Consider the following 57,671-nt stretch of genomic DNA (forward strand, 5'->3'; position numbering starts at 1 on the left):
TATAGATAAGGTAAATACATTATATGACTATTACGATAGCCAAGGGTGGATAACGCCGGAAGAAAAGGAAAGGTGTAGTCTGAGGAGGTTCTTTGAAGGATAATGATTGTTTTGAAACGCAGATTAACGCAGATTAACGCGGATTATTTATTTAAATATGGCATCTCACACTTTGCAAATATCTTTTCATTGCATAAAGTTATAGCCTTCGGGCAATTTATGCTATTTTTGCAGATAATTTGTGCAAAGAGAGAATGAAGAACGAACAACCATACAGCCTGCTGAATCAAATCTCATACCCGAAAGATATACGTAAGTTAAGCGTAGACCAACTTCCGGAATTATGTTACGAACTCAGACAGGAGATTATAGAGGAATTATCAAACAATCCCGGCCACTTTGCTTCGGGTCTGGGTACGGTGGAACTTACGGTAGCCCTCCACTATGTATTCAACACCCCTTACGATCGCATTGTGTGGGATGTGGGTCATCAGGCGTACGGACATAAGATACTGACCGGACGGAAAGATGCTTTCCATACCAACCGAAAGTTTAAAGGCATCCGCCCTTTCCCATCGCCGGAAGAAAGTGAATATGACACGTTTACTTGTGGGCATGCATCGAACTCCATATCCGTAGCACTTGGTATGGCTGTAGCCGCCGAGCGTAAAGGCGACAGAAACCGGCATATCGTAGCCGTCATCGGCGACGGTTCGATGAGCGGCGGACTGGCATTCGAAGGATTGAACAATACCTCGTCTACCCCGAACAACATGCTGATCATTCTGAATGACAACGATATGGCTATCGACCGTAGCGTGGGCGGAATGAAGCAGTACCTCTTCAACATGACCACCTCCAACCGGTATAACCAGTTGCGTTTTAAGATTTCGAAGATGCTCTTCAAAGTAGGTATCTTAAACGACGCACGCCGCAAAGGACTGATCCGGTTCAACAACAGTTTAAAGTCGCTCGTAGCCCAACAACAAAACATATTCGAAGGCATGAATATCCGTTACTTCGGTCCCATAGACGGGCACGATGTGAAGAATATTGCCCGGGTACTGAAAGATGTCAAGAACCTGAAAGGACCCAAAATCCTTCATCTGCATACCACCAAAGGAAAAGGATTCAAACCCGCCGAGCTGGACGCAGCTTCATGGCATGCGCCGGGGCGCTTCAACCCCGATACGGGCGAACGATACGTGGCCGATACCGAAGGAATGCCCCCACTCTACCAGGATGTGTTTGGCAATACATTGGCAGAACTCGCCGCCGCGAATGAAAGAATCATGGGGGTAACTCCCGCCATGCCCACCGGCTGTTCGATGAACATACTCATGGAACGGATGCCCAACCGCGCATTCGACGTCGGCATAGCCGAAGCCCACGCCGTGACCTTCTCGGGGGGAATGGCTAAGGACGGACTTCAACCATTCTGCAACATCTACTCCTCGTTTATGCAACGAGCGTACGACAATATTATACACGACGTAGCCATTCAAAAGCTAAACGTCGTTCTCTGCCTCGACCGCGCCGGACTGGTAGGCGAAGACGGTCCCACTCACCACGGTGTGTTCGACCTGGCATACCTGCGTCCGATTCCCAACCTCACCATCGCCTCGCCGATGAATGAACATGAGCTGCGCCACCTGATGTACACGGCTCAATTGCCGGACAAAGGCCCGTTCGTCATCCGCTACCCAAGAGGTCGGGGCGTATTGCCCGACTGGGAATGCCCGATGGAAGAAATAGAAATCGGCAAAGGCAGAAAGCTCAAAGACGGCAAAGACCTGGCTGTCATATCCATCGGTCCCATCGGCAACATAGCCCGCAAAGCCATTGCCCGTGCCGAAGAACAACAAGGACTATCCATTGCCCATTACGACCTGCGCTTCCTGAAACCGCTGGATACCGAACTTCTACATGAAGTGGGACGCAACTTTAAGAAAATCATCACCCTGGAAGATGGAGTAATCAAAGGCGGCATGGGCAGTGCCATACTCGAATTCATGTCGGACAACGAATATTGCCCAGCCATCAAGCGCATCGGGGTGCCCGATCAGTTCATAGAACACGGTTCCATACCGGAATTGTACCAACTGTGCGGGATGGACGAAGAAGGAATCATGAAACAGTTGACAGTTGACAGTTGAAAGTTGAAAGTGAACTATGCAGATAAAAGCATTGTTTTCTTTTAACTTTCAACTTTCAACTTTCAACTTTCAACTCTATAAGAATGAAAATTATTATCGCCGGTGCAGGCGCAGTAGGTACGCACCTTGCCAAGCTACTCTCACGCGAGAAACAAGACATTATCCTGATGGATGATGATGAAGACAGGCTCAGTTCGATGGGAACAAACTTCGACCTGATGGCCGTTACCGGTTCGCCTACATCCATTGGCGCCCTCAAAGACATTGGAGTAAACGGCGCCGAATTGTTCGTAGCCGTCACACCCGACGAAAGCCGTAACATAACAGCCTGTATGCTGGCCACCAATCTGGGTGCTAAGAAAACATTGGCACGCATTGACAATTACGAATACCTTCTCCCTAAGAACAAAGAATTCTTTAAGACACTGGGCGTAGACTCACTTATCTACCCCGAAATGCTGGCCGCCAAGGAAATCGTATCTTCCATGCGCATGAGCTGGGTACGCCAATGGTGGGAGTTCTGTGGCGGAACCCTGATCCTGATCGGTGCCAAGCTACGGGAGAAAGCGGAAATACTCAACATCCCCTTATATGAATTGGGGGGAGCAGACACGCCATACCATGTCGTAGCCATTAAACGAGGCAACGAAACCATCATCCCCCGCGGAGACGATGTACTGAAACTCCACGATATCGTTTACTTCACCACTACCCGCAAATACATACCCTACATCCGTAAAATAGCCGGCAAGGAAAACGAAGCCGACGTGCAAAACGTGATGATCATGGGCGGTAGTCGCATAGCCGTACGGACAGCACAATACGTACCGGACTATATGAAGGTGAAAATCATCGAAAGCAACATCGAACGTTGCAACCGCCTGACCGAACTGCTGGACGATCGTGTCATGATTATCAACGGCGACGGAAGGGATATGGACCTCTTGGTGGAGGAAGGACTGAAAAACACACAAGCCTTCGTTGCCCTCACCGGAAACTCCGAGACGAACATCCTGGCTTGCCTTGCCGCCAAACGCATGGGCGTAAGCAAAACCGTAGCCGAGGTCGAAAATATAGACTACATCACGATGGCCGAGAGTCTGGACATCGGAACCGTGATCAACAAAAAGATGATCGCCGCAGGCCACATCTACCAGATGATGCTCGACGCAGACGTATCCAATGTCAAGAGTCTGACATTCGCCAATGCCGACGTTGCAGAGTTTACCGTTAAAGCCGGCTCCAAAATAACCAGGCATCCGATAAAAGATATGGGACTTCCCAAAGGCATCACCATTGGTGGACTTGTACGCCAGGGCGAAGGTCTGCTTGTATCCGGAGATACCATGATTCTACCCGGCGACCATGTTGTGGTATTCTGCCTGGACATGATGATTAAGAAAGCCGAAAAGTATTTTAGCTAATTTATTCCTTATATGATCAACGTTAAAATGATATACCGTATCATGGGGTTTCTGGTTCTTCTGGAAACGGTGATGTTACTTTGTTGCATCGGTGTATCATCCTATTATGGCGAAGATGACCTGATGAGTTTCGTCATTACCACAGGCATCACCTTTGTAGTAGGTTCCGTCCTGCTTTTTATGGGGAGAAGTGCAGAACGGCAATTGGGTAAAAGAGATGGCATCATTATTGTAAGCATATCATGGGTGGTTATCTCTGCTTTCGGCATGCTACCTTTTTATATTAGTAAATACATACCCGATATCACGAATGCCTTCTTTGAAACCATGTCCGGCTTTACCAGCACAGGTTCTACTATTCTGGATGACATTGAAGCACTGCCGCATGGCTTATTATTCTGGCGCAGCCTCACCCAATGGTTTGGCGGACTGGGTATTGTATTCTTTACCATCGCCGTACTGCCCATCTTCGGTGTAGGAAGCGTACAACTTTTTGCAGCCGAAGCCAGCGGACTAAACAAAGACAAAGTGCATCCGCGCATCGGTGTCACAGCCAAATGGATATGGAGCATCTACCTCGGGCTCACCCTGATTGTTATCGCACTACTTATAGCCGGCGGCATGCCCATCTTCGACAGCGTATGCCATGCCTTTGCCACTACCGGCACCGGAGGGTTCTCGACCAAACAAGCAAGTATAGAGTACTACAACTCACCTTATATTGAATACGTTACCGCCATCTTCATGACCATATCGGGGATTAATTTTACCCTGTTACTCTTATTCGTAAATAAGAAGTTCAAGAAGTTCTTTGAAAATACAGAGCTGAAATGGTACCTCATATCCGTTGGATTCTTCACCTTATTTATTGCAGCAGGACTATACCATACCACTTCAATGGGAGTGGAAGAAGCTTTTCGGAAATCGTTCTTTCAGGTAGCGTCGCTTCACACGTCAACCGGCTTCGCAACAGCCGATTACATGACCTGGGAACCGGTATTATGGGCACTACTCTGCACCTTGATGTTTGTTGGAGCTTGTGCAGGAAGTACTTCGGGAGGGATTAAGTGTATCCGCATGGTGATCTTCAGTAAGGTAGCCCGCAATGAGTTCAAACGTATCATCCACCCCAATGCCGTATTGCCGGTACGGGTAAATAAACAGGTGGTTCCCCAGAATATATTAACCAGCACCCTGGCCTTCCTTTTTGTCTACCTGATGATTGTTGTCATCAGTTGTCTGATCTTCATGGGCTTGGGAATGGGATTTCTTGAATCCGTGGGCACAGTAATTTCCAGCATCGGCAATATGGGACCGGGGCTAGGGCTCACAGGCCCTGCCTATTCCTGGAATCACTTGCCCGATGCCGCCAAATGGCTATCGGCTTTCTTGATGCTTGTAGGACGATTGGAATTATTTACGATACTTATTCTGTTCACTCGTGGGTTCTGGAAGAAGGGATGATGCTAATCATGCTCGTTCAGCCATGTCCGAACCTCAGCTTTTACCCGGATTGTAACAGTATTATCAACCTTAAGTTGCTGGGATAATATTTTCCCAGCAACATCCTTGGCATTTACTTGATCTCCCGTATTTACATAAAGCTGCCAAAGCAAATAATTTGGCAATATCCTGGTGGGAATCATCCATGATGCCAACTTATAGTAAGATTCGGCCTTTGCAAATTCTTTTCTTCGACAATAAACTTTACCAATATCACAATATGTTTCGCAAGAAGGGGTTAGATAACTTATTTTATAGTCAGTGTCGTCTGCTCCATAGTGAAAGATGTACTCTGTATATACCGCATTAAATTTTAAATTATGAATGAGTTTCCCAAAATGCTTATTAATAAAAGGAGCTGACTCTAACTCTTTTTTCGACGTTGCTTGTTTCATCTCCCAAGATGCACGCTCATAGAATTTACATTCTATTACTGCCCAGACGCAAACACCTACTATTACCAACACAAATAAAGTATGAACCCAACGCAGTTTGTTTATAGTATACAATTCTTTACTAACGCTTCCGCCTAATAAAATAGAAAAAAGTAGAAATAAAGGAAAAATATAACTCGGATAAGAAAATAGGGAAAAGACTATCAGGCAAATTAACGCTGATTTAAAAGATCGCTCCTGATCATTTTGAGACCTCATACTGAACAACAAAACCAGTAACCCTGCTATCATTAAAAAGCCTATTAGTCCGAGTTCGACTGTGACATAAAGAAATTCATTATATGGATATCCTACATTGTCGGCAACTGAAATAAAAGAAGAGTCGGGTTGTTTCTGAAAATAATTAGCCTGATAAAGCATATACTTTTTAGGAAATGATCCAACCCCATGTCCGAATAATGGCTTATCAGCTATCATCTCCCCACACACTCTCCATATAAGCATCCTGGCATTTGCAGATTCTGGCCTATAATTATAAATAAATAAGCTCCCCAGCACCCCTATAATCAATACGAGAAAGATACAAGTTTTTTTATATCGTTTACAAAAACAGTGTATATCTTTCCAGAAAGCAAAACAGCAGCCTAACACAGTAGCAATCCATGCAGCCCTCGAATCTGTAGCTAAGAGTGCACCTCCTATAACAACAATAAGAAAAGCGATTAATAGAACTACAAACCGTTTTTTCGATTGTTTTAAATAGTTCAACGAGGCAACAAAACATACCGCTAGGTATCCACCCAATTGTCCGGGATTACCAAAAGATCCTGTAATTTGAAAAAGGGGATGTCTACTTTCAATCACACCTGACAACTGACCCCATACAATTATGGACTGAATAACTCCTGAAACTATTAATGCATATAAAAGAACCTTTTTTTCTTCATCCCTGATGGATCTGATGAAGAAATAGGAAGAAACAGCCGCAACCCACTCCCATAATCTCAAGGGATCAGCATATTTCGAAGGAAACACACAAAAATGAAAGACTCCATAAAAAATGAAAAGAATGAAAAGAATATCCACCACAGACAAATAGCATTTTTGCTTAGACTTGATAATAAGTCCAAAGGTGCATAATACAATCATACCAAAGACAAAAGGTGCTTCGCCAAAAATATCCGAAGAAAAAACAGATGCAAATGATGGGATCAATACAGATGCAAAACAGATGGATATAAGCAAGTATTTATTCAAGGAGTGCAATTGTTATTTTTATGTATCATATATTTTCGTTCAAGAGACTTTATAAGTCTCATGAACGAAATCTGGAAGATTTTAGTACTTCCTAATTCTTAGAATCTATTTCAGTCACTTAGGTTCTTGTCCCCAGAACAGCATGATGTAATTAAGCTTCTTTCCTTCTGCCGTAATTGTAAACCAGATTTTCGATTTTATTTCAGTTTCAATTTTACGATAGACCGACACAGGAATGGTTGTATAAGGACCAAACGTAACAAATTCGAAATGAACCTCATCAATTCTACCAGTTATTGGGTTGATATATATAGCCGAAGTTAATTTGTGCCCCCTAACCCTCTGTTTCTCAGCTGATGAGAAAGCATTGTTTATAATAGAAATAAGCTTATTATTTTTCCATGAGTTATGATCAGTCAATTCAACAGATAAATCATCAGGCATTATAAAGATCTCACCCGAACCTTTATATACTTGTTCTACATACGTCCATTTATTACTCTTATTATAAAGCGTTACTGTTTTGGAAGCAGCAACATCACATTGATAGATATAACCATTTTCATAAAAGGTCTTTGTTGTAGTATAGTAATTGGTCTGAGAAGAAACTGAGGCTACGCAAAACAGAAAGCTGATAAATATGCTTATTGTCTTCATAGAAAGATACGATCAAGAGACCTATAAAGCCTCTTAATCGTAAATATAATACAAACTATTTAACTTCTTGTGACCACCATAACCCAATATAGTTTAATTTTCTCCCTTCGGAGGTAGGAACATACAAAAGCTCCTTTTTAATCTCTGTTTCAATTTTACGATAAACAGATAAAGGAATTACAGCAAACGGATTAAAGGTTACAAAAGTAAAATGTAATTCATCAACCCTACCACTAACGGGATTGATATATAGAACTACACCTAATTTATGGTCGCCTCTTACTCTCTGTTTTTCAGTAGCTGAGAAAGCATTATTTACAATAGAGATAAGTTTAAGCCTATTATTTTTCCATGAATTATCATCTATTAATTCAACAGATAAATCATCAGGCATTATAAAAATCTCACCCGAACTTTTATATACTTGTTCTACATATGTCCATTTATTACTCTTATTATAAAGTGTAACTGTTCTGGAAGCAGCAACATCGCATTGATAGGTATAACCATTTTCATAAAAAGTTTTTGTAGTAGTATAATAATTAGTTTGCGAAGAAACTGAGGCTACGCAAAACAACAAGCTGATAAATACAATTATTGTTTTCATTAATTACAATTTATAGTTAATTCTCTTATGTTACTAAAATTCTCCAATCCAAGCCTATTATAGTCGAAATTATAATTACTCACCGAATAACCTCCAGCTCGTAGAGCTGGTACAACCTCATTCAGTATTTTCGTTTCTAAATCCATAAGGTTTACACCAGACTTAAGACTACCTTTTGGACTTATGAAATTCTCCAAGTCCTTGATTTTTCCATAACGCACATCGGTATAATTTCTTTTTTCCCACTTACTATTTGGATATTCAGGTAATTTGCTCACATAAAGATATTGTGCATAATGCGCTTCTATCTCTCCATTCAGAGTTGAACTATTGTAAGACGACAGAGTTTCTTTGTACGTTCGGTAAGCATGCATCATTTCGTGAAAAAGTTGATTACTTTCAGCTTGTATACCAAGCGAAATTCCATTAGAGCTAAAAGAACCACTAGTGCCATTGTTAAACTGAATAATAAGTGTTTTGCCATTGAGATAAGTTTTTAGTCCATTATACAATGCTTCTCCCATACAGTCTTCCATAATTTTCTCTAACATTCTTTCAATAACTTTCCAGTTTGTGTCCGACATACCAGAATTTCTAAAGATTTCCTGGGCTTTAGGAGCAACTGGTGTTGTTGGCGTAGTTGAACCACCGCCACCACCGCCACCAGATGTTGTTGGAGGAGTAGGGTCAGGCAAGTCACCATCATCCCATCCCGGAGGTTCCGGGTCGCCTTCATCCGGAGTAATATCTACCTCTGGTATCCAAACTCCATCTGGATTACCATCTCCAGTGTAATCATACCCAATATTTCCCTTACCATCATGATAGAAGCCGTTCCCGATGGATGTCCAATTGCCATTGTCACCCGCATCTCCGGACCAATAGTCACCATCATCACCCCAAGGATCATCCCAACCAATATCTCCCCAAGGGTCTTCCCAACCAGAACGGGTGGTCGCCAAATTAGACTGTCGGTAAACTTTTAAGGCCGGCAACATCTTTGCCAACTCCATGAGATTTTGTTTATATGTCTCAAAGTCATTCACAAACAAAGATAGTTCGCTAACCTTAGCCCCATCTTTATAGGTATCCGCTCGCAATGGAATCATACCGTCAACAGCCAAATAGAAGATAATTCCTGAAAAATTCTCTTTATCTCCAAAGTTAGTAAATCTACCAGATAAATCGCCCTTATTCGTCTGATAATACGCATAATCGGGCACCACAAGCATTCGATAAAGCCCCATGGAACCATTTTTAGCAGACTTTACCACCACTGCCTTCTCAGTAATATTAGCAATATAGCTCCGATTCCGTCCACCGATTACTTCTTTTCGGATCGTGTAGTAGGAATAAGTAGATACGATAGGGATATCGACTCCTTCCATAAACTGGTCGCGAGAAACTTTTGCTTTATCCCATAAAGGTGCAAAATCTCCCAAGGGTAAATCTTTGTCACTTCTCGTTTTTACAGTAATTTCTTGTTCAAAAAATGCTTTTGCATCTGTTATAAGATCAGCGTTTTCCTGTTTGGTGATCTCGTCGAGGTCTTGCTGACAGGAAAAGAAACTAAAACCACACAACAGAAAAAGAACAAAACAAATAGAATAGTTTTTTTTCATTGAGTAATAATTTAATTAATAATATCAAAAAAAACAATAAATCAAATATCCACATATAGATTATTGTAAAGAATTCACCATACCCTTCCAATATATTGGGGACGAATAGACTTCAATACTGTACTCACCCAAAAATAGCAATAACACAAACTAAATGAAGTAAAATAGCAATATATCAATTTTTATAATTACGAATTGGTTATATACTTTTTCTCACTATATTTGCGCCTATCTATTAAATCAACTTTATTTCAACAATATATGAATAACTCTATTTTTACTGTAACGATTATTACCACGATATTAACTCTTGTATCATGTGATAAAACGCCAAATAAACTGGAGAATGCGCTACAGCTTTCGGGAGAGAACCAATCGGAATTAAAAAAGGTAATAGATCACTATTCAGAAAACGAGTCTGATAGTTTGAAATTGCAGGCAGCTATTTTTCTTATCGAGAATATGCCGGGACATTATTCTGTATCAGGAAGTATAGTAGACAAGCATGCCAGAAAAATCGAAGAAGAATATCATATACTCGATGACAATCTGAAGAAAGTAATCTTGACCGTTCCATTCCGTAAAGGGAAGCTATCGGCTTTAGCCTCTAGAACATTTGATTTGGAAGTTATCAAAGCCGAATATCTTATTTCTATTATTGACAATGCGATAGAAAAATGGGAATCATGCTATTGGCTGGAAGGCATCCCATTTGAAAGTTTCTGCGAATATGTATTACCTTATCGTCTGGATTATGAGCCTCTCTTCCCTTATAATGATTCATTAATGACAGCATGGAGAAAAATAGATGAGGAGTTAAAGAGATATCCAGATTATCGGGCAGACCTAAAAGAAGTTTGGAACTATGAAGGTATATATGCAGAAAAAGCAGGCCGATCCAGAAGTAAAGACCAGGAGTTGATAAGAGCAATCAACAAGAGCTTTAATTACGACTGTTTCGATGAAGCTTTTTATGAAGTAATCAATATGCGGGCATCGGGGATTCCATCAACAATAGATTTAGTACCTGCATGGGCCAACAGAAACAGTGGTCACTCCTGGAAAGTAATTCTCGATCCGAAATATATGAATCAAGTGGGTAATATTCATGGACAAGAAGTACACTCAATGGCCGGAAAAATATATAGAATAACTTATTCACATAATCCGATCCCAAAATCTAATGGAAAAGATATGATTCCCGCTTTTTTCCTCTCACCTTTCCATAAAGACGTCACTACCCATTATGTTAACACGTCGGATGTCTGTATCGACCTTCATTCTATTCCAAACGATAAACCCGACCATTTGTATCTTTCTGTATTCAACACAAAGGAATGGAAACCGATTGCCTGGAGTAATATTAAACAAGGACGGGCAACATTTGAAAATATGGAGACCGGAATAATCTATTTACCCGTTTACTATAAGGAAAAAGATCAAGCATCAACTCGCTTTCCATTTTTACTCGGATTTGATGGACGTACAACTTTTTTTGAACCGGATACGAGTAACTGCACATCTATTTATTTTGTTCGCAAATATCCTATATCAACTACTAAATTAAATTGGAATAAATTCTCCAAAGATCATCGTTTTGAAGCATCCAGATTTCCTGATTTCAGAGATGCAGAACTTATCTATTATTCGACAGAAGTTAATCCGATTTTAGGATATACAACAATAAATATTCCAGATAAAAATAAAACATGTAGATATTGGAGAGTAATCAGTGATAGTCGGATTGCTGCCATAGGTGAGATTGAATTTTTCAATAAGAACGGAAATAAACTCACGGGGAATTTAATTAAAGGAGATGGTGAAAACGAAAGTGTTAAAAATGCGTTTGATAATGATGTGCTGACATTTGCCAAAGGAGACGTATGGTATGGGTTAGATTTGGGTGATTCAGTAGAAGTCAACCAAGTGAGATATATCCCAAGAACCGATGCAAACAATATTTTCCCGGGGCACACCTATGAGTTGCTGTATTATGATAATGGCTGGATTTCGGTTGAAGTTCAAGAAGCTACCGATGAGTATCTTCAATTTCATAATGTACCCTCAAATGCTGTATATTGGTTAAGAAATCTAACCGAAGGAATAGAAGAACGAGTGTTTATTTACCGTAAAGGAAAGATTATCTGGTATTGACAATAAAACCATAAAGTACACAGAGTTAAGGTGGGATCCCTATCCCTCTTATCTATATGGTGAGATATCTACGACATCCCAGTGATATCTTGGTATGCTTTTCTCACTCTTCCCAGATAGCCTTTGGTGCAATAGAAAATACCATCAACGTTAAAATCACCACAAACAACAAATTTTGTAATATAGACATTGCAATATTGCAAAAATAAGTCCTATCTTTGCGCCCGAATTTGACGAAGTGGTTATGAAAGTATTCTTCAAATATAGTGTCTTGACTCTTCTCGCCATCTGCTTTCATATGGAGATAGCGGAAGCATGGGATATGTCTATGGATGAACTTCCGGCCACCTCCGAACAGCAGTTTGTTGCTTATCAGGTGCAAACTACCCGTCAGGCGATCAATAAATTCTATGAACACTGTCCGAGTATGCCTTGCGATCTTGTTCATAATACGTCAAAAGATGTTCCGACAGCCAAATACATTCTTCGGGCAACCAACTCATTTGGTAAATCGAGTCCGGAACAAGATACATTTAAGAAAAATCATTTCCGTATTTCCATTCTTTACTCCTCTGATCCAAACTCTTACTATGTATTTGGATTGAGGAAAATCGTTATTTAGACACTTCTCCTAAACAATCCGGATACTTATTACATTATTAACTTATACAATTCTTCGCGAGAGTTCGTATAAGGTCTTGTATTTGCAAATTACATCATAAACTATCATATTCAATTATGAACTTTACACTTCTGGTCGTAGCCTTCTTAACGGCTATCACACTGGTTGCAGCGGCTATACTGATAGCCAAAGCCATTTCTCCGCGCTCCTACAATGCGCAAAAAATGGAGGCCTATGAATGTGGAATCCCCACCCGGGGTAAATCGTGGATGCAATTCCGTGTAGGATACTACCTGTTTGCCATCCTCTTCCTGATGTTCGATGTAGAAACCGTATTCCTGTTTCCGTGGGCAGTCATTGCCAAAGACCTGGGAACCGACGGACTTATCAGTATCCTGTTCTTCTTTATCATTCTTGTTCTAGGCCTTGCTTACGCCTGGAGGAAAGGAGCGTTGGAATGGAAGTAAAAAAGCCCAAAATAAAATCAATTCCTTATGAGGAGTTCAAAGACAATGAAACGTTGGAGAACATGGTTAAACAGCTTAACGAAGGCGGAACAAGCGTATTCGTTGGAGCGTTGGACGATGTTATCAACTGGGGACGAAGCAACTCGCTGTGGCCACTTACCTTCGCAACCAGTTGTTGCGGGATCGAATTTATGGCGCTTGGTGCCGCACGTTACGACATGGCCCGCTTTGGGTTTGAAGTAGCCCGTGCCAGTCCGCGACAAGCCGATATGATCATGGTTTGCGGAACGATTACCGATAAGATGGCTCCGGTTCTGAAACGTTTATATGATCAGATGGCCGACCCGAAGTATGTTGTCGCCGTAGGCGGATGTGCAGTAAGTGGTGGCCCATTCAAGAAATCCTACCATGTGGTGAATGGTGTAGATAAGATATTACCTGTCGATGTATATATTCCCGGCTGCCCTCCCCGACCCGAGGCTTTTCTTTACGGTATGATGCAGTTGCAACGTAAAGTGAAAGTAGAGAAATTCTTTGGAGGTGTTAACAAAAAGGAGAAGAGAAATGAATGAGATCATAGAAACGACAGCGGAAGAGCTACACGACCTGGCACTCAAGCTACGTAATGAAAAACAAATGGACTTCCTGGAAAGCCTGACCGGTATGGACTGGGGAGATAAGCTAGGTGTGGTGTATCATTTGGAATCGACTGTTACCGGTGAACGCCTGGTGGTTAAAGCAACCGTAGAACGCGAAACCCCGGAATTGCCCACAGTCTCTGATATCTGGAAGGCGGCAGAATTGAATGAACGCGAAGTCTACGATTTCTTTGGTATCCTGTTCATCAATCACCCCGACCTGCGGCGTTTGTACCTGCGTAACGACTGGGTAGGCCACCCCTTCCGCAAGGATGACGACCCAACTGACGACCGCAACCCGCTCCGTATGAGCAATGAAATTACATTGGATACTACATACGAGTTGGAGTTGGATGCGGACGGAACCATCAAAGATAAAGAGAACGTCATCTTTGACGACCGCGAATATGTGGTAAACATTGGGCCTCAACACCCGGCCACACATGGGGTACTCCGTTTCCGCGTATCACTGGAAGGGGAGATCATCAAGAAGATAGACGTGAACTGCGGATACATCCACCGGGGAATTGAGAAGATGAGCGAAAGCCTCACCTACCCTCAGATTCTGGCATTGACCGACCGTTTGGATTATCTAGCCGCACATCAAAACCGCCATGCACTTTGTATGTGCATTGAAAAGGCTATGGGCATTGAAGTCTCGGAACGTGTACAATACATCCGTACCATTATGGATGAGCTGCAACGCATCGACTCGCACTTGCTATTCTACTCTGCGCTGTGTATGGACTTAGGTGGTTTGACCGCCTTCTTTTACGGATTCCGCGACAGAGAGAAGATTCTGGATATCTTCGAAGAGACCTGCGGCGGGCGCTTGATTATGAATTACAACACCATTGGGGGTGTACAAGCAGATATTCATCCGAACTTTGTTCGCCGTGTGAAAGAATTCATCCCCTATATGCGTGGAATTATCCATGAATACCACGATATCTTCACCGGAAATATCATTGCTCAACAGCGTATGAAGGGTGTAGGTGTGCTCACTCGCGAGGATGCTATTTCATTCGGGGCAACCGGAGGTTCGGGTCGTGCATCGGGTTGGGCATGCGATGTTCGTAAACGCATACCGTACGCTATGTATGATAAGGTAGATTTCAAAGAGATTGTCTACACCGAAGGCGACTGCTTTGCCCGCTATATGGTGCGTATGGACGAGATCATGGAATCCATGAAGATCATTGAACAACTGATTGATAACATTCCCGAAGGAAACTATCAGGAAAAGACGAAACCGATTATCCGTGTGCCGGAAGGCGAATATTACACTGCCGTAGAAGGTAGCCGCGGAGAGTTTGGTGTATATCTCGAAAGCCGTGGAGAGAAATCTCCTTACCGCTTAAAGTTCCGCAGCACTGGGCTGCCTTTGGTATCTGTAGTCGATACCATCGCCACCGGTGGCAAGATTGCCGACTTGATCGCTATCGGCGGAACGCTGGATTATGTAGTACCGGACATCGATCGCTAAAGCGATCTATGATTTACGATTGGACGATTTACGATTTACGATTGAAGTAAGTCAGTAAACCCAGTTCGTAAATACAGACAGTAATTTCAATCGTAAATCGTAAATAATTAAATCGTAAATACAAAGTGTTTGATTTTAGTATAGTAACAAACTGGATACACCAATTCCTCACTTCCTTTCTATCGGAAGGTTGGGCTGTATTCATTGAATGCGTGTTGATCGGGGTCTGTATTATCCTGGCATACGCCATATTGGCCATCGTCCTTATTCTAATGGAAAGAAAGGTTTGTGCCTTCTTCCAATGCCGCCTCGGGCCGATGCGTGTAGGGAAATGGGGGATCTTCCAGGTTTTTGCCGACGTAATCAAGATGCTGATCAAAGAGATCATCTCACTGAAGCACTCGGATAAATTCCTCTATGAGTTGGCACCTTTTATGGTGATTATTGCTTCTATCCTGGCTTTCGCCTGTATCCCAATCAGTAAGGGGTTGGAGGTGATTGACTTTAACGTTGGTGTATTCTTCCTGTTGGCCGCTTCATCTATCGGAGTAGTGGGCATTCTTTTGGCGGGATGGGGAAGTAACAACAAGTTTTCGCTTATCGGTGCTATGCGTAGTGGTGCGCAGATCATTAGTTATGAGCTGTCTGTCGGGTTATCCATCCTGACGATGGTGGTGTTCATGGGCACGATGCAGTTCTCCGAAATCGTTGAGGGACAATATACCGGATGGAATATCTTCCGTGCGCACATCCCTGCATTTATCGCTTTCATCATCTACCTGATTGCTGGTAATGCAGAAACAAACCGCGGTCCATTCGACTTGCCGGAAGCGGAGAGTGAGCTGACCGCCGGATACCATACCGAGTATTCGGGTATGCACTTCGGATTCTTCTATCTGGCCGAATACCTGAATATGTTTATCATTGCATCTGTAGCGGCTACTATTTTTCTGGGTGGCTGGATGCCGTTGCATATTCCGGGACTGGAAGGCTTCAATAATGTAATGGATTATATTCCGGGATTCATCTGGTTCTTTGCCAAAGCATTCTTTGTGGTATTCCTGCTGATGTGGATCAAGTGGACATTCCCACGCTTACGTATCGACCAGATCCTGAAACTGGAATGGAAGTATCTCGTTCCTATCAGCATGGTGAACCTGATACTTATGGTAGTTATCGTCATTTTTGAATTACACTTCTGATTTAACTGTAGGGGCGGTTCGCGAACCGCCCAAGGCACAAGAAGTATAGTAAACCATTTCCGGGCGGTTCGCGAACCGCCCCTACGGTAAAACTAAAGACAATGGAAAATAAGAATATAAATAGTTACTTCGGAGGTTTCTTCTACGGCCTGGGCACGCTGCTCACAGGAATGAAGACCAGCATGAAGGTATTCTTCCGGGCGAAAGTTACGGAACAATATCCGGAGAATCGTAAGACATTGGTACTGTCCGAACGCTTTCGGGGTACGCTCAACATGCCGCATAACGAAAATAACGAGCATAAATGCGTGGCTTGTGGACTGTGCCAGTTGGCTTGTCCGAACGATACCATCGAGGTGATCAGTGAAATGATTGAAACAGAAGAGGGCAAGAAGAAGAAAATCCTGAAAACGTATCACTACGATCTGGGAGCCTGTATGTTCTGCCAGTTGTGCGTTACGGCTTGTCCGCACGATGCAATTACCTTCGACCAACAGTTTGAACATGCCGTTTTTGACCGCAGCAAACTAATGATGACACTGAATCGCGAAGGAAGTAAAGTAATAGAAAAGAAGAAATAAGATATGGGACTGACATTAGAAACAATCGTATTTTTTGTGCTGGCTGCATTTATCATCGTGTTTTCGGTGATGACAGTAACCACAAAACGTATCGTACGCTCGGCAACCTACCTGCTTTTTGTCCTTTTTGCCACGGCAGGTATTTACTTCCTGTTGGGATACACCTTCCTCGGATCGGTACAGATCATGGTTTATGCCGGAGGGATCGTGGTACTCTACGTGTTCTCCATCCTGCTCACTTCGGGCGATAATGACTATGCAGAGAAGTTGAAACGCAGCAAGTTCCTTGCCGGACTTGGAGCATCCCTTGCCGGATTGGTGGTTGTATTGTTCATTATATTGAAGAACAAGTTCATCTCCACTACGGATATCGAACCGGTAGAAATCAATATGAAAGTGATAGGTAATGCGCTATTGAGCAGCGACAAATATGGATATGTATTGCCCTTTGAGGCAGTCAGCATCCTGCTATTGGCCTGCATCATTGGTGGATTACTCATTGCACGTAAAAGATGAAGGGATTTACGATTGGGCTATTTACAATTTACGATTGAAGTAAGTCAGTAAAACCTAATCGTAAACAGAGCAATTTCAATCGTAAATCGTAAATTATTAAATTGTAAATTATGAAGATGGAATATTACCTGATAGTTTCGACTATCATGTTCTTCGCCGGAGTTTACGGGTTCTTTACCCGCCGGAATACATTGGCTATCCTGATTTCAGTGGAGCTTATCCTGAATGCTACGGATATCAACTTTGCTGTATTCAACCGCTTCCTCTTCCCCGAAGGGATGGAAGGACACTTCTTTGCACTCTTCTCCATCGCCATATCGGCGGCAGAGACAGCAGTAGCTATTGCAATTATGATCAATATTTATCGTAACATACGGAGTATTCAGGTCAGGAATCTGGACGACTTAAAACACTAATCGCATTTACAATTTACCATTTACGATTTACCATTTGAATGCACAATGCAATAAGAGGTAAGTAACAAATGGTAAATCGTAAATGGTAAATGGTAAATTATGAAGATGACAATATTAATACTTCTCTTTCCTCTCCTTTCGTTCCTCGTTCTGGGCATCGGAGGAAAATGGATTAAACCCACCCTGGCAGGTGCTTTGGGTTCGTTGAGTTTAGGAGTGGTAACTATCTTAAGCTACATCACCGCCTGGCAATACTTCACCATGCCCCGACTGGCGGATGGCACTTTCGAGAAACTCATGCCGTACAACGTTACCTGGCTGCGGTTTACCGAAACGCTGCAATTCGACCTGGGTATTCTGCTCGACCCGATCTCGGTAATGATGCTTGTGGTTATCTCTACCGTATCTTTCCTGGTGCATATTTACTCACTGGGGTATATGAAAGGAGAAAAGGGCTTCCAGCGTTATTATGCCTTCCTGAGCCTGTTCACTATGTCCATGCTTGGGCTGGTAGTAGCAACCAATATCTTCCAGATGTATTTGTTCTGGGAATTGGTAGGGGTAAGTTCTTACTTACTGATCGGATTCTACTACACCAAACCGGCAGCGGTTGCTGCATCTAAGAAAGCGTTTATCGTTACCCGCTTTGCCGACCTGGGCTTCCTGATCGGAATCCTTGTTTATGGTTTCTACTGCGGAACGTTTAGCTTTACGCCCGAAACCGTATCCCTGATTGGCGGAGGTGCTGCCATGTTACCCTTGGCTCTGGGACTGATGTTTATTGGTGGTGCCGGTAAGAGTGCGATGTTCCCTCTTCACATCTGGTTGCCCGATGCAATGGAAGGTCCGACACCGGTCAGCGCCCTGATTCATGCAGCAACGATGGTGGTAGCCGGGGTTTATCTGGTGGCCCGGTTGTTTCCGCTATTCATTGAATATGCACCGAATGTACTCGAAATCATTGGATGGGTAGGTGCTTTCACCGCTTTCTTCGCCGCTACGATTGCCTGCGTACAAACGGATATAAAACGTGTACTGGCATTCTCTACCATATCTCAGATTGGTTTTATGATGGTTGCGCTCGGTGTTTGCACCAGCATGGACCCGCATGCAGGCGGATTAGGATACATGGCTTCTATGTTCCACTTGTTTACACATGCCATGTTCAAAGCCTTGTTGTTCCTTGGTGCAGGTAGCATTATCCACGCTGTGCATAGCAATGAGATGAAAGATATGGGTGGATTACGCAAGTATATGCCCATTACCAATATCACCTTCCTGATAGCTTGTTGGGCCATCGCAGGTATTCCCCCATTCTCCGGTTTCTTCTCCAAAGATGAGATACTGGTGGCTTGCTTCTCTTATAGTCCAATCATGGGTTGGGTGATGACAGGGATTGCAGCGATGACGGCATTCTATATGTTCCGCCTATACTATAATATATTCTGGGGTCGCGACCCCGAGGCGGGGCGGCCAGGTTACCATGCGGGGGGCGAGGCGCCCCAGCCAGGTTCCCATGCGGAACATCACAAACCAAAAGAAAGCCCTTTTAGCATGGCATTTCCACTGGTGTTCCTTGCCGTGGTGACTTGCTTTGCAGGCTTCATTCCTTTCGGAGAATTCGTAAGCAGCAACGGACAGGCTTATCATATTCATCTGAATACACAGGTGGCGGTGACCAGCGTCGTCGTAGCACTTGCAGCTATCGGCTTGGCTACCTGGATGTATATGCGTCCTAAACAGCATACCATCCGCATGGGAACCTGGCAGCGGCGCCTCGCCGCGGCAGCATATAACCGTTTCTATATTGATGAGATCTACCAGTTCGTAACGCATAAGATCATATTCAGATGTATCTCCACTCCTATCGCCTGGTTCGACCGCCACGTTATTGATGGCTTCTTCGACTTCCTTGCATGGGGGGCCGAGGCGGCCAGCCAGGGTATTAAAACTTTCCAAAGCGGACGGATACAACAATATGCGATTGTGTTCCTCTGCGGAACATTAGCTCTGGTATTACTATTATTGATTTTATAAACATTAGATATGAACTTCTTATCCTTATTTGTACTGATCCCGCTGGTTATGCTCGCTGCGCTTTGGGCAGTCCGGGGAATGAATGCCATTCGTGGCGTTATGGTGGCAGGCAGTACAGCCTTACTGGCATTGTCTATTGCGCTTACCGGTATGTATCTTACAGAACGTGCCGGTGGCAACACCGCCGAGATGCTATTCATGGCCGATATGGTTTGGTATGCCCCACTGAACATACACTATTCCGTGGGAGTAGACGGCATCTCCGTAGTGATGCTTTTGCTTTCGGCCATCATCGTATTTACCGGAACCTTTGCTTCCTGGCAAATGAAAGAGCAGACCAAGGAGTACTTCCTATGGTTTACCCTACTCAGCATGGGTGTATTCGGCTTCTTTATCTCCATCGACATGTTCACGATGTTCATGTTCTACGAGATAGCCCTGATCCCGATGTACTTGCTTATCGGTGTCTGGGGAAGCGGTCGCAAAGAATATGCCGCCATGAAACTGACCCTGATGCTGATGGGTGGATCGGCCTTCCTGCTGATTGGCATTCTTGGCATTTACTTTGGCAGTGGCGCCACTACGATGAATATATTGGAAATCGCCCAACTACACAATATTCCTTTTGCACAACAATGTATCTGGTTTCCACTTACGTTTATTGGATTTGGGGTGTTGGGCGCTCTTTTCCCTTTCCATACCTGGAGTCCCGACGGTCACGCATCGGCCCCAACGGCTGTATCTATGCTCCACGCCGGAGTACTGATGAAGCTGGGCGGCTACGGCTGTTTCCGCATCGCCATATGCCTGATGCCGGAAGCTGCAACCGAACTGAGCTGGATATTCCTCATCCTGACCGCCATCAGCGTAGTGTACGGGGCATTCAGCGCCTGCGTACAAACGGACCTGAAATACATCAATGCTTACTCTTCCGTAAGTCACTGCGGACTGGTACTGTTCGCCATCCTGATGATGACCCGGACAGCCGTGACCGGTGCCGTACTCCAAATGTTAAGCCACGGACTGATGACTGCTTTGTTCTTCGCCCTGATCGGTATGATCTACGGACGAACCCATACACGCGATATCCGTGAATTGAGCGGACTGATGAAAGTCATGCCTTTCCTGAGCGTTTGTTATGTCATTGCCGGTTTGGCCAACCTCGGACTGCCCGGGTTGAGTGGTTTCGTTGCCGAGATGACCATATTCGTAGGCTCATTCCAGCACACCGATACCTTCCACCGCGTATTGACTATCGTTGCCACGACTTCTATCGTAATCACAGCGGTATATATCCTTCGCCTGGTAGGGAAGATTCTCTATGGTACGCCCAACGAAGCCCATCTGAAGTTGACAGATGCCACCTGGGACGAACGTGTAGCCGTAATCTCCCTCATTGTCTGTGTAGCCGGATTAGGCCTCGCACCTCTTTGGATAAGCGATATGATTAGTGAAAGCGTATTACCGATGGTAGCACACCTCATTAAGTAATTTCAATCGTAAATTGTAAATCTGTAAATCGTAAATCATAAGATGGATTATTCACAATTCCTAGTAATGAAAGAAGAGTTATCGCTCGTAGCGATCATCTTCATTCTTGTTGTAGCCGACCTGTTTATGAGTCCCGATGCTCACAAATCGTCGGGTAAGGCCAGATTAAATACGATATTGCCGGTCGCCCTGCTGGCTATACATACCCTTATCTTCCTGGTTCCTATGGAAACTGCCGAAGCTTTTGGCGGGATGTACCACTACGTACCTATGATGGGCATATTGAAAACCGTACTGAACATCTGTACACTCGTGGTCTTCCTTATGGCACACGAGTGGCTGGCGCGCGAAGATACGTTTATCAAACAAGGAGAGTTCTACGTGCTTACCCTGTGTACGTTGCTGGGTATGTACTTCATGACTTCTGCGGGACATTTCTTACTGTTCTTCATCGGACTGGAGACGGCTTCCATCCCTATGGCGGCACTGGTGGCTTTCGATAAATACCGCCACCACTCTGCCGAGGCGGGAGCGAAGTATATATTGATGGCATTATTCTCTAGCGGACTTTTACTGTACGGATTATCTCTGATTTACGGAACGGTGGGTACGCTTTATTTCGATGATATCGCTGCCGGATTAACCGGAAGTCCGGTGCAGATCCTGGCGCTTGTGCTTTTCTTTACCGGAATGGCCTTCAAGATTTCGCTTGTGCCTTTCCATTTGTGGACGGCAGACGTGTATCAAGGTTCTCCGATTGCCGTTACCAGTTATCTGAGTGCGGTATCGAAAGGTGCATCGGCTTTCTCGCTATTGATTATCTTGTTGAAGGTATTTGCTCCGATGGTCACCGAATGGCAAACGATGTTGTTCTGGGTTACGATCATCACCATCACCATAGGTAACTTGTTCGCCATCCGCCAGAAGGACCTGAAACGTTTTATGGCGTTCTCTTCTATCTCGCAGGCGGGGTATATCATGCTGGGGATTATTGGTGGTAATGCCATAGGTATGACTTCGATGATTTATTATATATTGGTTTACGGGGTGGCCACTCTTGCTATATTCATTGTAATGGCGGTTATCGAACAGAAAAGCGGCAAAGTTGGCATAGACAATTACGATGGTTTGTACAAGACCAACCCTAAGCTGACGCTTTTAATGACGCTGTCGCTATTCTCACTGGCGGGTATCCCGCCATTTGCAGGGTTCTTCAGTAAGTTCTTTATTTTCATGGCTGCATTTGAAGCGGGCTTCCATCTGCTGGTGTTCATAGCGCTGGTCAATACAGTCATTTCACTGTATTACTACCTGCTCATCGTAAAAGCAATGTACATTAATAAGAACGATGAACCCATCGCTGCATTCCGTAGCGACAACTATAGCCGGGCAGGATTGCTTATCTGCACCCTCGGCATCCTGCTCTTAGGCTTGGTAAGCTCCGTATATCAAGCCATTGACACCTACAGCTTCGGACTCTAGCGGGTGGCGAGGCGCCACGGCCAAGTTTCCATGCGGGTGGCGAGGCGCCACGGCCGGGTTTCCATGCGGATTTCTGAAAGTTTCTCGTTCGTTGTGAGAAAGTTTCTCGTTCGTTGTGAGAAAGTTTCTCGTTTACCATGAGAAAGTTTCTCAGGACCATTGTGCTATATAGCGGAAACCTGGTGAGAAACTACTTCATTTTCATCGCCGAAAATCCATCATTTGAATCTATCTGTAAGGCTGAAAGCCTGTAGGACCTTAGCCTAGGGTCAGCGAACGAAGTGAGCGCAGCCCTAGGTTAACAAGATTCGTTGTGAGGAGTGCTGTAAGCACGATATATAAAGGAGCTTGCTTTAATGTAAAGTGATATATAAACCCAAAACAAATTTATATTAGCTTTTTTTATTATGATTTTATAAATCTTGCCCTTATCTTTGCAATGTATTTTGCTTGCATTCCAGCAAATTACGATAATTTACACCTTTGGAAACAAACAACGATGCACGTAATGAAAGCAGCATACAACGAAAAAGCGATGATGGATTTGATTTTAAAAGAAGACAAATCCGGATGGTGGGTCAAAGAGGATCGTAGAAATATCATTACCGTATCCGATTATGTGCGGGATATGTATGGCATATCAATAAACGAAATACCCTACGATCATTTTATAAACCTGGTTCGCGAGGATTACCGCGACAGAATCCGCGAAGAGTTGACTATTACCGACGTACACGTCCCATTCAATCAGGTTTTCCCCATCATCACCCCCAATGGAATGTTGTGGCTACACGTAAAAGAACTGGAAAACAAGATTGAAGACGGCTTTATCATTGCCGGCGGCAAAATACAATTCATCGACGACCCGGAAGTAAACTCCCCCGAACAGGCATCTACGCTACGCACCAACAACCTTCTGTTCCAGCTACATAGCGTATCCCAGATCTTGCTATCATTCCTGCAAACGGATAATCCAGATAAAGTAATCCACAATATCCTGAGAGATATCCTCAAACAATTCAAGGCCGGGCGTACCTACATCTTCGAGTATAACTTCGAGAAACAAACCCAAACAAACACCTACGAAGTTGTAGACGACAACGTAAAGCCCGAGATAGACATTCTCAAAGACCTGCCTTTCGATATGAACTCCTGGTGGACGGATCAAATCACCAAACGATGCGAGCCCATCATCCTATCCACACTAGACGACCTCCCGCCCGAAGCCGACCCTGAGAAGGAATTCCTTGCCATGCAGGACATCAACTCGCTATTCGTCACCCCCCTCACATCCCGCGGCGGAACCTGGGGCTACGTAGGCGTCGATATTGTAGACGGATTCCACACCTGGACCAAAGACGATGCCGACTGGTTGCAAGCCATGTTCAACATCGTCAGCCTGTGTATTCAACTTCAACGCTCCGAGAAAGAAGCCAAACTAGACAAAGCCTACCTCGAAAGCCTATACAAGAATATGCCTTTGGGATACCTGCGGCTGAACCTCGTTTACAATGAAAAAAATGAACTGGTAGACTACATTTTTGTAGACACCAACCCCGCTGTCGACAATCTGTTCGCCAAACCGTTAAGCAACCAAATAGGCAAAAAGGCATCAGACGTCATTCACGATTATCGTCTCCAGAAGAATCTGACCTACCTCCAACAAGTCGTTAACAACAAAGAATACGTAGAAACCGACTACTATATTGACAGCACAGATAAACACTCGCGCCTCGTGATGTACTCCATCCAGGAAAACGAAGTCATCTGCCTGTTGTCCGACATCACCGAGTCCTACATCGCCAAGCAAAAGCTTATTGAAGCCAAAGAAAAAGCCGAAAGCAGCGACCGCCTCAAATCGGCCTTCCTCGCCAATATGAGCCACGAGATACGAACGCCGTTGAACGCCATTATTGGCTTTTCCGATCTGCTCAGCGTTACGGACGATCCCGAAGAACGGGCCACATATTCCGAGATTGTGCACAAGAACAATGACCTCTTGCTACAACTCATTTCGGACATTCTCGATATATCCAAAATCGAAGCCGGCACACTGGATGTTGTCAATGACGATGTCAACATCAACCAAATGTGCAGGGAAATCACCCACTTCTATGAACTGAAAACCGAAGACAGTCCGGTAAAAGTCACTTTCGACGAACATCTGCCCTCGTACATACTCCACAGCGATAAAAACAGGATTACCCAAGTCCTCAACAACTTTATCAATAACGCCCTCAAGTTCACCTCCGAAGGCGGTATCTCATTGGGCTATGAACTGGTGAGCGAAGACAAGATAAAGTTCTACGTACGCGATACCGGATGTGGCATAGCCAAAGAAAACCTGGAGAGCGTTTTTGAACGCTTTGTACAGCTAGACAGCTTCGTTCCGGGCACAGGTCTGGGCTTATCCATCTGCAAAAGTCTTGTAGAGCAAATGGGAGGAAAAATCGGAGTCGAGTCTGAGGTTGGAAAAGGCTCGTATTTCTGGTTCACGCATCCATTCCAACCGGAACTACAGACTAAGTCCAAAGACACCGCACCCAAACAACCCGTAAAGCCCACCCCAACCAACGAGAACGACAACTCCCGGAAACCAGTGGTTCTCATTGCCGAAGATACGGACAGCAATTATATCCTCCTGACCAGTATATTCAAAAACAAATACAAGCTGGTACGGGCATACAATGGTTTGGAAGCCATCGACCTATTTCATCAGACCCATCCGGATATCATCCTGATGGATATGAAGATGCCCCTGATGGATGGTATAGAGGCAACAAAGGAAATCCGTACAACAGATACCCAAACCCCGATCATCGCCGTTACTGCTTTTGCTTACGACAGCGATAAAGAACGGGTACTGGAAGCCGGGTGCAATGCGTATATATCCAAACCAATCAAAGCAGCGGAGCTTATCCGGGTGATGGAGGAGTTGCTGGAACCGGGAACTTAATTTATATCCCATTTGTTTCCGGCCTGACTATTTTTATCTACATTTGTGTAGATAATAAAAGTAAGCACCATGATGTTACCCAAACATGTTAAAAGCATTCCTTATGGTTTGACGGACTATGAACGTATAGTTACTGATAACTACTATTATGTCGATAAAACCCACTTCATTCCTCGGATAGAGCAGGCGGCTTCGTATTTCTTCCTCATCCGTCCGCGACGGTTTGGCAAGAGCCTGCTACTCAACGTGCTCGATTCATATTACGATATCAATAACGCCGAACGTTTCGAAGTTCTTTTCGGCAACCAGTGGATCTACCAAAACGAAACCAACCTGCGTGCCCGGTTTCTGGTGATGCGGTTCAACTTCTCGGCCGTAGACCCTCGTCCCGAGCGCATGGAAGCCTCGTTCGAGACTCATTGCCAAATTCGCTTCCTAGAGTTCACCGGTCGCTATAAACGCTTCTTCCCCGCCAACTTTGAGGAAGAGGTAATGAAGTACCCAACCGCTGCCGATCGCTTGCAGTACATCAACAAGACAGCCAGCGACTTAGGTCTTCGCATCTACCTTTTTATTGACGAGTACGACAACTTTACCAACTCCATTCTGGCCACCATGGGCCGTGATGCCTACCGCCACGCCACACATGGCGAGGGCTTCTTCCGATACTTCTTCAACGTGCTTAAAGTGATGACCACCAGTAGCGGAAGTGCATTGGAACGCATGTTCATCACCGGGGTAAGCCCCATTACACTAGACGATGTGACGTCGGGCTTCAATATCGGCTCCAACCTCACCATCGACCAACAGTTCAATGGCATTGTCGGTTTCTCCGAATCCGAACTGCGCACCATGCTCAACTACTACCACACGGAAGGTGTGTTGACTATGGGAGTGAACGAAATGGTGAAAGAAATGAAGCCCTGGTACGATAACTACTGCTTTGCCATACGAAGTCTCGGGGACGAAAGCATGTACAATTCCGACATGGTACTCTACTACGTGGCACACTGCTTGCGCAACGGATATCCGCCCGACGAGATGATAGACAAGAACATCCGCACCGACTACGGCAAGCTGCGTCACCTCATCAAGGTAGACCAGGAACTGGGGCCGAACTTCTCCGTCATTCGCGAAATTGTAGAAACCGGCCAAACCACAGCCAATCTCAGCGACGCCTTCTCGATAGAGAAGATGCTGGTGCCGGATAACTTCAAGTCGTTGCTTTACTACTTCGGGCTACTCACCATACAAGGCACGCAGCGAGGTGCCGCCGTTCTGGCCATTCCCAACCACACCGTGCGCGAGCAGATGTACTCGTACCTGATCGAGAGTTTGGCCGATGCCGACATCTTCCGAATCGACATCTACGAGCTGGCCAGGCTGATACAGCAAATGGCCTACGATGGTCAGTGGCAGCCGGTGTTCGCCTACATCGCCTCCGAACTGGAGAAACAAAGCCGCGTGCGCGAGTTCATTGATGGCGAAGCACACATCAAAGGTTTCCTGTTGGCCTATTTAGGCATGACACATTATTATATGACACTGCCGGAGTATGAACTGGCCAAAGGCTATGCCGACTATTTCTTCCAGCCCAACGCACGACTCACCGATATGCCATACGCCTATTTGGTGGAGGTGAAGTACATGAAGCGTGGCGAGCCCGACAGCCACATCCCCACCCTGAAAGCCGATGCCCGTATACAGTTATTGAAATATTCGGGAGATGAGATGATCACATCCAACATTGGCCAGGCCAAGCTCAGGTTACTCACCGTGGTGTTCCGTGGATGGGAACTGGTGGATATGGAAGAGGTCGTATAACCCGCTAATAATCAAAGCAAGTATATACATAAAATAACATCCGACCATTTACAGCAATGGCCGGATGTTTTATTATAAAAGACCGGATGCTTTATAGCAAATAGTCCGATGCTTTGATTTGGAGGATTTAAGGAGTGGTTAGATAAACCAATCCGTTCTCACCCCAAGATACTACGCCTTCGGCAGGGGTGTCATCTAGTGCATCATCTAAAGCCTCCCAGCAATCGGCGTAATCGCTTTTTATGGTACTGCCTAAAATATTATGCATACCATTTAGTGTACTGTGCTGCCAGTAGCACGAAATGATAGCACCTCCGTTAAAGCTGCCTACCACGGCACCCTTAGTATTATTTACATTACTCACTTCATTAGGTGCGGCATAACAAGCAGTGATGCTTCCACTACTTTGTCCACCCACAACACCACCAACTCCGCTACCTCCACTTATCGTACTGCCGCTTTCGTAGCAAGCCACAATGGTTCCTGCATTAAGTCCCACGATGCCACCAATATAATCATTACCTTCCACCGAACAATTTATCGTCTGGCAACCGATAATGATGCCATCATTATATCCGGCAATAACGCCTACTTCAGTTCCTGTACTTGTAATCGTGGCTCCTTGCACAATTACATTCTTTATTGTACCACTGTTCATGTCGAATAGTCCAAGGCTATAATTACCATTTATTTCCAATCCCGTGATGGTGTGTCCACCACCATCAAAGACTTTGCCACCAGGAAGGACTCCCGGTGTAAGCGTTACCCCTGTAAGGTCTATATTGCTACTCAGTGTAAAGTCTGTCGTCATGCCGCCATTGTACCAATCCAGAAACTCCTGACGTACATTGGCTACCGGTGCCTGCATAGCCATTGTCATGTAATAGCGCTGGCCCAGTTCATAGTCTGTTCCTCCGCTTGGTATTATGATTGTCGTTGCATTTGTATATGTTATTCCGTCAGCATCGGTCACAGCCAGCGTAAGGGTACCAGCCTTAAATGTTGGTTCAGATACATAATATGCTACGGGCAACATTACCCAAATCGTAAGCGTTCCGTCTTCATCGGGTACGATATCTGCCAATTGCACTGGAAATTCGTCTGTATATTCCAGTTTACTTCCCTCATAACTAGTAGTATGTAATATCCCCTCTGTATCATTTGACGTCATAATAAATTCATTGTATGTGCCTTGAGGCAAACCTGTGAGTTCAAATTCAAAAACAGATGAGAATTCATGATTGAAATCCATATTACTGAACGTGCCACCAGATATATCAACGCCAGATATAATGAAATCATAGCAGCCGAGATGGCCCATATCGTCATTAGCAGCCTGTTCTTGTCCCAGATAGTCTATTTTAAAGTTATACCCGTCGTCATTGTTGGGCATCTTGCTTCCCGTGCTTGAGCCTATCATTACATAGTGTCCATCTTCTCCTATTTCCGGTCCGGTAAAGGTGGCAGTTTTACCATCGTTTTCAATGGAACCCGGCACGATGGTATATGTACCCAAAGCAGCACTATAATCAACAGGAAACAACTTTAGTACATCCGTCTCCGTCCATCTCACCTTTATACCCCCTTCACCGTCAAGTTCTTCGTACGACATACGTGTCTTGGCCTTGTCCAGACTGGCGGTGAATGTTATTGTTCTCGTTTCGGGCATAGGTTCGGGCAATACTTCTTCACTATCCGAACAGGCTGTAAATATCAAGGCAAGGGCTATGCCTTTAATCATAGATATGGCAAAAATATTCTTTTTCATACTCTTCTTTTTCGGGGTTTATTACTTCTGTACGGTGAATAAATCATTGAGTGCATCTTCCAGGTCTTGCATAGGGCCGGATGTACTCTGACTGGAAGTTCTGCTGCGGGCTCCGGCAGAAAACATTTCGTGCTTTCCATCAAAGCCACCCATTCCTCCATTGCTGGTAACGCTGTTGGCCATTATTCCTTCGTTTTCTACCCGAATGATTTCAATACACGGTGCTTGATAAATTTGCTTCATAAACTATATTTTTAAAAGATTAATGAATTATTCTAACTATTATAGACTGGGGTATATAGACGCATCAGACAATCAATACAACTCCACAAATAACTTTATAGTTATTCGATAAAGCTAAAGCTATGCAAAGTTAAACCCGCATCATAAATGAGGAGAAAACTGCCTATCGTATTATTTAGCAATACGTAAAAGGTTTTAGCAATACGTAAAAAAGTGGGATTAAGTGCCGTTAGTTAGCGTTTTTCTGCCATTGACGAAAAGTCATTCCTGTTAGTTTCTTAAATACACGGCTAAAAGAAGAAGCATGGGTAAAGCCCGACATCCGGGCTATTTGTTCTTGAATATAGTTCGGATTCTTTACAATCAACACCTTAGCATATTCAATACGCTTGTAATTAATTAAATCATAAAAACTGCATTGAAATTCTTCATTAATGATACGCGAAATGTATGTGCGGTTGGAGTTTAATTGTGCAGCAATATGATCTAATGAAAGGTCGGGTTGGAGAAAGATCTTATCCTCATTAATCAGTTTATTGAGTAGCGGGAGTAGCTTCGTTGCATAATTATCGTTACTGTGATCGACAGTGTCTATTTCTTCTTCGGGTTGTTCGGGTTCCTGAGGCAGGATGTTCTCGGCTGTAAACCTTGTTTTATACACAAAATAGCTCATGTAGTAGATACATACGCTGGTTCCCGCCATAAATACGTACTTCAGGTAGTAGTAGCTTTCGTGCGATATTCTCCATACAGAAGCAGCAGTCAGGCCAATCAGCAACACTCCAAAGAGCCCAATAAGTACCGCCTGGTTATTTTCAAGGGACTTGCCTTCCAGGTTGGAAAAGAAATTGCGAAGCCCCTTCTTATACCGGATCACATTCATGGTAGAATAGATCACAACCGCTACGATCTGGGCATAGAAGATGATATATAGAATTTCAACACTGACAAAATAGAGCATCCATTGAAGCGTGCCTGCTTCAAATTGATAATTCTCCTGGGTTTCTATTACATTCCGGATATAATCGGCGGATTGTTCTTCGCCTAACAACAGGTAAAGAACCGCCGAGATACTCCCAAGAACGACACTCGGGAGCAACCAGATGTATTGTTTCCACGTTAACTTATCTTTATGGGTTAACGTCCGGAAATAAAGATAAAAAAGGGGGAATAGCAGTAGAGTAAAAGTAATATCTACTATATCCAGCTTATAATAAAGCTTGTAATCGTCTATTCCGCCAAAAAGCATGACCCATATAAATGCGCAGATACTCAACACCAGCATGGTTATCATCCACATGTTTTGTGGCCTGGTGTTCTCTTTCCGGTTAAAGAATAGAAGCAGGCCCCAGGAAAAGGAGACAAAGCAGGGTGAGTAAAGAATTAGCGTATAAATGGCTGTCATATTATCTATTTGGCCAACAAATATAGCTATTTCCCCTGATGTTTCAATACGCGGGCTTCCAGATAAAACACGATATCTTCGGCTATATTATTACAACGATCGCCAATGCGCTCTATACGGCGAATGGCAGCGCTGAGCTGTAGACAGTCATAGATATGTTCGGGATGTTCTGCCATATATTCCGCCAAAATGCCTATGGCATTCCGGTTGATTGTATCTACCAGGTCATCCTTTGCAAAGACCTCACTGGTTCTGGTTGAAGCCTCAGCGGTAAAAGCTATTTTGCAGGTGTCCAACATAAAGAGTACACCATCGAACATATCTTTTAGCTGCAACTTCTCAATAAGTTCCGCAGGTATCTGGTCGCGGTGATTACCCAAAACGATTTTGGAGATGCTGTTGGCAAAGTCGCCAATACGCTCCAGATCGTTATTGATTTTGAGGATGGAGATGATTAACCGCATGTCAACGGCAACGGGGTTGAGCAAAGCAAAGAAATGCTCGCACTCCCGGTCGATCATCAACTCATAGGTATCGACCATCTTTTCCAGGTTTCTCACCTCATGAGCAGCATTCTTGTTGTTGTTTAATAAAGCGTCGGCAGAGCGTTCTACCTGACCCTGGACGAGGGTCCACATCTCGGAAAGACTTCCTCTTATTCTCTGAATCGAAATTTCTACTTGACGAACCATGATTTCATTTACGATTTAATTATTTACGATTTACGATTGGAGTATGCTTGAACCACCTGTTCCCAAAAGCTTATTTTGTAGGGGCGGTTCGCGAACCGCCCAATGTACAGAATGCACAGAAAACCATTTTCGGGCGGTTCTCGAACCGCCCCTACGGTAAATCATTGACTTTCCGGTCAACTTCGACAGTGAAATCATCCAAAGCGACCGGTAATATAATTTTGGGTGGCTTCTTTGGCTGGGTTGGTGAACATTCTGCGGGTGCTTCCGTATTCAATTAGTTCTCCCAGGTAGAAGAAGGCGGTTTTATCGCTGACGCGCGCGGCTTGTTGCATGTTATGCGTAACGATAACGATGGTGTATTCCTCCTTTAGTTCGTAGATCAGGTCTTCGATCTTCAAGGTGGAGATAGGGTCCAGTGCAGAGGCCGGTTCATCCATCAGGATGATCGAGGGCTTTACAGCCAGGGTACGGGCAATACACAAGCGTTGCTGTTGTCCGCCGGAAAGTTCAAAAGCCGATTTCTTTAGTTTATCCTTCACCTCCTCCCAAAGCGCAGCACCTTTGAGGGATTCCTGAACACGCTGTTCGATGAATGCTTTATCTTTCACACCGTTTACCCGTAGGCCATAAGCTACATTCTCGAAGATAGACTTCGGAAAAGGGTTCGGTTTCTGGAAAACCATTCCCACCTTTTTACGAAGCTCCACCACTTCTACCTCTTTTCCATAGATGTTTTGATTATCTATAAAGATTTCACCGGTTAACCGGATACCGTCAATCAAGTCGTTCATGCGGTTTAACAGACGCAGAAAGGTAGACTTTCCGCATCCCGATGGGCCGATCAGGGCTGTCACCGAATTGCTCTCGATCTCCATGTTTATATTCTTAAGCGCGTGGAAATCGTTATAGTAAAAGTTCACGTCGCGCGCGTTGATTGCAATCATTTGAGTTTTTTTGTTTTTAATTCATTATTTGAGTCTCCTCCCTTTGGAGGACCGCATGGAAACCTGGCCGCGGCACCTTGCCGCTACATCTTCACCTTTTTACCGAAGTACCGGCGCAGCGCATTTGCCATCAGGTTTATGACCAATACAATGACTATCAACACCAATGCTGTTCCGTATGCCATAGGCCGGGAAGCTTCCAGATCTGTTCCGCTGGTTGCGATTACATACAAGTGATAAGGCAAAGCCATCACCTGATCGAACACACTATCCGGTAGTTGCGGAAGGAAATAAGCTACGGCTGTAAACAAGATAGGTGCTGTCTCTCCCGATACGCGGCCAACAGCCAGAATCAACCCCGTGATAATATTCGGGAAGGCGATGGGTAATAACACCCTGCCGATGGTTTGCAACTTCGTCGCCCCCAACGCCAGGCTCCCCACCCGGAAAGAATTGTCGATTGACTTCATGGCCTCTTCCGTTGTACGGATAACAATAGGCAGTACCAGCAGCGCCAAGGTAAACGAACCGGCAATGAGCGAATCGCCAAAGCCAAAAGCCGTGACAAACAGCGCCATACCAAACAGTCCGAAAACAATAGAAGGCACGCCACTCAGGTTATTGGTCATGATGCGGATCAATTTCACCAGCCAGTTGTTATGCGCATACTCGCTGATATAAATACCTGACATCACTCCGATGGGGAAAGCAATAATCACACTACCGACAACCAAATAAAGCGTACCAATGATGGCAGGAAAGATTCCTCCGCTGGTCATTCCGTCGGATGGGTAAGTCGTCAGGAACTCCCAGTCGATCACCCCTACGCCATTCACTACGATAAACCCGAGTATCCAGAACAGGATACCTACCACGCAAAAGCTCAATACCCGGAAAGTCCAGAATGCTGTCTTTTGTGACATTCTTTTGCGTGCTGAATAATTCTTTATCTCGATCATAGCGCTTATATGGATTGTTTGCGATTGCGGGAAGAGATGACCTCCACCGTAATACTAATGATGAGGGTTAACAGGAAGAGGACGCAACCCAATAGGAAGAGCGCTTCATAATGCGTACCTCCTGCGGGGGCTTCGCCCAGTTCGGCTGCGATCGTAGCGGGTATGGTGCGGACGGGTTCCAGCAAGGTGGTCGGCATGACGGCCGCGTTACCGGTAACCATGAGTACGGCCATTGTTTCGCCAATCGCACGCCCGATACCGAGTACGGCTGCCGCCGTTATTCCCGATATGGAATAGGGAATGACTACCTTGCGGATGGTTTGCCAGTGGGTAGCTCCCAGCGCCAGACTGGATTCTTTCATTACCCGGGGCGTGGAACGGATCGCATCTTCGGCTACGGTTATAATGGTTGGCAATGCCATAATGGCAAGGATGATGCTCCCGGCAAGTCCCGTTTCACCAACCGGCAAGGAGAATATTTTTTGTATCATCGGCACAATCACCACCAGCCCGAAGAAGCCGTAAACAACGGAAGGAATACCGGCCAAAAGTTCTATAATGGGTTTAAGTATTTTGCGCAAACGTTCGTCGGCCAGCTCTGCCAGATAGATGGCAACTGCCAGACCGAACGGAAGGGCAATCAGGATGGCGCCGAGGCTCACCCATAAGGTTCCCAACAAGAGAGGCAATAGTCCATAGAGTGGCGACGGCTGGGAGGTTGGATACCATTGTTTGCCGATAAAGAACTGGGCAGGAGTGATTCGTCCTTTATCCAGTATCCTACCGCCAAAGTCTTCGCTGACGTATTGTTCGGGGAAATAAGCAATGATATGGGGATGTTCGGCAACGACTTTACTCAGGCATTGGGGTATGTTCTCAAGGTCGGCGCCCAGTTCCTCTTCGGATACGTAGTTTGTCAGGTCGCTTAAACGAAAGACCAGTATATCCGCATCCGGTCCGCCTACCGCTTTCCAGTTTACGATCTCCGCATCGAATATGTTGAGGATATCATTGGGCGAGAGCTTCGCCACCCGGTTTTCCTTATTCACAGCAAGTACATAACCTTCCTCCACATCGGGAGAGCTAAACAAGCCGGCCCCTTCCTTGAACAGGAAGATAACGATCAGCAGGATAATCAGGCTGGTGGCGAAGCCGCTGATCATCAGCAGCTTCTCCATCATGACCGTTAGTACTTTCTTTATAAATTTCATTCTATTTTACGGGTATGTATCCTACTGTTTTAACTGTAGTTTGTCCCTCTGCCGATAGAATATAATCAGTGAAAGGTTTTACTACTTTCTCCGCACCTTTTATGTAATAGAAGTATAACGGACGAACCACGGGATATGTTTTCGCTTTTGCATTTTCGAACGAAGGCTCTACGAAACTTTTCCCATCATAGGATACATGTATGGCCTTCACGCTTTTATTCAGATAAGCCAATCCTACGTACCCGATAGCTCCTTTGGTCTGGCTCACGGACTGGATGATGGCACCGGTCGCCGGCATACTGAGGATGGAGGGCATGTAGTTCTTGTTTTTCAGTACATCGGTTTTGAAGAACTCGTACGTGCCCGAGCTTGTTTCGCGGGAGTAGGCTACGATTTTAAGGTCGTCGCCGCCAACTTCTTTCCAGTTCTTGATCTTTCCGGTAAAGATGCCTTCAAGTTGTTCGCGGGTCAGGTTGGTTACTTTATTGCCCGGGTTAACCACAACGGCCAGGGCATCATAGGCAACAATCACTTCCACCGGACTTTTACCGGCTTCCTGCAATTTTACTTTCTCGTCGAACTTAACTTTACGGGATGACATGGCGATATCTGCCGTTCCATCCATCAGGGCAGAGATACCTACTCCACTGCCGCCACCGGTGATGGTAATGTTTGCACCTTTATTCTTTTTCAGGTAATTTTCTGATTCTTTCTGCACCAAAGGAAGTAATGTATCACTACCTTTCAATTTCTGTGCCGATGCCCATGTGGAGATTCCGATAAGGGCTATTAATACTACAATAATCTTTTTCATATTTCATTTATTAAATAAGTTATTTAAAGCAAGAGGGATAGACTGCGCAGCGCCGCTTGCGGCACCTGGCCGCCCCGCCTCGGGGCTAGAACTTATACTGTAACCGTAAAGTAAACACATCATCACTTAGATTTTCTTTGTATTTTGCATCTACGGCATTGTTATTTACTTTTTCATTTGAATTTATATCATAATAGCACATCACGCGCAGGTTTTGATTTGCCCGGAACAGCCATCCGAATCCGAAGGTAGAATATGCTATATCCCCTTTCGTCTGGCATTCGTTTTTATCGACCTTTGTGTTGGGGTCATAAGCATCGTACTTAAGTACAAGCGAGTGCTTGGAAGTGGCTATATCCTGTACAAGTTGCAGATAATAACCACTGAACTTGCGGACGTAGATATCCGAGATTATCGCTCCCGTCGGACTTTTACTATCGCCGGCTGCTCCGGGTTGCGTACCCCACAGATACTCTCCACGCAAGGAGGTCATTCCTAAAACGGAACTTAAACCGATTTGACCATCAACACCATAATACTGGCGTTTGGCATAATCGCCCGGTTTGAGGTCTGTATCTTCCACAAAAGCGCCGTTCGTGAATTTGTATGCTCTTTGATAGACATCTCCGGCAAGGCGAACGCCACCAGCATAGAGAGAAGCGCCAAGGCCATAAGTAAAATTGTTTAGCTTTTTGGTGTAAGATAGATGACCGATAAAGTCTTTTCGGGAATCCGTTTCTTTGGCTTGCCCGCCATTGCCGGAGAAGAGTCCGATGTTAAGGGTTAGAGGATGCAGTTTAGTGCCTTGTGGACCTTTGAAGATCAGTTCCGCGCCCAGGTCGCGTTCTTTGGGAAAGAGCGTCAGGAATACCCGGCTTCGTTCGGGCGATTCGCGGCGGGAAGAGGAGTAGGATATCTCGTAACCAAAAGGACGGTCGAAGATTCCTCCGCGCAAGGCTACCCATTTTACATTGGGGGCTTGCAGCTTTAAAAAGGCGTCCTTTACTTTTACGCCTTCTTCGGTGGCGTCGATCTGTATAACTGCTTCTCCATATTTACTGGTATAGGCAGCCTTCAGCCGACCTCTCCGGAGGGAAAAGTCGTTCTGATCGCCGGTAGATACATCGGCATGGTTCCATGTCCATTGCGTCTGTACGTATCCGGAGAATTTAAGCTGGCCCATCTTCTCGACTTTCGATTCAAGGTTACTGATGCGCTCGTTTAAGTTCTGGTCCGGGGCATCTTGTGAATAGCCGTATAGTCCGGTCAGTGCAAATAAAAGAAATAAACCCGTTCTTCTCATATACTTTTTAGTTGTTGATTACACTGCAAAAATATGCCTATTGCATTACCAACACATGAAGAACGTGTTATGTTTAGATGTAAATTATGTTACAGAATGATTACACAGGTGTAGGGGCGGTTCGCGAACCGCCCCTACAGCTATAGCTTCCTAAAGTCCCCTCCCGTAGGATTCTGGAACACCTGTAGGTCGAACTCGGGGATGATTGCCAGTACATGGTCGAAGATATCGGCCTGTATGCCTTCGTATTCCACCCAAACCTGATTGGCGGAGAAGAAGTACAGTTCCAACGGAATACCGCGTTCGGTGGGTTGGAGCTGGCGTACCATGCAGGTCATGTTTTTGCTGACAGACGGGTGGTGCTTCAGGTAACTGGTGAGGTATGCACGGAATACACCCAGGTTGGTTTGCCGGCGGCCATTGACCAGGATGGAGTTGTCGATGTGATTTTCCTCGTTATACTTACGTATGATTTCCTCTGTTTTTACTACATATTCGTTTACGAGATGTATCTTATTATATTTCGCCAACATTTCGGGGGTGCAGAACTTTACGGTGTTCATGTCGATATTTATTGAGCGCTTGATGCGGCGTCCACCGGATTCCTGCATTCCGCGCCAGTTCTGGAAGGATTCTTTCATCAGTGCGGTGGGCGGAATGGTGACGATGGTCTTGTCCCAGTTCTGTACTTTTACGGTGTTCAGGGTGATTTCAATGACATCGCCGTCAACGCCATACTTGGGCATTTCGATCCAGTCGCCCACGCGTACCATATTATTGGCGGAGAGCTGGATGCCGGAAACAAAGCCCAGGATACTGTCCTGGAAGACCAGCATCAGAATGGCGGCCGAGGCTCCCAAACCAGCCAGCAGTCCCAGAGGTGATTTGTCGATCAGGATGCTTACAATGGCAATACCGCCGATGAAATAGAGAATGATCTGAACGGTCTGCAAGAGTCCTTTCAGCGGACGGTCGCGGTATTTTTCTTTTGAATTGTAGATGGTATAAAAGGCGGTCAGCAAGGCAACGATGAAACGGATAAACATGGCAATGATATAGGCCATACAGAAACGTTGGGTGTAGTCGTATCCGCTGGACCCGGCTTCAAAAACAACGGGGGCGAGCAGGTAGACGATGACCGGGGCAATCATTCCAATTAGTTTTCCCAGGACTTTGGGGTCGAATACAATATCGTCCCAGGTTGCTTTTGTTCGTTGCACAAGCTTTACTATCGTATTGAATATGATGTACTTGCAGATTTTCTGGATCAGGAACGCTAGTCCGATAATAAGGATTAAAACGATCGTTTTGTCCAGGATATCGGCGGTTGCACTGCCAACTCCCAGTGATAGTAGAAACTCATTGAGCCATGTGGTAATTTTATTCATATTTTATTGTTTTGATTGTTTTTGTAGGGTTATACGTTAGTTCTGAATGGTTTTGAATGTAAATGATTAGCTGTAGGGGCGGTTCGCGAACCGCCCGAAAATGGTTTTCTGTATATTCTGTGCATTGGGCGGTTCGCGAACCGCCCCTACAGTAATCCATTCATTTCTGCACCGTTTTATTTCATTTCCATACACTTGGTTATTTTCATACAACAATTCACAATTCCTTTATAAACCTCTCCAAATCATCATGCAGCCATTGATACAGAAACAGGCTTTTATATCCCGTATTCCTTTTCAACATCACTCCTATATTCAACTGGCTATTTTGATAAGACGTTAACTCATTGCGGTACTGCTCGTTATGCCCCGCCAGACGCTTTATTTCATCCTCGCGCTGCCTGCGCAACACCGTACAAATGGGTATCAACAGTTTCATCACTACATTATCCATAATGTGATGCCCCTGGATATACAGATAAGTATTATCCGGATGAAGCCCCAGTTCCTGCAACTCCCTTCCCAATGCCGTAACTTTCGGCTTCAAGTCGGGATATTTACGCTCAAATTCCGCCAATTTGGTATGTACCCGCTTCTCCATTTCGTCAAGACTGAGGTATGGATTCCGCAACCGCACCTGATGCAGGCGTACTACCAGATTGAAGTCGAACATCGGAAAAGTATGTGTATCATGATTGCGATAGAACCAGATTGTCCACAGAAACAGCGGATAAGCAATCTCGGAGTACCGTTGGAAGAACCGGTTGAAATCGACCAGGTGACGGTCGTTCAACGTAGATTGTACCACCACATTGTGCAGACTTTCGGCATAGCAACGGTAATTTTCTATGGCATACGCATAAGTCTGGAAGATATATTTGTTACCATTAATCTTCCGCGAAGACGCCGTTTTGTCCTGCATCAGGAAATCGTAATCGCTATCCACACAAGCAATCAGGCTTTTACCCAATTCGCTGGTATTCAAGGTATTCATCAACACCATCTTCTTTCCCTTGGAAAGCGTGGTGGCCGAAGGAAGCATCACCTGAAAGTAACGCTCGTCCGTTTCAAACTCGGCAAGCAGTTCCTTCCAGAAGCCGACATCTTCATAACTTTCCACATAGGCTATGATCTTACGGCGTGTTTTCCGGGGATACAGCTTATGTGCTGCATCAAAGTAGGAGGAACTAATGTTATCTTTTAATCGTTGAGCCATGCCGCGCGTTATTTCTCCAATGGGGTGGATATATCGCTTACTTCGGTCACGGCATCCAGCCAACCTTCCATGATCACGGCCGGCGAATGGGTGGTAAGGATAATCTGCTCGTTCGGGTTCAACTCACGAATCATCGAGATCAGCTTTTGCTGCCATTCAATATGCAACGAGGCTTCGGGCTCGTCCATGAAGAGCACGCAGTGTTCATTATCGCGAACCAACACGGTTAGCAAAATAACCAACATCTGCTTCTCGCCCGACGACAGCTTATTGGGGAAAAGCAACTCACCGTTCTGATAGAAAGCAATATCATTCCGCTTGCGGTCTATCGTTTTATGAGTATAACCGAAAAGGCTGTCGACCATATCCTGAAACTTTTTCTTAGGAATGGCCAGGTCGGCCGCACGGCTCCGTTGTTCGTCGTCGTTGCTATTCAACAACTCGATCATTTTATTGCCGATATTTACCTGATAATCAAGATACTTACGTTGAAGCAGATAAAGTTGCCAATCCAGTTCGGAGCGGACATTGCTTTCGGGTACGCGACTGACAAGATCGGCTTGTATCAGCGGCCGGTCGTAACTACGAATCACATCGTAAGGAATAAAAGTCGCCTCCGGGTCATCAAAGAATATGCGTACACCGTTCTTCAGGTCGCTTTTCACCTGGCCGGACAGTTGCTCCAAATGCCCGACAGAACGATTCAGGATGGTAGTCTTCCCCACCCCATTAATGCCGGAGAGGATATTTACGTCGGGGCGCAAGTCCCAATCCACACTGAACTGCCCCCAAAGACCGTCAATTTCAATGCGCTTAATATAGCTGGCTTGTTTTTCCATATTCACAAATCTCCCTTTTATTGGGGGATACACAAAAATAATGAAATTATTTAATGTGACAATAAAGCGGAGAACAGAAAAGAGCAGGATATCTCATTACCTACTAGCATTCGCGGCAAATACTACCGGCACTCGACTGAAATGCTACTAGTATCTGCGGCAAATGCTACTAACATTCGAGAGAAATACTACTGCCGTATAAAATATAGACTACCAGTCATTATACATATTCGTTAAATAATCTAAAAACACCAAACAAACTTACTACATAATACTAATACACCCACCAAACATAGTATCTTTGCATCACAATCAATTCATAAACAATGATAATACATTGATTTGACTACTATTATAATACATTAAAATTTAAAAACGTAAGATTATGAAAACAACATTTAAAGATCAATTAATCAAATTAATGCATCGACCACGGCGTTTGGTGCAGGTTCATAACAACCTGAACGAGAAGTGCGAGAAGTAACACCAATCATTCGAATAATAAAAATTGAATTATGGAAAAGAAATCTTTTGTCTTTTACGAAAGTTGGCAGCGTGCAATTGACGAGTTACCTGCCGATATTCAACTGGAAATTTACCAAGCCATCACAGCGTATGCGATAAACAAAAAGTCGATCGAATTAAGCCCCATGGCCAAGGTTGCCTTTTCTTTCATCAAGCAAGACCTCGACAGGAATGCGAAGAAATATGCCGACAGATGCATGAAGAACAAAGAAAACTCCATCAAAGGCGGTGCCCCGAAGGGGAATAAGAATGCATTGAAAACAACCAAAACAACCGATCGGGTTAAAAAACAACCGAAACAACCCGATAATGAGAATGATAATGTTAATGAAGATGGTAATGATAATGTTAATGGATCTATTAAAATAGATAACAAAGAAATACTCTCTTTAGAGAGTATAAAGAAAGAAGCCCAGGCTTCTTCATGCATGTCTGATTTTGATAGATTTAATTATTGGATAAAAGACAATGCACCCTACTGTGCTAATCCGAGACACTTTCCTCACCAAATGACCGAAGAGGAACTCGTAAAACTGAAAAAGAAATATTCCGGTTCGGAGATTGCGAATATCATTACGCAGATAGAAAACCGCAAAGACCTTCGCAAACGCTATTCGAACTTATACCGGACAGTATTAAACTGGGCCAAAAGAGACTATGGATACTAATTAAAAGTCGTAACAACGGCGCCCACCAGCAAGAGAAATCATTCATCCTTAAAACAATAAACCCTGCATTATGAAAGAACAAATCATCGACCAAGCCTTCGTGTACAAGGGCTACAAAAAGACAGAACTAGCCACGATGTACAATCCGCACATGACTCAAAAGAAAGCCATGGAAACATTCAACAAATGGTTACGAAGTAATCCGGAGTTCTGGCTACGCCTTCAGACCAGCGGAGTAGTCATCGGCACGCAATACTATCGGAAATCACAAGTAGAGATCATCGTTAGCCATCTCGGTGAACCTTAAGGGAGATAGAAAAACAAAACCAACGTAATACACTATATAACAAGCAATTACAAAACCATCTCCCCCTATCTCCCTCTATCTTCCCCTAACTCCCTCTAACGTCCTGCTCCCAAATCTTCCGTTTGTACCTTTGTATCAAACGGAAGGGAAGCGCGCTCTTTTCCGGAGAGAATAACATTTTATTTAATAACAAAAACATTCAACAACAATGGCAATAGCATTAATGCGCTACAAGCGCAACAAAATCCTGAGCGACCCAACGTCGCCCGAGTTAAACTATCTGAAACCCGTTCCCGGTCACACCCGGACGCTAACCACTAAAGACGTAGCCGAGGAAACCGAAGCCCTGGGCGGCATGAGTGCCGAAGACGTAGATCACGTCATGAAGTCCTTCGTCCGCTCCCTGCGCAAGGTTCTCACCCGCGGCGACAAAGTGAAAATCAACGGTCTGGGCACCTTCTACACCACCTTCTCTTGCGAAGGTGCGGAGGAAGAAAAGGATTGCACGGTACGTAACATCAAGCGTGTACACATCCGCTTTGCCGTAGACAACACCCTTCGTCTCGTAAACGATAGCACCGCCACCACACGCGGCGCAGCAAACAACGTGGAGTTCTACATCAAAAGCGACGTGTCAGCAGCAGCCGGAGGAAACGGCAACAATGGCAACGATAACGGCGGCGGTGATGACCCAATCGTAGATCCGGGATTCTAGGGGGCGAGGCGCCCCGGCCGGGTTTCCATGCGGGGTGGCAAGAGGCGGGGCACCCAAGTTTTTGATGTCGACTAAAAAGCTTGGCTTCCCCATCTCAACGCCCTAAATCAAGTAAAACAAGTAATTAAACAGGCTCCGGCACCTTGCCGGTCAGCCATAAAACAAACAAACGATATGAGTAAGCAAAAAACATGGGATTTGATCCTGAAAGTAATTATTGCAGTAGCTAGCGCACTGGCAGGCGCACTGGGCGCAAGTGCAATGACACTGTAACCAATTAGAATCCACAGGCATATATTATGAGAATATGCCTGTGTTTAACATTTTACAAATTAAGAACCAAAAGAAATAATTATTTATGCGATACATTATATTAATATTCATCGCCCTTTGGGCAACTAACTTCCAGGCGCAAACCCTAAGCCAGAAGGAAAAAGAAAAACAGCAAGAAGACTCGCTAGTTATGAAAACAAGAGTGGGCGTACTCTCTTTTGAAGATGCATATACCCCACCGCCACCCTCTGTAGTGCCTCCATCGCCGCAGGCAGCTATATTCAACAAGTACCTCAATCACGAGATTAGCGACTACAACGGCTTGCCTCAGATCGAGATACCACTATACGAAATCGAAATCAAGGGACTGAAGATACCCATCACACTTTCCTATCATGCAGGAGGCATTAAATATCTGCAATACGATGGTGACATAGGGGCAGGATGGAGTATCAATGCCGGCGGATATGGCATTACACGAACCATTAAAGGCAAGGACGACTCGTCTGTTCCATTCTATAACGAACAAGATTTCAATCAAAAAGTTATCAACCGGTCCGAAGGAATGAAAAGCTATGTCGGATACAACCTCGCACTTTCTGTAGATGGTGCAAGCGGCTTCTACGGTGATTGTTTATACAATGATAACCAACAACTTACAGATGGCGAATACGATCAGTTCAATTACATGACACCAAGTGGATCAGGACAGTTTATCATCGCCAACCGTGATCATATAAACACACGAAATGTCGTTAATACCAATCCTGAAAATCAAATTCTATTGGCCGCCACATCGGCTTTGTCTTTGAACGACATGGCTGTTGTAGATGGAAACGGATTTACCTATTACATGGGTAAACACCCCACACAGAGCGGTATCCATGAAGAAGGACCACTCAACCGATACGATAATCGTACCGGATGGCCACTGCGACAAATCAAATCGCCCTACAATGAAACAATAGAGTTTAGTTATGTCACACACAATGTGTCACACGACAGAGAGGATATTTTCTGGGATGACTACTATACATTCAATATCAGCGAAGCGATGAACGACACAGGTTCAGACCAAACCTTCGAGGCCAGTTATAATTTCAATGACACATTTTATGGGGCCTATGGATCTCCATACAAAACCTATTTCGTCAGTGAAATCAGGACAGGCAAAGAAATAATTGAATTCATGAGATATACCCCACAAGCAGGAATGCCCTATGTAATTAAAGAGATTCGGATAAAAACATTGGCAGGAAGCCTGGTGAAAACCATCAAACTAGACTACAATAATTCCGGACTACACCGGCTACTTTCCAAGCTAACCATAGGCGATGAAGTCTATAGTTTTGACTATTATCCAACTCCCGACCCAACAGGATTGGCCAACAAATTATACTCCGACGTGTGGGGATACTACAAAGTAGCCAACAATGCAAATTCCTGGTTAAATTATCTGGATGAACGCTACAAAGATGATGAGATCCTATACCGGAACCACAGACATTACCCAACCAATAAAATCATCAAGAAGCTTAAGGATATACCCGAATGGCAAAGTATGATAGCTTGGGTAAACCGGGAAATCAATGGAGCAACCACACATGCCTTTTCGCTCAGAAAGATTACTTTCCCTACAGGAGGAACCACGGAATATGTATATGAGCCACATCGATACAAAGACTACTATCAGCCGGGACAGCCGATTATAACCGGAGCAGGGCAGCGCATACAGAAAATTATATCCAGGGCCGGAGGTAATGCCAAACCAGTGAGTACCGTATTCAAGTATGGTGTGCAAGAGAATGGCTATACAAATATGATTCATTTTAATTGGGGAGCAGCTATTCACAACTATGCCAGCAAAACCAGAAGCACATTGGCTTATCCCTTGGATGTGCCCGGTGCAACAACTCCTGTTACCGAATTCATCTATCGTACATCAAGAACATACAGTAGCCGCAGACCGCTCAATAGTGATGCTGACAGTAATCCACCCATTGTATATGGACAGGTCGCCAAATATCAATATGATGAAGAGGGTAACCTTTTAAATAGAAATGGAAAAACCGTTACTTATTACAATGAGCTCAGAGAGCAACCCTATGCAACTGCCGAAGAGCATTATGATGAAATGACATATGGGTACGTAAAAGATTACTATTTAGGGAAAAGAGCTATGCCGGATAGTGTTTGTGTATTCGACAGTAACAACAACTTGGTGCAAAAAGAAACATATAGGTATGAGCCTGGTTACAGATATGCAACTACATTCGATGGAGTCAGATCAATCATGAGGGAATATTTTGATGATGTTTCTTTCTGGAGGAATATTTACGAATATCCTGATTATTATATTGGAACCTCCTGCTTTGAACAACTCCATAACCGCGTATCCATAGCCCAACGCTTGCCGGGAAGTAAAACGACAACCGTTTATGAAGCGGGTACGCCTGTAGTTATTACCGAAACCAACCAGTATAATAACCGGAACCAACGGATAAAAACTACGCAAACGAGTAGTCAGTCGGGGAGTCTTATAAAAGAATACAAGTATCCGGACAGTTTTACGGGAACCGTTTATACTGAAATGATAACTAAAAATATGGTTCATCCTGTTGTTGAACAAATCACAACGCATAATAGTGTTGAAATCGGTCGGGTCAAGACTCCATACGCCAAAGACTCCTCGCGAACGAAAGGGCTTATTCTGCCGGATAAAGCAGAGAGTTCCGCTTCGGGTACAGCCAACCTGCGTACAGATATTACTTACGACCTGTACGATGCCAAAGGTAACCTACAACAGTTCACCACACTGGATGGCAAAAAGACCACCCTTCTGTGGAGCTATAACGGGCAATATCTTGTAGCAGAGATACAATATGCAGCTTATAATGAAGTACAGTCCGCAGCCAGCGCCCTAGGGCTCAACCTGGAGGCTTTGCTCACGACCAATTCGCCGGATATGACCAAAGTCAATAACCTCAGGCAAAGGCTAGGTGCTGCCTTCGTGACCACCTTTACCTACAAACCTCTGGTAGGCGTTACATCAACTACCGACCCTTCGGGCAAAGTCACTCATTACGACTATGACTCATGCAATCGGCTTAAGGAAATCTATATCATGAACGGAACAGCCAAAGAAGTGACCGATACATACCAATATAATTACATAAACCAATAAATAGAAACATTATGAAGAAAAGAATATTATTTATAGTACTCATCCTGTCCATGGTGCTAAGTAGCGTTTACGGACAGAATTTCAGCCCCAAGGTTTATGCGGGCGATATAACCGGGCTGTCCTATAGTGATTACTATTACACTAGCAGCTATGGAAATGGCTATTTCTATTGTGAATTCGATGTAACTACAGAAGTAGATGCACGCATCTCTCATTGCGGATCGGACATAAGCTTCTCGTACATAACACTGTATGACTCCAATGGAAGAGTAGTGACTTATGGTTCAATCAATACTTCTATATGTCAGGACAGAGAACTGGCCTCTTTGGAGAAAAAGAACCTACCACCGGGCACCTACTACATTTTATCCGAATTCAACGAGTCGGGAATGATAAATATCAACATAGATTGTTTGCCCTCCGCCAACCCAACCGGTAATAAGATGACCAATGCTATCAACGTGGATACACACCAAACAGCATTTGCATTCTCCGACACCCGGAACACCAACTACTATACCAATGATTATCAGGGTCAGTCAACCAAAGATGTATTCTATAAATTTACACTGGCAGCACCCATGAACATTACCGTCTCCCATTGCGGATCGGAACTCTCAGATACTTTTGTCAGCCTACTCAACTCATCCGGAACACGGATTGCTTATAACAATGACTATTCCGGACCAGGGGGATGCAGCAATACCCGACAATCTTATCTGAAAATGGAAAACCTGGCCGCAGGAACATACTATGTAGTATCCGAAGGTTATAGCAGTAATGGAAAGATAACCACGCAAATAGAAGGGCAGAAGAACATCACGTTAGGAGTAAGTGCAAACCAGAACTACATAGCGGTCATAACTCCAACTGTAGCCGGTGCAACAGTTGATGTTAACAATGCCTTGGTGAATATTCAATACTTTGATGGATTGGGCAGACCGATGCAAAGCGTACAGGCCAATGTTACACCCAATATGGCCGACCTGGTAAGCTTCCAGGAATATGATGTTTACGGGCGTGAATCCAAAGCCTGGCTACCAGCCACAGCAACATCAAACAGCGGAGCATTTGTGGCATATAGCAGCTTCACAAACAAGTCACTGGCAACATATGCTAATGAAGCCAAAGCCTACAGTCTACCAGTTTATGAAAATTCACCCCTAAGCCGCACATTGGAACAATACGGACCCGGACGCGCATGGCAGGATTATGGGAAAGCAGTAGGAACTGCGTATCTGACCAATAATAATAACTATGTCAGTAAGTTATACACTTCTACCGACAACAGGCAAACGGTAAGTCTTAGCCAAACAAGTAGTAATCCGAATTACAACAGTGGAGAGTTGTTTGTTACTAAACAAGTCGATGAAGATGGCAACATATCCTACGAATTCAAAGACAAGTTGGGCCAGGTTATACTCACCCGCCAAATGAATGGAAGCATCCCACATGACACTTATTACGTGTACGACAAATACGGAAATCTGCGCGCCGTTCTACCACCGCTGGCAGCCGACAACCTGAGTACCAACACATGGGGTGAAAGCGATACTTATCTGCAACGGTATGCTTACCTCTATAAGTATGACAATCGCAACCGCTGCATAGCCAAAAAGCTTCCGGGAGCAGAATGGATATATTATGTTTACGACAAAGCAGACCGCCTGATATTTACACAAGATGGCGAACAGCGCTCGCGTGGCGAATGGCTATTCAGCATACCCGATAAGTATGGACGGGTAGTACTAACAGGAACCTGCAAAAACACATTCAACTATCTGAGCACTCCATTGGCAAATATTATGGTAGAAGCTGTTTGGGCAGGAACAAGTGGATCATACAAAGGGTATAACATCTCCGGCGTGAGCCCCACCTCACCTGTCAAAGTATTGTCCGCACAATATTATGATAACTATGACTTTCTGGCTCTGAGCGGATTCTCTACACTGGGTCACGTTTCACCGGAAAGCGGATTCGGAATATGGAATGGTGCAAATGCAAAGGCTTTATTAACCGGAACCTACTTTGCAGAAGCTGGTAGTGGAAGCGAACAAATCTGCTCAGCCCTTTACTATGACTATCGGGAAAGACTGATCCAGTCACAAACCACAAACCATCTAAGTGGAAAGGATTCGGAATTCATCGGCTATAACTTCAGTGGGCAACCCCTGAAAACAAAAACAGTACATACCGCATCAGGGAAAGCCACCCAAACCGAGTACTACAACTATATTTATGACCATGCCGGCAGATTGACAAAAACCGAACACCGACAAGGAAGTAGTACGGCTACCCCAACCATATTGGCAGAGAATACATACGATGAACTGGGTAGACTGAAAACCAACAAAAAAGGAAACCTGCCTGCAAGTACATACAATTACAATTTACGTTCATGGATGAAATCCATTACAGGAACATTGTTCAATCAAACATTGTACTACAACGAAAGCTATGCAGGGAATACACCTCGCTACAATGGAAATATATCTGCCATGAGCTGGAAAGCAGGAAACGAAACGCTAAGAGGATATCGCTTTGCGTACGACGGTTTATCCAGGCTTACCAAAGCCGATTATCTGGTCAATGGTTCATTAAACGATAACTATAAAGTTCCATCCATTTCATACGACAAGCATGGAAACATCAAGACCCTGCAACGATGGGGAAAGACCAGTTCCGGATATGGCATGGTAGATAATCTGACGATGGATCATATAGGTAATCAGCTCTCTTATGTAACAGATGCAGCAGTAAAGACACCTGATGTAACAGCAGGGTTGAATGATTTTAAAGATGCATCGTCAGCCACATCAGGAGAGTACACTTACAACAGAAATGGAGCCATGAGTAAAGATTTAAACAAAGGAATTAGCAATATTGCATATAATTCTTTAAATTTACCAACTCAGCTCACGATTAATGGCGTTACCAATAGTTATAAATATGCCGCAGATGGAACTAAGCTAAAAGTAACTCGTGGATCTGATGTAACCGATTATGTTGGTAACAAGATCTATGAAAATGGTTCTTTGAAAAGGATTTTAGTAGATGGTGGGTATATAGAAAATGGAGTATACCATTTCTATATTCAGGATCATCAGGGCAATAATCGTGTAATTGCTACCGGAACAGGAACCGTTGTACAACGCAATCATTACTATCCCTTCGGCATGACTTTCGGAGAGATTGCAGCAACCGAACAGGATAAGCAGGCGTACAAGTACAACAATAAAGAACTGGATCGCAAGAATGGGCTGAACCTATATGATTACTCAGCAAGGTATATGGAGCCAGGTTTGGGAAGATTTACAACGATGGATCCGCTGGCAGAGAAGTATTATTCAATTAGTCCGTATGCGTATTGTAATAATAATCCGATAAGGTTTGTGGATCCAACAGGAACGAGCACTTGGGTTATGCGAAATGATGATGGAACATATCGTGTTGTAGGTGGCGATTTGGAAGATGGTGATAATAACATTTATGTTTGGTCCATTAATGATGGAAATTTAACTATGGGAGAATCAATTGGAGTTACTCCAGTTTCCACGTCTTTTTACAACAGTGATGATAATATGTGGCTTGGTACTATAGATCCATTTGACAAAAGTGGATACTATTTCATGACGGATTTATTTTTTAACAATCCTGGGGTAGGCCATTATATGATGAATGCAACTAAAAATGGCGATTATGACTTTAAAAGAAATGGAATTGAGAATAAAAAGGAAGATATGGAACCAACGGAATATTACTACCGTGGTACATATTTAGGGGAAACAAAAGATAGAAAACCTGTATATTCCTCTGCCCGAGATATTGGAAACATGGGAGCGGGGTTTATTGCTGGTAGACATGATATACCGTGGTCGTTGGCACGTATTCCATTTGATCTCTTAGAGTCTTATCAAAATAAAAGGCCTTCAATTGAGGGTATGTCTACTCAAAATGCAGAATATTATGGATGGCAATGGGGACAGGCAATACTCAAAAAGAGACCAATTAAGCCATTTAGATAATAATTAACACAAAAGAATATTATGAAAAAAAGGTATCCTCTATTTATTGGTATGTTCATTTTCTTAGGAGTAGCATACTTGATATTTAGAAATTGGCAAATATCAAAAAGTGATTATAACTTTCATATTTCAGATACAAACATAAATGTGACTACATCTAAAAGATATGGAAAATTCTATGTAATATTTGATAATACTGATATTTCTGACAGTGCTGATTACTTAGAAGTAAAAACTGGAGGGGATTATCTCATAACATTTGACCCTAAAAATAAGTCAGAAATTAACTTCATGTATTCTGGAGGTGTGTTTTTAAAAAAGAATGAAATTAAATATAATATTCACATCTATGAAAATAGAGATGAAAAACAAAATTTTATGAGTACATATTTCGCTTCTGATTCTTTAAAGAATATGTATATTGATACCCGTTACTACACCGTAATATTAGATGGAGATACATTGAAAAAAGGAAGTATATGGGGTGGTACTTAAAATACTATAAAATCCGATTATTCACTCTGAAAAAGTTGGCTAGTTTATAATTTAAAGTAAATTTATATCAAGCAGCTACCATCCTCAAATATATGGTAGCTGCTTTTTTACCCAACCATTCAAAACAAACCATCAATATGGGATATATTATTCTAAGCGATTGGAAAACAGACCTAGAAAAGGTTTCTTTATCCAAGCTGCAAATCAACTTATTGAATAAAGGGTTAGCCGAATCTAAAAGAAACGTAGACGACCTCCTTGAGGGAAACACTGTTACGATTGAAGTAGATGACGAGATTTTAGCCTCAAAATTCATAAATGAAGCACAAAAGATTGGAGTTATTTGTCATTATCTCCCTTCTATAAAAGATACATAAAAGATTCTTTTGTATTACCTTTGCAACGATTTATTCACAATATCGTTAATTTCAATCTTCAACTAAGGTGTCGAATGATAAAAGCCTGAAAGGGCACGCTGCCATACTGGCGGCAAACGTCATGTGGGGACTTAATGCCCCGATAGGAAAAGCAGTACTGAATGAATTTTCGGCTTTGTCCGTTACCACTTTCCGGATGGTGGGAGCTGCGGCTGCCTTTTGGATACTATCTATCTTTATGCCGAAAGAGCACGTTGACCATAAAGATATGCTACGGTTATTCTTCGCTGCTTTATTCGGCATTGTCCTTAACCAGGGGATGTTTGTATTTGGTTTATCACTAACTTCGCCGATTGATGCCTCTATTGTGACAACCACCTCTCCGATTATTACCATGATCGTAGCAGCCATTTATCTCAAAGAACCAGTAACAAACAAAAAGATAGTCGGCATTTTTATTGGCGCAATGGGAGCGTTAACACTTATTCTAAGCAATCAGAACGTAAATTCCGGAGGAAGCAACAATATTTTAGGAGACTTGTTTTGTTTGATTGCCCAGTTTAGCTTTGCCATTTACCTAACTGTATTTAAAGACCTGATCGGTAAATATTCCCCGGTAACGATAAGCAAATGGCTGTTCATATACGCCTCAGTATGCTTTATACCCTTCTCCTACCGGGATGTAACCGCTATCGACTTTATGGCCATACCTACAGATATGCTTCTCCAAATTGGATATGTAGTACTGGGTGCTACGTTCCTTACTTACATTTTCCTGATGATAGGACAACGTGCACTTCGCCCCACAATTGTAAGCATGTACAACTATGTGCAACCTATCGTAGCAAGTATTGTAGCTGTAATTATGGGCATGGATACATTTGGCATAAAGAAAGGAATTGCTATCGGACTGGTTTTCCTTGGTGTGTACATCGTAACCCAAAGTAAATCAAAAGCACAATTGGACGGCAACGGCGGCGGTGAGCCACCGCAGTCAGGTTCTATGCAGAAGGATTAATAGCTAAAACCGAGTTGCTCCGCCGCGGGAAATATCCTCAAAGTAAGTATCGAGAAGTTCTTTGGCTGCGATAAATGAAGTTAACCCATCATTGAGAACGAGGCGCTCTTTATCTTGAAGGATCGTCTTTATTTTCTCGTTATTATAGAAGCTGTCCTTCAATTGCTCGTTGATGCTTTCGTACATCCAGTATTTGCTCTGCTCATTACGGCGATATTCGAAATAGCCATTGGCTTTTACAAAGTCGATATACGCATAAACCATGTCCCAGATTTCTTTTACACCAATATTGTAGAACCCGGAATAAGTCAAGACTTGCGGTGTCCATCCTGAGTCGGGTGCCGGGAAAAGATGCAGGGCATTACGGAATTGCGTAGCTGCCAGTTTAGCTTTATCTATGTTGTTGCCATCGGCTTTGTTGATAACGATACCGTCGGCCATTTCCATGATACCACGCTTAATGCCTTGTAGTTCATCGCCAGTTCCGGCCAATTGAATCAAAAGGAAGAAGTCGACCATAGAATGAACAGCCGTTTCACTCTGTCCTACCCCTACGGTTTCTACAAAGATCTTATCAAACCCGGCTGCTTCGCAAAGAATGATCGTCTCACGGGTTTTGCGCGCCACTCCACCTAATGAACCGGCAGAAGGGCTAGGGCGAATAAAGGAGTCAGGATGCACAGAGAGTTTCTCCATACGGGTTTTATCGCCCAGAATACTACCTTTACTTCGCTCGCTACTCGGGTCAATGGCCAACACAGCAAGCTTACCGCCCTGTTCCAACACATGAAGCCCGAATACATCAATAGAAGTACTTTTACCTGCACCCGGAACACCGCTAATTCCTACACGAACCGACTTACCGGAATGAGGCAGGCATTTCTCGATCACCTCCTGAGCAATAGCCTGGTGCTCGGGCTTAACGCTTTCTACCAACGTAACTGCCTGGCTCAATATCGTGATACTACCTTTAAGAATACCGTCTACAAAATCATTGACCGAAAGTTCACGTTTCTTTGCCTTACGCTGTGTTTTCAGATAAGGGTTTACAGACGAAGGTTGCTCAATACCTTTATTGACAACCAGTCCTTTGTATTCTTCGCAATTTTCAGGATGCTCCATGATGGTATTTACAATTAGACGATTTACTATTTACGATTGAAGTTACAATAATTAAACAAGTACACTATTGGGGTTGCTCCTTGGATAATCGCAAATTAATAATTGACTTCGGATGAACCGGGTCATTACTGATCAGCAAGATACGTAATTGCCTTTTCTTTTTCAGGTTCTTCTTTTCGAGGGTTATGCGTAAGCGGGTATGTTCTCCCGCAGCCAGTGTTGATTTACGTAAGCTCACCCCTACCGCCGGATTAAACACCTGAAGTTTGTTTATCTGAAGAGGTGACTTCCCTGTATTCCCGATCGTAATATCGTAGGTTGCTTTATTTTTCTTTTCCAACTGGTCACTCAAATCGACATCTGTCCGCGAAAGATGGATAACCGGAGCGTTTATTCTATCCGACTCGCTCAGCCCGGAGAAGTCGGGTAATACAACGGCAGAAAGCGGAATTTCATTTTCCTCGCTCACTTTATCTCCGGCAAAACGAGACAGGTAAACGGACGTCTGCGTCAGTCCCAAGTCAGACAGACGATCGGTATCTAATGTCAGGGTGATTACTCCCTTCTCTCCTTTTTGAAGCACATTGGGTTCCTTGGTCATTTTTATATAATGAGGCAGATGCATCAATACCGGCTCATAAGGGGCAGAAGATTGATTTACGATCATCAACTCCATCGTTGGCTGCTCGCCCTTGTGTGTATCAGGGAATTCGATTTCGGTTTTGTCGATCATGATCTGACCGATGGATGCGAGATCGTAGTTTGTAAAGTCGGTGATTTTTTGTACCACCTCACCCACAAAGTGGAGATAAATAAGATTAGGAGTAGCATTACTGTAAATCCCGATGGATTTATGAAAGCGTCCCAGTTGCTTGGCATCAAAGGTGGCAGTTACCGTACCTTTCTCTCCCGGGGCGATGGGCGCTTTTGTCCAATCGGCTACGGCACAGGCGCAGGATACGGTTACATTACTCAACACCAACGGTTTATCGCCGGTATTGGTGATTGCAAAGTCAACCTTTACAGGCTTCTGCCATTCAATTTGTCCAAAATGATGGGTTTCTCTGTTGGTGGATATCCGGGGTTGTGCCCAGGAAATCAGGCTTATGGTGCAAAGTATATATAGAGTCAGTAAATAACGCTTCATGGATTGTCTTTTTTTGTTTCATGCAAAAGTAGGCTTTTTAAGTTGAAAGTTGAAAGCTGAAAGTTGAAAGTTGCTGTACGGTATCGTTATTTTAAAAGTTTTAACCTTAAAAACAATTATACCACACAGCAACTTTCAATATTCAACTTTCTGTTTTTAATTCTCAACGTTCAATTCTACCGATGCCGAGTGTGCAGCATATTCAGGTGCATAGGCTGATTGAATAACAGCCAATCCACTTTCGTATGTTCCGGTGCGGCTTACGCGATAACTATGTTCCAATACATAGACCCCTTTACTCAATGAATCGAAGAAGAAGTTGGTAGAGGCATCTTTTACCGCTACATAATAGCCTGTATTTCTGTTCCACACATAACCGGAAAGGTTACCGATTGGTTCAAAGCAAGCACCACGCTGGTCTTTCAACTGAACGAAATCCATTGACCGGTCTAGTTTAATGGTGATACGGGATACTACTTTATCGCCAACTTTAAGCCCGTTATCGGCATTTATGGGTAATAGTTCTTTCTTATCACCAACGACTCTTTCTACATAAAGTTTCTTTTCTACCTGTAAGCCTTCGCTATGAGAGGTAACTTTATCTATATCTTCCTCATACTGGGCATAGACAGCACCCCAGGCAATACCGGCATCGCGTTTCTCTACCACAACTTTCTTTATCTTCGAAAGATCACTTTTGTCCGTAATCGTTTCTTTGATATAAGCTATGCCGGGAACGGTCGAGTTCATCGGAGCTAACGTTTCCATGACTTTGCCGCCCAATGTGATACGTACATCACCCTGGTTTTCGATCAGGCTGGTTCCTCTGTACAGCAGTGCATAAACCGCATTTGCGGTAGATACAGGAGAATCCCATTGCTGGGTTTGTTTCTGTTTCAGCAACCATAACTTCATTTCTTCTACAGCTGCCGCATCATTTCCGGCCATATCCATCGCTTCCATTACGGCAACATGGGCAGGAACTTTCAAACCAGACCAGGAGTAAGGATCTTCGTTGAATGCAAAGAACATGCCTTGTTCATCGGTTTGCGTGGTGTATTCTTTTAATGAGGCTATGAATGCTTTAGCATCAGCCTGACGCCCCGCTTTTTGCAGAATGACAGCCGAAACTGCTTTTTCTACCATACCTTTTGATGATATGTTCTCTTTTACCTTGTTCAGGAAGTAATCGTAGGCAGCTTTGTTTCCGGCCGGGATGGCTTCTTCTGAGATTGCTACAAGATAAAGGTATTGTAATGTATTACCCGAAACACCTGTAGACTTGCTGCCTTTCTGCTCAGACTTACGAATGAGGTTGTATTCATTTAATGCTTCTTTATGCAGGTAGTTAAATGCACGGTTACGCATAGCCAGAGCATCTTCATCAAGGGGTTTGCCTGTCATAGCACTCAGGCGTACAAGCTGTTGAAGCACATAATTGGTGATATAACGGCTTCCGTTCATCCCTTTATACCAAGTCCATGAGCCATCGGTGAGTTGCAGGTCATTGAGCTTATTGAGGGCGGTTATATTGTTATTCTGAATGTTGTTCAGATCAAACAAGGTAGCAATACGTTCTTTTTGCTCTTGTTCTGTTTTGGCCTCCATAATCCAGGGCGACTCTTCCAGCAGGATGTTCTTCACATCCTGGTTCTTTTGCAGATTGCTCAGGAATGTTTCTTTGGTACCGCCTTGCTTCTTCCAGGCATCGAATACGGCTTTTATGCGCGGTTGGCTATTCATTATATATGCAGCCAGCGTATTGGCATAATAGGCTGTTGCCCAGGAGATGGCATTATCGTTGGTTGGCATACTCAAAGATGGTAGTGCCTGGACAGCATACCATGCGGGGTTACCGGAGAATTCTACGGTCAGGCTACGATCTGTTGCGGTTTTACTGTTGTTGTTGAACAGCTCTGCCAGGGAGAACTCGCGGGTTTGGTTGCCACGTACCGGCATGGCTATGGTTTCGATTACTCTTTCTTTATTGCTCAATACCGGGAGCAGGTGTTGTTCGCCATCGCTAAAGCTACCCCCTTCGGCAACGATCCGGCAACCTAACAAATCGTATTTATCGGTAGCAGCAAACGTAAAGTTTACTCCCATAGTTTTACCTGCCTCGGCGGTGAACTTTTGTTTTTGTACGGCAATGACTTTCTCTGTCAACGGATCGAAGAGGGTAAATACCACATTACCTTTAATTGCATTTTCGGTAAGGTTGGCTACGGAAGCAGATACGGAGGTCTTATCTCCTACCCGTACAAAACGTGGCAGGTTAGGGGTAAGCATAAACTCTTTGCTGGTTACTGCCTGACTATTGATCATTCCGTTCATCATGCCTTTTGTATGTGCATATCCTTTGAAGTTCCAACGGGTAAGGCTTTCGGGCATGGTAAATGCAACAACGACTTCGCCTTTTTCATTGGTACGCAGTTGTGGGTAGAAGAAAGCGGTTTCGGCAAAGTTGGTACGCAGATCGCCTGTGGGTTCGGGGAGTTTTTCTGTTATATTATCAACAGCACTTGCCTTATCCTGATCAACTGAATATTCTGCCAAGTCGGCAACTTCTAAAAGCATTCCAGATTCAGCTGCCGAAGCCATATCATCTTTCAGCATAACAGCTCCTGTACGCGACATCTGCTTAGAACTGCCATAACCTCTAACCATAATTCCACCATTCGCCATTTGAAGGTTAACCCCCGGCTGATCCATCCAGAAGATATCAAACAACATTTGCGGATAGGTGTATTGTTTCTGTTTGAACCAGAAGTTATAATATCTGTTGCCTGCATAATAGGTATCCAGAATCCTGGAAGGAATCATCCGTGAATAATGGACATCCAACAGTTGCTCGTGTTTCCATATCTGATCCAATGAGGCATCATACATGGTAGCCAGCAATTCGGCATCGGCAAATGTACTATCCGGTTTTTGAATGGTCAGCTTCCACTCTTCCTGCTGTCCGGGACGAAGTTTATCGCGGAATACACTCCAGGAAAGTTTCAGCCTCTTGTCCGGCATCTTCTTTGAGAGATTAACTTGCTGTGTATAAGGCCGTCCATCCTTCACATAACAGAAGGTTATACTTAACCCATCGCCGTATTCTTCTTTATACGGATAAGTGAAACGCATCACAGAGTCGGACAGACGAAGCGAACGGCTTTCCAATCGCTTGGTGCCTGAGAATACATCCATCAGGACATATGCATCTTTATCTGATGTACCGAAGATAAACTCGGCTGACTGGGAGGCGTCGAATTGTGTGTTTATGCCATAATACCATATTCCCACCTTTTTGGCCGGACTCTTATCGTTGAGAGAGAACAGTACGGTTTCGGCTTCATAGGTTGCTTCGCGTCCTTGTTCGTCTTTGGCGGTAAGCATGAGTTTATATACACCCGATGGTAATGATTTCCATTCGGTAAGGGTGGTATTTGTGTTCGATGTGAACGTACCTGTATATGCAGGGTCCTTCGCCAGTTTGCCTGATTTATAGTCGGTAAACGGATAAAGTTTATATTCGCCTTTCACACTCAC

General features: G+C 44.1%; 45 protein-coding genes (1 of these 45 running past the window's edge). 26 read left to right on the forward strand and 19 right to left on the reverse strand.

What is annotated here, in order from left to right; all coding sequences use genetic code 11:
• Positions 1–254: 254 nt before the first annotated feature.
• The 3 genes from dxs (at position 255) to D0T87_RS19580 (ending at position 5,044) form a co-directional block, all read left to right on the forward strand.
• Complete coding sequence (gene dxs / locus D0T87_RS19570) at positions 255–2,156, forward strand: 1-deoxy-D-xylulose-5-phosphate synthase (protein ID WP_163177237.1); 1,902 nt, start codon at positions 255–257, stop codon at positions 2,154–2,156.
• Positions 2,157–2,239: 83 nt separating this feature from the next.
• Complete coding sequence (trkA, locus tag D0T87_RS19575; protein ID WP_163177239.1) at positions 2,240–3,580, forward strand: Trk system potassium transporter TrkA; 1,341 nt, start codon at positions 2,240–2,242, stop codon at positions 3,578–3,580.
• Positions 3,581–3,592: 12 nt separating this feature from the next.
• A complete protein-coding gene (locus D0T87_RS19580; RefSeq protein WP_163177241.1) occupies positions 3,593–5,044 on the forward strand; it encodes a TrkH family potassium uptake protein in 1,452 nt (483 codons plus the stop codon).
• A gap of 2 nt (positions 5,045–5,046) precedes the next feature.
• Here D0T87_RS19580 and D0T87_RS19585 read toward each other — a convergent pair whose 3' ends face one another.
• From D0T87_RS19585 to D0T87_RS19600, 4 genes are all read right to left on the reverse strand, one after another.
• Complete coding sequence (locus D0T87_RS19585) at positions 5,047–6,735, reverse strand: O-antigen ligase (RefSeq protein ID WP_163177243.1); 1,689 nt, start codon at positions 6,733–6,735, stop codon at positions 5,047–5,049.
• Between the two features lie 114 nt (positions 6,736–6,849).
• The gene (locus tag D0T87_RS19590; RefSeq protein WP_163177245.1) at positions 6,850–7,392 is read right to left on the reverse strand and encodes a DUF5043 domain-containing protein; all 543 of its coding nucleotides are present in this window, start codon (positions 7,390–7,392) and stop codon (positions 6,850–6,852) included.
• 55 nt (positions 7,393–7,447) lie between these two features.
• Positions 7,448–7,999 (reverse strand): DUF5043 domain-containing protein, encoded by a 552-nt coding sequence (locus D0T87_RS19595; protein WP_163177247.1) that lies wholly within the window; start codon positions 7,997–7,999, stop codon positions 7,448–7,450.
• Positions 7,999–9,621 (reverse strand): hypothetical protein, encoded by a 1,623-nt coding sequence (locus tag D0T87_RS19600; RefSeq protein WP_163177249.1) that lies wholly within the window; start codon positions 9,619–9,621, stop codon positions 7,999–8,001. Before D0T87_RS19600 ends, D0T87_RS19595 begins: the two co-directional genes overlap by 1 nt.
• Positions 9,622–9,882: 261 nt before the next feature.
• Between D0T87_RS19600 and D0T87_RS19605 the strand changes: the two genes are divergently transcribed.
• From D0T87_RS19605 to D0T87_RS19670, 14 genes are all read left to right on the forward strand, one after another.
• Entirely contained in the window at positions 9,883–11,775 is a 1,893-nt protein-coding gene (locus tag D0T87_RS19605) for a discoidin domain-containing protein (protein ID WP_163177251.1), read from the forward strand.
• Between the two features lie 244 nt (positions 11,776–12,019).
• Positions 12,020–12,397: a hypothetical protein gene (locus D0T87_RS19610; RefSeq protein ID WP_163177253.1), complete on the forward strand. Its 378-nt coding sequence runs from the start codon at positions 12,020–12,022 to the stop codon at positions 12,395–12,397.
• 116 nt (positions 12,398–12,513) lie between these two features.
• On the forward strand, positions 12,514–12,864 hold the full coding sequence (locus tag D0T87_RS19615; RefSeq protein ID WP_163177255.1) for an NADH-quinone oxidoreductase subunit A: 351 nt from the start codon (positions 12,514–12,516) through the stop codon (positions 12,862–12,864).
• Positions 12,855–13,436 (forward strand): NADH-quinone oxidoreductase subunit B, encoded by a 582-nt coding sequence (locus tag D0T87_RS19620; protein WP_163177257.1) that lies wholly within the window; start codon positions 12,855–12,857, stop codon positions 13,434–13,436. The genes D0T87_RS19615 and D0T87_RS19620 overlap by 10 nt, the downstream gene beginning before the upstream one ends.
• Complete coding sequence (locus tag D0T87_RS19625) at positions 13,429–14,988, forward strand: NADH-quinone oxidoreductase subunit D (RefSeq protein WP_163177259.1); 1,560 nt, start codon at positions 13,429–13,431, stop codon at positions 14,986–14,988. The genes D0T87_RS19620 and D0T87_RS19625 overlap by 8 nt, the downstream gene beginning before the upstream one ends.
• Positions 14,989–15,113: 125 nt before the next feature.
• Positions 15,114–16,190, forward strand: a complete 1,077-nt coding sequence (nuoH, locus tag D0T87_RS19630; protein ID WP_163177261.1) for an NADH-quinone oxidoreductase subunit NuoH — start codon at positions 15,114–15,116, stop codon at positions 16,188–16,190.
• 101 nt (positions 16,191–16,291) lie between these two features.
• Positions 16,292–16,771, forward strand: a complete 480-nt coding sequence (locus D0T87_RS19635; RefSeq protein WP_163177263.1) for a 4Fe-4S binding protein — start codon at positions 16,292–16,294, stop codon at positions 16,769–16,771.
• A 3-nt stretch (positions 16,772–16,774) separates the two neighbouring features.
• Positions 16,775–17,287, forward strand: a complete 513-nt coding sequence (locus D0T87_RS19640; protein WP_163177265.1) for an NADH-quinone oxidoreductase subunit J — start codon at positions 16,775–16,777, stop codon at positions 17,285–17,287.
• A gap of 107 nt (positions 17,288–17,394) precedes the next feature.
• The gene (gene nuoK, locus D0T87_RS19645) at positions 17,395–17,703 is read left to right on the forward strand and encodes an NADH-quinone oxidoreductase subunit NuoK (protein ID WP_163177334.1); all 309 of its coding nucleotides are present in this window, start codon (positions 17,395–17,397) and stop codon (positions 17,701–17,703) included.
• A 105-nt stretch (positions 17,704–17,808) separates the two neighbouring features.
• On the forward strand, positions 17,809–19,740 hold the full coding sequence (gene nuoL / locus D0T87_RS19650) for an NADH-quinone oxidoreductase subunit L (protein WP_370526934.1): 1,932 nt from the start codon (positions 17,809–17,811) through the stop codon (positions 19,738–19,740).
• 9 nt (positions 19,741–19,749) lie between these two features.
• Positions 19,750–21,231, forward strand: coding sequence for a NuoM family protein (locus tag D0T87_RS19655; protein WP_163177269.1), 1,482 nt, complete (start codon positions 19,750–19,752; stop codon positions 21,229–21,231).
• Between the two features lie 42 nt (positions 21,232–21,273).
• The gene (locus D0T87_RS19660; RefSeq protein ID WP_163177271.1) at positions 21,274–22,713 is read left to right on the forward strand and encodes an NADH-quinone oxidoreductase subunit N; all 1,440 of its coding nucleotides are present in this window, start codon (positions 21,274–21,276) and stop codon (positions 22,711–22,713) included.
• A 508-nt stretch (positions 22,714–23,221) separates the two neighbouring features.
• Positions 23,222–25,669 (forward strand): GAF domain-containing hybrid sensor histidine kinase/response regulator, encoded by a 2,448-nt coding sequence (locus tag D0T87_RS19665; protein ID WP_163177273.1) that lies wholly within the window; start codon positions 23,222–23,224, stop codon positions 25,667–25,669.
• A 72-nt stretch (positions 25,670–25,741) separates the two neighbouring features.
• On the forward strand, positions 25,742–27,493 hold the full coding sequence (locus tag D0T87_RS19670; protein ID WP_163177336.1) for an ATP-binding protein: 1,752 nt from the start codon (positions 25,742–25,744) through the stop codon (positions 27,491–27,493).
• Positions 27,494–27,620: 127 nt separating this feature from the next.
• Here the strand turns inward: D0T87_RS19670 and D0T87_RS19675 are convergent, their stop codons facing one another.
• The 12 genes from D0T87_RS19675 to D0T87_RS19730 form a co-directional block, all read right to left on the reverse strand.
• Complete coding sequence (locus D0T87_RS19675; RefSeq protein WP_163177275.1) at positions 27,621–29,261, reverse strand: fimbrillin family protein; 1,641 nt, start codon at positions 29,259–29,261, stop codon at positions 27,621–27,623.
• 21 nt (positions 29,262–29,282) lie between these two features.
• Positions 29,283–29,504 (reverse strand): hypothetical protein, encoded by a 222-nt coding sequence (locus tag D0T87_RS19680; protein WP_163177277.1) that lies wholly within the window; start codon positions 29,502–29,504, stop codon positions 29,283–29,285.
• 229 nt (positions 29,505–29,733) lie between these two features.
• The gene (locus tag D0T87_RS19685; protein WP_163177279.1) at positions 29,734–30,909 is read right to left on the reverse strand and encodes an AraC family transcriptional regulator; all 1,176 of its coding nucleotides are present in this window, start codon (positions 30,907–30,909) and stop codon (positions 29,734–29,736) included.
• Between the two features lie 26 nt (positions 30,910–30,935).
• Complete coding sequence (phoU, locus tag D0T87_RS19690; RefSeq protein ID WP_163177281.1) at positions 30,936–31,601, reverse strand: phosphate signaling complex protein PhoU; 666 nt, start codon at positions 31,599–31,601, stop codon at positions 30,936–30,938.
• A gap of 194 nt (positions 31,602–31,795) precedes the next feature.
• On the reverse strand, positions 31,796–32,548 hold the full coding sequence (pstB, locus tag D0T87_RS19695) for a phosphate ABC transporter ATP-binding protein PstB (RefSeq protein ID WP_163177283.1): 753 nt from the start codon (positions 32,546–32,548) through the stop codon (positions 31,796–31,798).
• 83 nt (positions 32,549–32,631) lie between these two features.
• Positions 32,632–33,507 carry a phosphate ABC transporter permease PstA gene (gene pstA, locus D0T87_RS19700; protein ID WP_163177285.1) on the reverse strand — a complete coding sequence of 292 codons (876 nt, stop codon included), beginning with the start codon at positions 33,505–33,507 and terminating at the stop codon, positions 32,632–32,634.
• Between the two features lie 5 nt (positions 33,508–33,512).
• Positions 33,513–34,709 carry a phosphate ABC transporter permease subunit PstC gene (gene pstC / locus D0T87_RS19705; RefSeq protein WP_370526936.1) on the reverse strand — a complete coding sequence of 399 codons (1,197 nt, stop codon included), beginning with the start codon at positions 34,707–34,709 and terminating at the stop codon, positions 33,513–33,515.
• Between the two features lie 10 nt (positions 34,710–34,719).
• Positions 34,720–35,532 carry a phosphate ABC transporter substrate-binding protein gene (locus D0T87_RS19710; protein ID WP_163177289.1) on the reverse strand — a complete coding sequence of 271 codons (813 nt, stop codon included), beginning with the start codon at positions 35,530–35,532 and terminating at the stop codon, positions 34,720–34,722.
• Between the two features lie 85 nt (positions 35,533–35,617).
• Complete coding sequence (locus D0T87_RS19715; protein WP_163177291.1) at positions 35,618–36,835, reverse strand: hypothetical protein; 1,218 nt, start codon at positions 36,833–36,835, stop codon at positions 35,618–35,620.
• A gap of 140 nt (positions 36,836–36,975) precedes the next feature.
• Positions 36,976–38,223: a mechanosensitive ion channel family protein gene (locus tag D0T87_RS19720; RefSeq protein WP_163177293.1), complete on the reverse strand. Its 1,248-nt coding sequence runs from the start codon at positions 38,221–38,223 to the stop codon at positions 36,976–36,978.
• Positions 38,224–38,440: 217 nt separating this feature from the next.
• On the reverse strand, positions 38,441–39,439 hold the full coding sequence (locus D0T87_RS19725) for a DUF4435 domain-containing protein (RefSeq protein WP_163177295.1): 999 nt from the start codon (positions 39,437–39,439) through the stop codon (positions 38,441–38,443).
• A gap of 8 nt (positions 39,440–39,447) precedes the next feature.
• Positions 39,448–40,278, reverse strand: coding sequence for an AAA family ATPase (locus D0T87_RS19730; protein ID WP_163177338.1), 831 nt, complete (start codon positions 40,276–40,278; stop codon positions 39,448–39,450).
• 515 nt (positions 40,279–40,793) lie between these two features.
• On the opposite strand from D0T87_RS19730, the gene D0T87_RS19735 reads away from it, so the two are divergent.
• The 9 genes from D0T87_RS19735 (at position 40,794) to D0T87_RS19775 (ending at position 51,865) form a co-directional block, all read left to right on the forward strand.
• Positions 40,794–41,471 (forward strand): DUF6291 domain-containing protein, encoded by a 678-nt coding sequence (locus tag D0T87_RS19735; RefSeq protein ID WP_163177297.1) that lies wholly within the window; start codon positions 40,794–40,796, stop codon positions 41,469–41,471.
• Between the two features lie 70 nt (positions 41,472–41,541).
• Complete coding sequence (locus tag D0T87_RS19740; RefSeq protein WP_163177299.1) at positions 41,542–41,778, forward strand: DUF4248 domain-containing protein; 237 nt, start codon at positions 41,542–41,544, stop codon at positions 41,776–41,778.
• Between the two features lie 208 nt (positions 41,779–41,986).
• The gene (locus D0T87_RS19745; protein ID WP_163177301.1) at positions 41,987–42,493 is read left to right on the forward strand and encodes an HU family DNA-binding protein; all 507 of its coding nucleotides are present in this window, start codon (positions 41,987–41,989) and stop codon (positions 42,491–42,493) included.
• Between the two features lie 174 nt (positions 42,494–42,667).
• The gene (locus D0T87_RS19750) at positions 42,668–42,766 is read left to right on the forward strand and encodes a smalltalk protein (protein ID WP_163177303.1); all 99 of its coding nucleotides are present in this window, start codon (positions 42,668–42,670) and stop codon (positions 42,764–42,766) included.
• A gap of 85 nt (positions 42,767–42,851) precedes the next feature.
• On the forward strand, positions 42,852–45,950 hold the full coding sequence (locus tag D0T87_RS19755; protein ID WP_163177305.1) for a hypothetical protein: 3,099 nt from the start codon (positions 42,852–42,854) through the stop codon (positions 45,948–45,950).
• Between the two features lie 11 nt (positions 45,951–45,961).
• Positions 45,962–49,975: a DUF6443 domain-containing protein gene (locus tag D0T87_RS19760; RefSeq protein WP_163177307.1), complete on the forward strand. Its 4,014-nt coding sequence runs from the start codon at positions 45,962–45,964 to the stop codon at positions 49,973–49,975.
• A 21-nt stretch (positions 49,976–49,996) separates the two neighbouring features.
• A complete protein-coding gene (locus D0T87_RS19765; protein ID WP_163177309.1) occupies positions 49,997–50,470 on the forward strand; it encodes a hypothetical protein in 474 nt (157 codons plus the stop codon).
• 92 nt (positions 50,471–50,562) lie between these two features.
• Positions 50,563–50,847 (forward strand): hypothetical protein, encoded by a 285-nt coding sequence (locus D0T87_RS19770; RefSeq protein ID WP_163177310.1) that lies wholly within the window; start codon positions 50,563–50,565, stop codon positions 50,845–50,847.
• Positions 50,848–50,914: 67 nt separating this feature from the next.
• A complete protein-coding gene (locus tag D0T87_RS19775; RefSeq protein WP_163177312.1) occupies positions 50,915–51,865 on the forward strand; it encodes a DMT family transporter in 951 nt (316 codons plus the stop codon).
• 3 nt (positions 51,866–51,868) lie between these two features.
• On the opposite strand, the gene meaB is transcribed toward D0T87_RS19775, so the two are convergent.
• The 3 genes from meaB to D0T87_RS19790 all read right to left on the reverse strand — a co-directional run.
• Entirely contained in the window at positions 51,869–52,987 is a 1,119-nt protein-coding gene (gene meaB / locus D0T87_RS19780) for a methylmalonyl Co-A mutase-associated GTPase MeaB (RefSeq protein WP_163177314.1), read from the reverse strand.
• Positions 52,988–53,051: 64 nt separating this feature from the next.
• On the reverse strand, positions 53,052–54,134 hold the full coding sequence (locus tag D0T87_RS19785; RefSeq protein ID WP_163177316.1) for a DUF1573 domain-containing protein: 1,083 nt from the start codon (positions 54,132–54,134) through the stop codon (positions 53,052–53,054).
• A 156-nt stretch (positions 54,135–54,290) separates the two neighbouring features.
• On the reverse strand, positions 54,291–57,671 hold the 3' portion of the coding sequence (locus D0T87_RS19790; RefSeq protein WP_163177318.1) for an alpha-2-macroglobulin. It continues 2,355 nt past the right edge of the window; only the last 3,381 of its 5,736 coding nucleotides appear in the window; the start codon falls outside the window, past its right edge; its stop codon occupies positions 54,291–54,293.

Origin of the sequence: Bacteroides sp. 51 (assembly GCF_010500965.1) — a bacterium.
In the GTDB taxonomy this organism is placed as follows: domain Bacteria; phylum Bacteroidota; class Bacteroidia; order Bacteroidales; family Bacteroidaceae; genus Bacteroides.

Excerpts from the sequence above, each read along its gene's own strand:
- dxs (WP_163177237.1), top strand. The coding sequence starts at position 255 with ATGAAGAACGAACAACCATACAGCCTGCTGAATCAAATCTCATACCCG.
- trkA (WP_163177239.1), top strand. The coding sequence starts at position 2,240 with ATGAAAATTATTATCGCCGGTGCAGGCGCAGTAGGTACGCACCTTGCC.
- D0T87_RS19580 (WP_163177241.1), top strand. The coding sequence starts at position 3,593 with ATGATCAACGTTAAAATGATATACCGTATCATGGGGTTTCTGGTTCTT.
- D0T87_RS19590 (WP_163177245.1), bottom strand. The coding sequence starts at position 7,392 with ATGAAGACAATAAGCATATTTATCAGCTTTCTGTTTTGCGTAGCCTCA.
- D0T87_RS19595 (WP_163177247.1), bottom strand. The coding sequence starts at position 7,999 with ATGAAAACAATAATTGTATTTATCAGCTTGTTGTTTTGCGTAGCCTCA.
- D0T87_RS19600 (WP_163177249.1), bottom strand. The coding sequence starts at position 9,621 with ATGAAAAAAAACTATTCTATTTGTTTTGTTCTTTTTCTGTTGTGTGGT.
- D0T87_RS19605 (WP_163177251.1), top strand. The coding sequence starts at position 9,883 with ATGAATAACTCTATTTTTACTGTAACGATTATTACCACGATATTAACT.
- D0T87_RS19610 (WP_163177253.1), top strand. The coding sequence starts at position 12,020 with ATGAAAGTATTCTTCAAATATAGTGTCTTGACTCTTCTCGCCATCTGC.
- D0T87_RS19615 (WP_163177255.1), top strand. The coding sequence starts at position 12,514 with ATGAACTTTACACTTCTGGTCGTAGCCTTCTTAACGGCTATCACACTG.
- D0T87_RS19620 (WP_163177257.1), top strand. The coding sequence starts at position 12,855 with ATGGAAGTAAAAAAGCCCAAAATAAAATCAATTCCTTATGAGGAGTTC.
- D0T87_RS19625 (WP_163177259.1), top strand. The coding sequence starts at position 13,429 with ATGAATGAGATCATAGAAACGACAGCGGAAGAGCTACACGACCTGGCA.
- D0T87_RS19635 (WP_163177263.1), top strand. The coding sequence starts at position 16,292 with ATGGAAAATAAGAATATAAATAGTTACTTCGGAGGTTTCTTCTACGGC.
- D0T87_RS19640 (WP_163177265.1), top strand. The coding sequence starts at position 16,775 with ATGGGACTGACATTAGAAACAATCGTATTTTTTGTGCTGGCTGCATTT.
- nuoL (WP_370526934.1), top strand. The coding sequence starts at position 17,809 with ATGACAATATTAATACTTCTCTTTCCTCTCCTTTCGTTCCTCGTTCTG.
- D0T87_RS19655 (WP_163177269.1), top strand. The coding sequence starts at position 19,750 with ATGAACTTCTTATCCTTATTTGTACTGATCCCGCTGGTTATGCTCGCT.
- D0T87_RS19660 (WP_163177271.1), top strand. The coding sequence starts at position 21,274 with ATGGATTATTCACAATTCCTAGTAATGAAAGAAGAGTTATCGCTCGTA.
- D0T87_RS19665 (WP_163177273.1), top strand. The coding sequence starts at position 23,222 with ATGAAAGCAGCATACAACGAAAAAGCGATGATGGATTTGATTTTAAAA.
- D0T87_RS19670 (WP_163177336.1), top strand. The coding sequence starts at position 25,742 with ATGTTACCCAAACATGTTAAAAGCATTCCTTATGGTTTGACGGACTAT.
- D0T87_RS19675 (WP_163177275.1), bottom strand. The coding sequence starts at position 29,261 with ATGAAAAAGAATATTTTTGCCATATCTATGATTAAAGGCATAGCCCTT.
- D0T87_RS19680 (WP_163177277.1), bottom strand. The coding sequence starts at position 29,504 with ATGAAGCAAATTTATCAAGCACCGTGTATTGAAATCATTCGGGTAGAA.
- D0T87_RS19685 (WP_163177279.1), bottom strand. The coding sequence starts at position 30,909 with ATGACAGCCATTTATACGCTAATTCTTTACTCACCCTGCTTTGTCTCC.
- phoU (WP_163177281.1), bottom strand. The coding sequence starts at position 31,601 with ATGGTTCGTCAAGTAGAAATTTCGATTCAGAGAATAAGAGGAAGTCTT.
- pstB (WP_163177283.1), bottom strand. The coding sequence starts at position 32,548 with ATGATTGCAATCAACGCGCGCGACGTGAACTTTTACTATAACGATTTC.
- pstA (WP_163177285.1), bottom strand. The coding sequence starts at position 33,507 with ATGATCGAGATAAAGAATTATTCAGCACGCAAAAGAATGTCACAAAAG.
- D0T87_RS19710 (WP_163177289.1), bottom strand. The coding sequence starts at position 35,532 with ATGAAAAAGATTATTGTAGTATTAATAGCCCTTATCGGAATCTCCACA.
- D0T87_RS19715 (WP_163177291.1), bottom strand. The coding sequence starts at position 36,835 with ATGAGAAGAACGGGTTTATTTCTTTTATTTGCACTGACCGGACTATAC.
- D0T87_RS19720 (WP_163177293.1), bottom strand. The coding sequence starts at position 38,223 with ATGAATAAAATTACCACATGGCTCAATGAGTTTCTACTATCACTGGGA.
- D0T87_RS19725 (WP_163177295.1), bottom strand. The coding sequence starts at position 39,439 with ATGGCTCAACGATTAAAAGATAACATTAGTTCCTCCTACTTTGATGCA.
- D0T87_RS19730 (WP_163177338.1), bottom strand. The coding sequence starts at position 40,278 with ATGGAAAAACAAGCCAGCTATATTAAGCGCATTGAAATTGACGGTCTT.
- D0T87_RS19735 (WP_163177297.1), top strand. The coding sequence starts at position 40,794 with ATGGAAAAGAAATCTTTTGTCTTTTACGAAAGTTGGCAGCGTGCAATT.
- D0T87_RS19740 (WP_163177299.1), top strand. The coding sequence starts at position 41,542 with ATGAAAGAACAAATCATCGACCAAGCCTTCGTGTACAAGGGCTACAAA.
- D0T87_RS19745 (WP_163177301.1), top strand. The coding sequence starts at position 41,987 with ATGGCAATAGCATTAATGCGCTACAAGCGCAACAAAATCCTGAGCGAC.
- D0T87_RS19750 (WP_163177303.1), top strand. The coding sequence starts at position 42,668 with ATGAGTAAGCAAAAAACATGGGATTTGATCCTGAAAGTAATTATTGCA.
- D0T87_RS19755 (WP_163177305.1), top strand. The coding sequence starts at position 42,852 with ATGCGATACATTATATTAATATTCATCGCCCTTTGGGCAACTAACTTC.
- D0T87_RS19760 (WP_163177307.1), top strand. The coding sequence starts at position 45,962 with ATGAAGAAAAGAATATTATTTATAGTACTCATCCTGTCCATGGTGCTA.
- D0T87_RS19765 (WP_163177309.1), top strand. The coding sequence starts at position 49,997 with ATGAAAAAAAGGTATCCTCTATTTATTGGTATGTTCATTTTCTTAGGA.
- D0T87_RS19770 (WP_163177310.1), top strand. The coding sequence starts at position 50,563 with ATGGTAGCTGCTTTTTTACCCAACCATTCAAAACAAACCATCAATATG.
- meaB (WP_163177314.1), bottom strand. The coding sequence starts at position 52,987 with ATGGAGCATCCTGAAAATTGCGAAGAATACAAAGGACTGGTTGTCAAT.
- D0T87_RS19785 (WP_163177316.1), bottom strand. The coding sequence starts at position 54,134 with ATGAAGCGTTATTTACTGACTCTATATATACTTTGCACCATAAGCCTG.